Consider the following 56622-nt stretch of genomic DNA (forward strand, 5'->3'; position numbering starts at 1 on the left):
TACACGGGTCTGATCGCGGCGACCATCGCGATCGCGGGTCTCTCGGTGACGGTGTGGGCACACCACATGTACGTCACCGGCGGCGTGCTGCTGCCGTTCTTCTCCTTCATGACCTTCCTGATCGCGGTCCCGACCGGTGTGAAGTTCTTCAACTGGATCGGCACCATGTGGAAGGGCTCGCTGTCCTTCGAGACACCGATGCTGTGGTCCACGGGGTTCCTCGTGACGTTCCTGTTCGGGGGTCTGACGGGGGTGATGCTGGCGTCGCCCCCCATCGACTTCCATGTCTCGGACTCGTACTTCGTGGTGGCGCACTTCCACTACGTGGTGTTCGGCACGGTGGTGTTCGCGATGTTCGCGGGCTTCCACTTCTGGTGGCCGAAGTTCACCGGCAAGCTGCTGGACGAGCGCCTCGGCAAGATCACGTTCTGGACGCTGTTCGTGGGCTTCCACGGCACGTTCCTGGTCCAGCACTGGCTGGGCGCGAACGGCATGCAGCGCCGCATCCCGGACTACCTGGCGGTGGAGGGCCTGACGCCGCTGAACAGCGTCTCCAGCGTCTTCTCGTTCCTGCTCGGCATGTCGCTGCTGCCGTTCTTCTACAACGTCTGGAAGACGGCGAAGTACGGCAAGCCGGTCGAGGTGGACGACCCTTGGGGCTACGGACGCTCGCTGGAGTGGGCGACCTCCTGCCCGCCGCCGCGGCACAACTTCCTCACCCTGCCGCGCATCCGCAGCGAATCCCCGGCGTTCGACCTCCACCACTCCCCCGCCGACGGCGCGGCGCGGGAGTTGACGCACCGGTGACCGGCGGGGACGCGCGCGCGGCGGACGCCCGGCGGCTCATCGGCGGGATCGAGGGGCACCTGCTGGTGGCGGCCACCCGCGAGGAGGGGCGCAGGGCCGCCGCCCGCTTCACCACCGGCCTCGACGGCCTGGCCCCGCACCAGCGCCGGGAGGTGGAGGAGCGCTACGCGTCGGAGTACCTGGCGCTCACCCGTGACTCGTGGCGGCGCACCGCGGAGCGGGCCGGGCGGCTGCGGGAGGAGTACGAGGAGCGCTACCGGGCGCTGCGGCGGCGGTTGCTGGCCGGCTGCCTGCTGGGATGGTGCGTCGCCCTCGGGTGCCTGGGCGCGCTGCTGCCGGGCCGGGCGTAGCGGGGTCCGGCGGCGGTGGCTCAGCGGCGGGGCAGCCGGTGCAATTCCACGTCCACGAGGGTGCCGTCGGCTGCCGTGGCGGTCATGTAGGTGCAGTAGGGCTGGCGGCGCCGGTCCGTCGGGGAGCCCGGGTTCAGCAGGCGCGGGCCGCCGGGCGCGGTGGTGTCCCACGGGATGTGGCTGTGCCCGAAGACGAGGACGTCGAGGCCGGGGAACCGGGTGGCGCAGCGAGCCTCGCGCCCCTGTGCGGCGCCCGTCTCGTGGACGACGCCGAAGCGCAGGCCGCCGAGGTCGGCGTGGGCCACCTCGGGAAGGCGGGCGCGCAGTGCCGGTCCGTCGTTGTTGCCGTAGACCGCGACCAGCCGCCGGCTGCGGCTCTCCAGCAGGTCCAGGGTTGCGGTGTCGACCCAGTCCCCCGCGTGCAGCACGACGTCGGCGCGCGGCACCTCCGCCATCAGGGCCGCGGGCAGTTCCTTGGCCCGCTTGGGCAGGTGGGTGTCGGACATCAGCAGCAGGCGCACGGCTCCAGGGTAGCAATCAGCAGGTAAAACTGTGCAGTCTTAACTGGACAGTCTTAGCTGTAGAAATTAGCGTGCGGGTATGGAGGCGAAAGGTCTCCGACGTTCCGTGAAACACCCGAAAGGCACCCCTGATGGCCGTCACCACCCTCGACCCCCGCACCGCCCTCGTCGTGATCGACCTCCAGGCGGGCATCGTCGCCGCACCCACCCGGCCCCACACCGGCGCCGACGTCGTCGCCCGCAGCGTCGAGCTGGCGGACGCCTTCCGCGCCCGGGACCTGCCCGTGGTCCTGGTCCGGGTCTCCTTCGCCGCCGACGGGGCGGACGCGGTGCCCGGCCGTACGGAGGCCGGAGCCGGCGGTGCCCGGCCCGAGGGCTGGGACGTCGTCGTCGACGAGCTGTCCGGGCACCCCGGCGACATCGGGATCACCAAGCGCAACTGGGGCGCCTTCCACGGCACCGGCCTCGACGTCCAGCTGCGCCGCCGCGGGATCACCCAGATCGTGCTGACCGGCATCGCCACCAGCATCGGCGTGGAGTCCACGGCCCGCGCCGCCCACGAGCACGGCTACCACGTCACGCTCGCCACCGACGCGATGAGCGACATGGACGCGGAGGCGCACCGCAACAGCGTCGAGCGGATCTTCCCGCGCCTCGGCGAGACTGGCACGACGGCGGAGATCCTGGAGCTGCTGGCGAAGACCAGGTGAGCTACGCCGTCGGCTCCCACCAGGCCCGGTTGTCCCGGTACCAGGCGACGGTCTCGGCCAGCCCGGAGGCGAGGTCGCGGCGCGGCCGGTAGCCCAGCTCGTCGCGGGCCTTGCCCCAGTCGACCGAGTAGCGCAGGTCGTGGCCCTTGCGGTCGGCGACGTGCGTCACGCGGTCCCAGCCGGCGCCGCAGGCGTCGAGGAGGAGGCCGGTGAGTTCGCGGTTGCTCAGCTCGGTGCCGCCGCCGATGTTGTAGACCTCGCCCGCCCGGCCCCGCGTGCGCACCAGGTCGACGCCCCGGCAGTGGTCGTCGACGTGCAGCCAGTCGCGTACGTTGCGTCCGTCGCCGTAGAGCGGCACGTCCAGTCCGTCCAGGAGGCGGGTCGCGAAGAGCGGGACGATCTTCTCGGGGAACTGGTGCGGACCGTAGTTGTTCGAGCACCGGGTCACCCGCACGTCCAGGCCGTGGGTGCGGTGGTACGAGAGCGCCAGCAGGTCGCCCGCGGCCTTCGAGGCGGAGTACGGCGAACTGGGCCGCAGCGGGTGCTCCTCGGTCGCCGACCCGGTCTCCACGGAGCCGTAGACCTCGTCGGTGGAGACGTGCACGAAGGGGCCCACGCCGTGGCGCAGGGCCGCGTCCAGCAGGGTCTGGGTGCCCACGACGTTGGTGAGCACGAAGTCCGCGGCCGCGTCGATGGAACGGTCCACGTGGGACTCGGCGGCGAAGTGCACCACCTGGTCGGCGCCGCTCATGAGCTTGTCGACCAGTGCGGCGTCGCGGATGTCCCCGTGCACGAAGTCGAGCCGGGGATGGCCCACTTCGAGGTTGTCGAGGGTGCCCGCGTAGGTGAGGGCGTCCAGCACCGTCACGTGCGGGGCCCCGGGAGCGCCGGGGGCCAGCAGCGTCCGGACGTACCGGGAGCCGATGAAGCCGGCGGCGCCGGTGACCAGGAGGTTCATGGACGGTGCCCTGCTGCGTCGGGAGGCGGTGCGGAACGGCACCGACGTTACCCGCGCCCGGGGCGCGGCCCGCGATCGGGCGGTGTCAGTCCTCGCCCCGGACTATGTTCCACTCCTGGCCCGTCCGGGGTGCGCGGGCGGCGCCGCGGTCCTCCACGGCGGGCACGCAGGTGCGCATGGCGCCCCTGGCACGCAGTCGGCGGGCCTTCGACCAGCCCGTCTCCGGCCTCCGGACGACGGTGTGCTCGCTGGTGTCGGTTCTCACGGGGGTTCATCCTCCTCGCGTTCGGGTGCGCGTTCCCGTTGTTCGATTTCTTGCGCCGGTCGGGTCCCCGGACGCGCCGGGGCGAAACACCCGGCGCATGGGCCACCTGCCCGCGCCGGTCCGCTACGGGGCGTCCGGCCCGGTCATCGGGCGGAACCGGGCGCCCCGTCCAGCGGGACCTCGCTCCAGACCAGCTTGCCCCCGCCGACCGGCAGCGTCCCCCAGGCCGACGACATCGCCTCGACGAGGAGGATGCCGCGCCCGCCCGTGGCCTCCCAGCCGATGCTCGTCGGCTTGACCGGCGTACGCGGTGAGGCGTCGGCGACCGCCACCCGCATCCGGCCGCCGATGAGGGCGAGGTCGAGCCGGACCCGGCCGTCGGTGTGCACCAGGGCGTTGGTCACCAGCTCGGAGACGATCAGGAGGACGCCGTCGATGCCCTCGTCCGGCACGCCCCAGGAGCGCAGGGTGCGCCGGGTGAAGCGGCGGGCGTGCCGCACCGCCTCCGGGAGCCGCCACACCGACCAGCTCTCCCGCAGCGGGCGCAGCGCCATGCCGTCGTAGCGCACCAGGAGCAGCGCGACGTCGTCGCTGCGGCGGGCGTTGCCGAGCAGTGCGTCGGCGACGAGTCCGAGGTGGGCGGGGTCCGACGCGGCGAGGGCGTGCGCGAACCGTTCGATGCCCTCGTCGATGTCGGTGTCCGGCGACTCCACCAGGCCGTCCGTGGTGAGGGCGATCAGCGTGCCCGGGCGCAGTCGCAGCGGGCTCATCGGGAAGGCGGCCTGGGTCACCACGCCGAGCGGCGGCCCGCCGGGCACCTCGGCGACGTCGGTGCTGCCGTCGGGGTGGCGCAGCACCGGCGGCAGGTGGCCCGCCCGCACGCACCAGGCGGAGCCCTCCTCCATGTCGAGGTCGACGTAGACGCAGGTGGCGAAGAGGTCGGTCTCCATACCGGTCAGCAGGCGGTTGGCGCGGGAGACCACGACGTCCGGCGGGTGGCCCTCCACGGCGTAGGCGCGCAGCGCGGTGCGCATCTGGCCCATCAGGGTTGCCGCGCCGGCGCTGTGCCCCTGGACGTCGCCGATCACGAGGGCGACGTGGTGGTCGGGCAGGGGGATGACGTCGTACCAGTCGCCGCCCAGCTCCAGGCCGGCCGTGCTGGGCAGGTAGCGGGCGACGGCGACCGCGCCGGGCAGCTTCGGGAGCCGGCGGGGCAGCAGCTGGCGCTGGAGCATGCCGACGAGTTCGTGCTCGGCGTCGAAGGCCCGGGCACGGGTCAGGGCCTGTCCGGCGAGGCCGGCGGAGGCGGTGAGCAGGGCCCGTTCGTCGGGACCGAAGTCGTGCGGGGTGTCCCAGCCGATCAGGCAGGCGCCGGCCATGCGGCCTGCGGCGGGCAGGGGGAGCACGGCGAGGCCGCCGGGGCCGACGTCGGCGAGGGCGGGCTCCAGGTCCCCGGTGCCGGCGGGCCAGATCCGGGCGCGTCCCTCGCGCAGCGCGGCGGCGAGGGTGGGCATCGCCCGGACCGGCGCGTCCGGCCACTCGGTGCGCCACTCCTGGCGCCACAGCTCGGGCCAGGACTCGGGCTCGGGCGGGTCGAGGACGGTGACGACGAGCCGGTCGTTCTCCAGCTCGGCCAGGGCGATCCGGTCGGCGCGCAGCGGCCGGCGCAGGGCGGCGACGACGGCCCGGCCGACGTCGCGAACGGTGCCGGCGGTGGCCAGCGCGGCGGCGAGCCGCTGCACGCGGGCCACGTCGGTGACGTCGGGGCGCAGGGTGGAGGCGTCGGCGACGGTGCCGAGCAGCCGGGCCGGACGTCCCTCGCCCGCGGGCAGCAGGCGTCCGCTCAGCCTCAGCCACTTCGGCGGGCCGGCCGGCTGGAGCACCCGGAACTCCAGCTCGCGCTCGCCGATGCTCATGTGGTCGGACTCGGTCACCGACATGAGGGACGGCAGGTCCTCGGGCACGGTGCGGGCGAGCAGCGTCTCCACCCTGCCGTCGAACTCGCCGGGCCCGAGCCCGAACAGGCGCGGGATGTCGTCGCCGATCTCGACGCGGCCGGTGTCCATCGCCAGGCTGAAGGAGTCCGGCCGCGGTTCCCCGTCGTCGGGCTCCTCCGCGGGCGCGGGGCAGACCAGGGCCTCGGCGACCAGGGCGAGGCAGGCGCGGTCCTCCGCGTCGAACCCGTCCGGTCGTTCGGTCAGGGCGAGCAGTGAGCCGCCGCCGTCCCCGCGCACCGGCAGGGTGGCGAGGGAGAAGCCGCTGGAGGGCACGTGCCGCGACTCGGCCGATCCGGCGAACTCCTCCGGTCCGACCCACACCGCCTCACCGCCGCGGTGGGCGTCGGCGACCGGGGAGCCGCCGGAGGCCGGATAGCTGTCGCGTACGCCGTACAGGGCGCGCGGCACACCGGCCGAGGCGACCAGGCAGAGCAGTTCGCGGTCGTCGCCGACGGTGTAGAGGGCGGCGCAGGAGGCGCCGGCGAAGACCAGGGCCTGTTCGAGGATCCGGCGGGGCCTGCCGTCCTGCTCCGGGCCGGACGCGATCGCCTTCAGGGCACCCTCGGCACGCAGCGCCCTCGCTCCGGGTTCCGCCGCGCCCTGTCCGACCACCTCGCCATTACAGCGCTTATAGGACATCCGCGCAGCCCCTGGGGGCCCGTTGACCGCGATCGGGGGGCGGAAGGCGCACGAAAGGGCGGCCCGGGCCTCCCGCCGGAGGTCCGGGCCGCCCATGGGGGTGGCGTCAGCCGGTCAGGTCCGAGCCGGCCTCACCGCCCGCGCCCATCCCGTCACCCACGCTGTCCGCGCCTGTGCCGACTCCCTGCTCGCCGGTGCCGGAACCGTCGCCGGCTCCCGCGTCACCGCCGGCCTCCTCGCCACCGGCCCCTTCGCCGCCGGCCTCCTCGCCGCCGCCGACGGCGTCGCCGCCGCCCGCCTCCTCGCCACCGGCCTGGTCGCCCGCGCCGCCCGCCGCGTCGCCGCCGAGGGTGGCGCCCACCGCCTCCAGGGCGGTGGTGACCGGCTGGAAGAACGTCTCGCCGCCGGCCGTGCAGTCGCCGCTGCCGCCGGAGGTCAGGCCGATCGCCTGCCCGTCCTGGGTGAACAGCGAGCCGCCGCTGTCGCCCGGCTCGGCGCACACGTCGGTCTGTATGAGGCCCGTGACCGTGCCCTCCGGATAGTTGACGGTGGCGTCCAGACCGAGCACCTGACCGTCCGCCAGGCCGGTGGTGCTGCCCATGCGGAAGACCTGCTGACCCACCGTCGCATCCGCCGCCTGGGCGATCGGGACGGTCTGGTCGCCGAGATTCACCTCGCTCGGCGCCTCGGTCGCCGGGTCGTCGTACCTGACGAGCGCGAAGTCGCCCTCGCCGGGGAAGACCGCCTGGTCGACGGTGCCGATCGGCTGCCCGCCCTGCGCGTCGGACCACTGCTCGGCCGCGACCCCGCAGTGGCCTGCGGTCAGGAAGGCGGGGGCCCCGTCGCCCGCGGTGACGTTGAAGCCGAGGGAGCAGCGCGCGCCGCCGCCGAAGATGGCGTCGCCGCCCGAGGCGAAGGTCCGGAAGGTGCCGGCGGACTTCTTGAGGGTGGCCATGCCCGACCCGAGGCCCTGGACGGTGGACTCCAGCCGGTCCCACTTCTCGCCGGTGACGGTGCTGTCGGCGGTCACCAGGATCTTGTTGGTCCGGGGGTCGATGGCCCACGAGGTGCCGGGGACGGCCGCCTGCGACCTCAGCGTCGTCGCGCCGCCGCGCAGCTCGCCCATGCTGTTCTCGACCTCGCGGACGTCGGCGCCCGCCTTCTTCGCCTCCACGACGACCTGGTTGTCGTCACCGGCCACGACGTTCACCACGAGCTGCTGATCGCCGGAGTCGTAGTACGAGCCCGCGAAGGCGTCGCCCAGCATCCCGGCGAGCCGCGAGGCGAGGTCCGACGCGTCCGCCGCCTTGAGGGTCCGCGGCGAAGCCGCGGCGTCCGAAGAGCCGCCGTCCTGCGAGGCGTTGGCGTTCGGCAGCAGGATCGCGGCCGCGCCGAGCGCAGCCACACCGCCCGCCGCGATCGCGGCCCTGCGCTTCGGAATTCGCTTGTGACTCAACCTGCTCGACCTCCTGGGACCGGGACGGTGCCGCGGTCCGGCTGCTGTTGGGGGGGCGCCCGGACGGCTGTTGGTACGCACGGACCCGGCGGGGCGTTCAGCCGGGCCCTCCGACCGGGCCGGAACGGCACCCTCCGCGCCCGCGCGGCGACGCTCCGTACCGATCACGGAGCGGAATCCCCGCTTCAGCGAATCTGCACATCGAATGCCCAACCCGGTCACCCCGGTTGGGGGATCTGCACAACCGCGCGGCGCACCGCACGCCTTTGGTGAGGGGTTGCCCCAATCGGCCCGGAGCGGGCAAGGGGTCGCGCGCGTCCATGTCGTCCGCGGTGTGAAGAAGTGGCCGCGAAGCCGTGCGCGGTCCTGCACCTTTGGATGCCCCTTCCTCGCAAGAGCCCTGGTGGGAGGGGTGGATTGATTGGAAGCCCGGACCGGCGGCGTGCTTTGATCCATCGCACCGCGGGAGCCGCGGAGGCTCCGGAAAGGGGCACCCGGCGCTCGCGGCCGCGGCCGTCATCTGTCCCCAGAGGGGGCCGCTCCCCCCTTGTGAAATGGCTATACGAAGGGAAGTTCCATCATGAACTCCACCCCCCAGGTTGAGACCGTCGAGATCTCGGACGCGGACCTCGACAACGTCTCCGGCGGCCTGAACGTGAACGCCGTCGGCACCGTCACCGGCCTGGTGGACGGCATCGCCCCGGTCTCCGGTCTGCTCAACACGGCCGTCGGCACCGTCGAGGGTGTCACCGGCCTGAACACCGCGCCGGTCACCGGGCTGGTCGCCGGTCTCTGACCGCGCCCCCGTGCCGCTGAGTCCCGGAGCCATCCAGGCTCCGGGGCTTTTCGGCCGTTCCTCTCACCCCTGCCGGGCCTCCCCGCGCAGGCGCTCTCCGGGAATCACTGGGATACGTCCGACGTGCAGTTCCGCCAGCAGGCCCTCTCCAAGCTCCAGTCACCGGAGGAACTAGACCTCCCGGTGCGTTTCGCCCGCCCGCAGGGCTGGCTGGTGCTGTCCGTGACCGTGGTCGCGATGGCCGCCGCGTCCGTGTGGGCGGTGGGCGGCTCGGTGACCTCCACCGTCGGCGCGCCCGCCATCCTCACCCACGGGCAGGGCAGTTACCTCCTCCAGAGCCCCGTCTCGGGGCAGGTCACGGCGGTCCTCGCGCGCCCGGGGCAGCGGCTCGCCGCCGACTCCCCCGTGCTGAAGGTGCGCACCGCCGAGGGCGAGAGCGTGGTCCGCACCGTCGACGCCGGCCGGGTCAGCGCCCTGGCGGCCACCGTCGGGCAGATCATTCGAACCGGCGCGAACGTGGCCTCCGTCGAGAAGGTCGCCGACGCCGGCGACCCCCTCTACGCCACCGTCTACGTGCCCGCCGAGAACGCCGCCTCGATCCCCGCCCACGCCTCCGTCGACCTCACCGTCCAGTCGGTGCCGACCCAGCAGTACGGTGTCCTGCACGGGAAGGTGAAGGCGGTGGACCGCTCGGCGCAGTCGGCGCAGACCATCTCCGCGTTCCTCGGGGACAGCCAGCTGGGCGAGCAGTTCACCGAGGACGGCAGGCCGGTGGCGGTGACGGTCGAGCTGAAGCGCTCGCCGTCGACGAAGAGCGGCTACGAGTGGTCCTCCGCCGACGGGCCGCCGTTCGAGCTGACCTCCATGACCATGGCCACCGGATCCGTCCGCCTCGCCGACCAGCGTCCCGTCGATTGGCTGCTGCCGTGAGCACCGCACAGGAGACCCGGGGCCGCCGCCGGGCCGCCCCGCCCGGACGCGGCACGCCCAAGAGCGGCGCGAAGACCGTCCGCACGCCCACCGTGCTCCAGATGGAGGCCGTGGAGTGCGGTGCCGCCTCCCTCGCGATGGTGCTCGGCCACTACGGCCGGCACGTCCCGCTGGAGGAGCTGCGCATCGCCTGCGGCGTCTCCCGCGACGGCTCGCGCGCCAGCAACCTGCTCAAGGCGGCCCGCGGTTACGGCCTGACCGCCAAGGGCATGCAGATGGACCTCGCCGCCCTGGCGGAGGTGACGACGCCGGCCATCCTGTTCTGGGAATTCAACCACTACGTCGTCTACGACGGGCTCGGACGCCGCTTCGGCCGGCGCGGGGTGTTCATCAACGACCCGGGCAAGGGCCGCCGCTTCGTGTCCCTGGAGGACTTCGACGGCTCCTTCACCGGGGTCGTGCTGACCATGGAGCCCGGCGCGGACTTCACCCGGGGCGGCCGCAAGCCGGGCGTGCTGGGCGCGATGCCCGCCCGGCTGCGCGGCACCGCGGGCACGCTGCCCGCCGCCCTGCTGGCCAGCCTGCTGCTGGTGGCGGTCGGCGCGGCGGTGCCCGCGCTCAGCCGCACCTACATCGACATGTTCCTGATCGGGGGGCAGACCTCGCTGCTCGGCGTGCTGTTCACGTCGATGGCGGCCTGCGTGCTGCTCACGGTGGTGCTGACCTGGCTCCAGCAGGCCAACCTGCTGCACGGCCGCATCATCTCCTCCACCCTCTCCAGCGCCCGCTTCCTGCGCCACCTGCTGCGGCTGCCGGTGACGTTCTTCTCCCAGCGCAGCCCGGCCGACCTGGTGCAGCGGCTGCAGTCCAACGACGCCGTCGCGGAGACACTGGCCCGCGACCTCGCCGCCGCGGGCGTGGACGCGGTCGTTGTCGTCCTGTACGCCGTGCTGCTGTACACGTACGACCCGCAGCTCACCTTCGTCGGCGTGGGCGTGGCGCTGCTCAACATCCTCGCCATGCGCATCGTCATCCGGCTGCGGGCCACCCGTACGGCGAAGCTGCGGGCGGACACGGCGCGGCTGACCAACACCGCCTACACGGGTCTCCAGCTGATCGAGACCATGAAGGCGACCGGCGGCGAGGACGGCTACTTCCGCAAGTGGGCGGGGCAGCACGCCACCACGCTGGAGGAGCAGCAGCGGCTCGGCGTGCCCAGCGCCTGGCTCGGCGTGGTCGCGCCGACCCTGGCGACGCTCAACAGCGGGCTGATCCTGTGGATCGGCGGCATGCGGGCGGTGGAGGGGCACATCTCGGTCGGGCTGCTGGTCGCCTTCCAGGCGCTGGTGGTCCGCTTCACGGCCCCGCTGACCCGGCTGAACGGCGTCGCCGGCCGCATCCAGGACTTCGCGGCCGACGTGGCGCGGCTCAAGGACGTGGAGAACTTCCGGGCCGACCCGCTCTACGACCGGCCCGGCGGCGGCGACTCCACCCGCCGGCTGCACGGGCACGTCGAGCTGCAGAACATCTCCTTCGGCTACAACCCGCTCGACAAGCCGCTGCTCACCGGCTTCGACCTGACCGTGGGACCCGGGCAGCAGGTGGCCCTGGTCGGCGGCTCGGGCAGCGGCAAGTCCACGGTGTCGCGGCTGATCTCGGGTCTCTACGCTCCCTGGGACGGGGTGATCCGGATCGACGGGCAGCGGCTGGAGGACATCCCCCGCGGGGCGCTGGCCTCCTCCGTCTCCTTCGTCGACCAGGACGTCTTCCTCTTCGAGGGCTCCGTCCGCGACAACATCGCGCTGTGGGACCCCTCGGTGCCCGACGCCGCGGTGGTGGACGCGCTCAGGGACGCCGCGCTGTACGACGTCGTGACGCGCCGGCCGGGCGGCATCCACAGCCCGGTCGAGCAGGACGGCCGCAACTTCTCCGGCGGGCAGCGGCAGCGGCTGGAGATCGCGCGGGCGCTGGTGCGCCGGCCGAGCATCCTGGTGCTGGACGAGGTGACCAGCGCCCTGGACGCGGAGACCGAGCAGATGGTGATGGACAACCTGCGCCGGCGCGGCTGCGCGTGCGTGGTGATCGCGCACCGGCTCAGCACCGTGCGGGACAGCGACGAGATCGTCGTGCTGGAGCACGGCACCGTCGTGGAGCGCGGCCGGCACGAGGAGCTGGTCGCGCACGGGGGCGCGTACGCCGCGCTGGTCAGGGAGCGGTGAGATGACGACCGTGCACGAAGGGCAGGGCGACCTCGTCCTCGGGGCGCTCGGCTCGCTGGGTACGCGGGTGGACTGCGCCGGGTTCAACCGGCTCGACCTGGAGGGCCCGCAGGTGCTGTGGCTCGTGGTCTCCGGGGCCGTCGACCTGTTCGCGGTCGACGCCGGGGAGCAGGGGCACTGGCACCATCTGGGCCGGCTGGAGGCGGGCTCGGTGCTGCTGGGCCCGGTCGCCGGGCCCAGGCACACGCTGGTCGCGCGTCCGCTGCGGGACTGCGTGGTGCACCGCATCGGCCTGCGCGAGCTGTACCAGCCGGCGGACACGCAGACCTGGTCGCACGACGCGTACGGCAACCCCCAGTACGTGCCGCCCACGACGAGCCCGCTGGAGTACGCGCTCGCCCTGGGGGTCGGCCGCGGGCTGACGGTGCTCTTCCAGGCGCCGATGGCCACCGAGCGGGCGGCGGCGCCCACCGACGACGACGTGTTCTGGATGCAGGTGCCGCCGGGCAGCGTGCAGTACGGGGCGCTGTACGGCGAGGAGGTGGCCGCCGACCTGCTGATGGACCCGGCGCTGTGGCAGAGCCTGGTCGACCAGCAGCACCGGCTGCTGACCACGCTGGACCGCTGGATCGAGCAGCTGGAACGCGCCCACGAGACCCGCACGGCGGCCGGGATCAAGGCCGGTGAGGCGGTGCGCGCGCAGGCCGACCGGACGCTGCTGGCCTCCATGGGCAAGCGCTCCGCGGGACGCACCACGTCCGCCGACGCCGACGCCTCGTACGCCGCCTGCCGGCTGGTCGCCCGCGCCGCCGGCATCACGCTCGCCGAGCCGGCGCAGAACGGCACGGAGAGCGAGCGGCTCGATCCGGTGGAGCGGGTGGCGCTGGCCTCGCGCGTGCGCACCCGGAGCGTGCGTCTCGAGGACGGCTGGTGGCGCGACGAGGTGGGTCCGCTGGTCGGGCACCGGACGCTGTCGGGGGCGCCGGTGGCACTGCTGTGGCGGCGCGGCGGCTATGTGGCCGTGCATCCGGCGACCGGCCGGGAGACCCCGGTGGAGCGGGCGAACGCGGAGGAGTTCGAGCCCCGTGCGGTGATGTTCTACCGGCCGCTGCCCGAACGCCGGCTCGGTCCGCTGCGGTTGCTGCGGTTCTGCCTCCAGGGCACCCGCCGCGACCTCTCCGGCCTGCTGCTCGCCGGGCTGGTGACGGTCGGCCTGGGCGCGCTGGTGCCGGTCGCGACCGGCAAGGTGCTGGGCGAGTTCGTGCCTAAGGCGCAGACCGGGCTGATCGTGCAGGTGTGCCTCGCGGTGATGCTGAGCGGCGTGGTCGCGGCGGCCTTCATGCTGCTGCAGAACCTCACGATCCTGCGGCTGGAGGGCCGGGTCGAGGCGACGCTCCAGCCGGCCGTGTGGGACCGGCTGCTGCGGCTGCCGACGAAGTTCTTCACCGAACGCTCCACCGGCGAGCTGGCTAGCGCGGCGATGGGCATCAGCGCGATCCGCCGACTGCTGGCCGGCGTCGGTCCGACGGTGGCGCAGTCGGTGACCGTCGGGGCGATGAACCTGGGACTGCTGCTCTGGTACAGCGTGCCGATGGCGCTCGCGGCGATCGGCATGCTGGTGGTCGTCGCCGGGGTCTTCCTGGCGCTCGGGCTGTGGCAGGTGCGCTGGCAGCGGCGGCTGGTCAAGCTCACCAACAAGCTGAACAACCAGGCGTTCCAGACCCTGCGCGGGCTGCCGAAGCTGCGGGTGGCGGCGGCCGAGAACTACGCGTACGCGGCCTGGGCGGAGCGCTTCGCGCACAGCCGCGAGCTCCAGCGGCGGGCGGGGCGGATCAAGAACCTCAACGCGGTGCTGGGCGCGGTCTACCTCCCGCTGTGCACGCTGCTGATGTTCATGCTGCTGGCCGGCCCGGCACGCGGTTCGATGTCGGCGGCGGAGTTCCTGACCTTCAACGCCTCGGTGACGATGCTGCTGACCTCGGTCACCCAGCTGACCGGTTCGTTCGTGTCGGCGGTGGCCGCGCTGCCGCTGTTCGAGGAGATCCGTCCGGTGCTGGACGCGACGCCCGAGGTGCGCGCCGCCAGCACCCGCCCGGGGCCGCTGTCCGGGGCGATCGAGGCGCGGCGGCTGTCGTTCCGGTACACCGACGACGGGCCGCTGGTCCTGGACGACGTGTCCTTCGAGGTGCGGCCGGGTGAGTTCGTCGCGGTGGTCGGCCCCAGCGGATGCGGGAAGTCCACGCTGCTCAGGCTGCTCATCGGCTTCGACCGGCCGCTGTCGGGCAGCGTCCTCTACGACGGGCAGGACCTGGCCGCGCTCGACCAGTCGGCGGTGCGGCGGCAGTGCGGGGTGGTGCTCCAGCACGCGCAGCCGTTCACCGGCTCCCTCCTGGACGTCATCCGCGGCACCGAGCCGTACACGCCGGAGGAGGCGATGGCGGCGGCCGAGATGGCCGGGCTCGCGGAGGACATCAAGCGGATGCCGATGGGGCTGCACACGATCGTCTCGGGCAGCGGGGCCGTCTCCGGGGGCCAGCGGCAGCGGCTGATGATCGCGCAGGCGCTGATCCGCCGGCCGCGCGTCCTCTTCTTCGACGAGGCGACCAGCGCCCTGGACAACGAGACGCAGCGCACGGTGATCGAGTCCACCAAGGCCCTCAAGGCGACCCGGATCGTCATCGCGCACCGGCTGTCCACGGTGCTGGACGCGGACCGCGTGATCGTCATGGAGGACGGGAAGGTCGCCCAGCAGGGGCCGCCCGCGCGGCTGCTCGCGGACACCGGCGGCCGGCTGCACGAGCTGGTGCGGCGGCAGCTGGCCTGACCGGCGGCGCCCGACGGGATCCCGCGGTTTCCCGGATCGCGTTGGAGGGGCCGCTCGAATGGGTACGTGCGGCCTCATGCGTATCGGCGTGGTGGACGTGGGGTCGAAGACGGTCCGGCTCATGGTGGCGGACGAGGAGGGCGGGGTCCCGCTCCCGGTGCACACCGCCAAGTGGCGGCTGCGGCTGTCGGAGCAGGTCGAGCCGGGCGGCGCGATCCCCGAGGAGGCCGTGGAGCAGCTGGTCGCGGCGGTGTCCGAGGCGGCCGGGACCGCCGAGCGGTGGGGGGCCTCGGCCCCGCCGGCCTTCGCGACCGCGGTGGTGCGCGCCGCCCCGAACCGGCGGGAGGTCCTGCGGACCGTGCGGGCCCGCACCGGTGTCGCCCTGTGCACCCTGCCCGGTGAGGTGGAGGCGGAGCTGACGTTCCTCGGGGCGCGGCGCTGGATGGGCTGGCGGTCCGGGCCGCTGGCGCTGCTCGACATCGGCGGCGGTTCGCTGGAGGTGGCCTTCGGACGCGGCCGCCTGCCCGGGTTCGTGGCCTCACTGCCACTGGGGGCGGCCCGGCTGACCCACGAGTTCCTGGGCGGCGGCGCGGACCCGGCGTCGCCCGAGCAGGTCCGGGAGCTGCGCCGAAGGGTCCGGCACCAGCTCCGGGACGTCGCGGCGCGGATCCGCTGGGAGGGTCCGCGCACCGCCGTGGCCACCTCCCGCACGTTCCAGCAGCTGGGGCGGCTGTGCGGGGCCGCGCCCGGTCGGCACGGGCCGTTCGTGGAGCGCCGGATGCGCTGCGCGGACCTCGGGGACGCGGTGGGCCGGCTGGCCGCCCTGTCCGCCGCCGAACGCTCCCGGCTGCCCGGCATCTCCGCGCCGCGCGCCGCGCAGAGCGTGGCCGGGGCGGTGGTCGGGCACACCGCCATGAAGCTCACCGGCCTGGATTCGGTCACGCTGTGTCCCTGGGCGATCCGGGAGGGCATCCTGCTGCGCCACATAGAGGAGGGCCCGTCCTGGTGGACGGAGGTCGTCCGCCACAGCGACGAGGCCGCCCATCCGACCCCGGTGGCGCTGCGCCTCGCGTCCACGTCCGGCTGACCCCGGGCGCCGGCAGGGCGGACGGGACATCCGGGGCTGCCGCGGGCCAGGTGGGACGGGCGTCCGGCTGGGTACTCGCGCCGCATGGACTACGACGGCGAGGGACCACGGCTCCCGACCGCCCGGGGACCGCTCTCCGCGGCCGTCGGGGCGTATCTGCTCGGGACGGGACCGCTGCCCCTCCCGGAGGAGGTGGCCGCGGCGACGGCGTACGGCGACGACCTCCAGCTCGCCCTCTACCAGTGCTACGAGCTGCACTACCGCGGTTTCGCCGGGGTCTCCCCCGCGCTGGAGTGGGACCCCGGCCTGCTCGGCACCAGGGCGGCGCTGGAGGAGCGCTTCCTGGCCGCGCTGCGGGCCGGGACCACGGTCCACGACAGCGTGGAGGAGGCGGTCGGCGCGCTGCTCGTCGAGCCCGTCCACGGCGAGGGAGTGAGCCACTTCCTGCGGGACGAGGGCGAGTTGTGGCAGCTGCGCGAGTACGCGGCCCAGCGCTCGCTGTACCACCTCAAGGAGGCCGACCCGCACGCGTGGGTGCTGCCGCGGCTGTGGGGGCGCGCGAAGGCGGCGATGGCCGCGGTCGAGTTCGACGAGTACGGCGGGGGCCGCGCCGACCGGGTGCACGCGCGGCTGTTCGCCGACCTGATGACGGACCTGGGCCTGGACACGACGTACGGGGCCCATCTGGACGCGGCGTCGGCCGAGTGCCTGGTCACGGTGAACATGATGTCGCTGTTCGGCCTGCACCGGGCGCTGCGCGGCGCCCTGGTGGGCCATTTCGCGGCGGTGGAGATCACCTCGTCGCCCGGTTCCCGCCGGCTCGCCGAGGCGATGCGCCGCACCGGGGCCGGGCCTGCCGCGGAGCGCTTCTACGACGAGCACGTGGAGGCGGACGCGGTGCACGAGCAGATCGTGCGGCACGAGGTGATCGACGGCCTGCTGGAGCAGGAACCGCACCTCGCGGCCGACGTCGCCTTCGGTGTCGACGCCACCGGGCACGTCGAGGACCTCTTCGGGGCCCGGCTGCTGGCCGACTGGCGGGCCGGCCGGTCGTCGCTGCGCGTCCCGCTCCCCGCACCACTCGACCGTGATTCGGGAATTTCCGTTATTTCATGACCGCTGGGGTACCTGGCTCCCGTGAACTTCATGGTGCTGCCGGGCGTGTACGCGCCCCAGGAGGACACCGCCCTGCTGGCCGGGGTGCTGTCCGGTGAGTCGCTGCCCGCGGGCGCGGCCGTGCTCGACGTGGGGACGGGCACCGGTGCGCTCGCTCTGGCCGCTGCCGTGCGGGGTGCGCGGGTGACCGCGGTGGACGTCTCGCGGCGCGCGGTGTGGGCCGCGCGGCTGAACGCCGCCCGCGCGGGGCTGCGCGTCCGGGTGCTGCACGGCAATCTCTTCACGCCGGTGCACGGGACGACGTTCGACCTGGTGCTGGCGAACCCTCCGTACGTGCCTTCCCCGGCCGGCGGCCGCCGCCCGCGCGGTGCGGCCAGGGCCTGGGACGCGGGGCACGACGGGAGGATGGTGCTGGACCGGATCTGCCGGGAGGCGCCGGGCCTGCTGCGGCCGGGCGGGGTGCTGCTGCTCGTGCAGTCGGGGCTCAGTGATCCCGGCCGTACGGTGGCGCTGCTGCAGGAGGCCGGGCTCAAGACCTCGGTGGTGCGGCGGCGGCGGATCGCGTTCGGCCCGGTGGTGCGCGGCCGGGAGCGCTGGCTGCGGCAGCGCGGGCTGCTGGCCCTGGCCGAGGACGAGGAGGAGTTGGTGGTCGTCCGTGCCGAACTCCCCGTCTGACGACGCCCGCCCGCCCGGCGCGGCCCGCCGCGTGAAGGTCCAGCGGCGGGGGCCGATGCTGGTGGAGGGGCCGGTGGAGGTGGAGCTGGAGGACGGTACGACGGTGTTCTCCGACCGCTTCCAGGTCGCGCTGTGCACCTGCCGGCGCAGTCGGCGCTTCCCGTGGTGCGACACCAGTCACCGCGCCAGGACGGCCGGACCGGGCGACGGGGCGGCGGGGGACTGAACCGCGACGACGGCCGTGTCCGGAACCGGGAGAGCGGCGGACGGCCCCACTCCGTCCGCCGCTCCCGGTGCGGGACCGCGGGCCCGTACGGCGGCGCTCGCACTCCCCAGTGGCGAGCAGCCGGTCACACCGCACGGGCCGGACGGCCCCGGTCCCTCAGAACGTGAAGACGCTCGCGCTGCCCGCGTTCTTCACGCACTCGTTGGCGAAGGTCCGCTCGTAGGAGAGGCGCCTGCCCTGCCAGACGCCGTCGACGGTGACGACCACGGGGGCGTACTCCCGGGTGCACATCACCCCGTCGGCGGCGGACAGGGCGTCGAAGTCCCCGCCGGCGCGGCGGAGTTCGGCGCAGGCCGCGTCGGCCGCGGGGTGGGTCCCGGTGGCCTTCGGGGCGCAGGTGAGAGTGACCGCGCGGAGCGGTGAGGTGGCGGCGGCGCTCTCTCCCTGCCCGATCGTCAGCACCAGGGCCGAGGGGGCGTAGAGGGACGCGGGGGCAGTGGCCGGGGAGGCGATGGACGCCCCGGCGAGGGGCCCGCAGACGGCGGTGGCCGTCAGACCCAGAGTCGCTGCCCAGCGCGCGGTGTTCCGCATTGTGTGCATCCTTCCGCTCTTTCGAGGGTGTTGAGGCCGGCCCGGCTCGGTTGGTGCCGGAACGGCGAGCGCGAGTCTGCCGAGTCCGGCACCGAAACTCATCTCGACCCCCTGGATTTAGGTAACCTTGCGTATTGAATCAGTGGCGTGAAGTCACAGAATTCGAACGTTGCAAGTCCGGAACGGAGCGGTTCTTGATCGGTTCTTGAGGCTTGAACTGGCCGGATGGCGTGATCCACGCGTTTGCCAATAGGCCTGAAACACCCCTGAAACATGCCGGTTCACCCTGGCGGAGGGCCCGTGCATACCGGCGAGTACGGTGCTGGCGACGCGAACTCGACGACGAGAGGCGACGTGGGATGGCGAAGCACTGGGCGGACTTCCAGTACGAGATCTATCTGAACGGCATGACGGGGGCCGTGCCGAGGCTGCCCACCGATCTGACCCGGCTGGAGGAGCTGGCCGAACACCGGCTGGGCCCGGGCCCGGTCGGGTACGTCGCGGGCAGCGCGGGCGACGGCAGCACCGCGCGCGCCAACCGGGCGGCCCTGGACCGGTGGCGGATCGTCCCGCGCATGCTGCGGGACGTGCACGCGCGGGACCTCTCGGTCGAGGTCCTGGGGCGCCCCCTGCCCGCCCCGCTGGCGCTGGCTCCGGTGGGCGTCCTGTCGATCATGCACCCGGAGGCGGAGCCGGCGGCCGCCCGTGCGGCCGCCGCGCAGGGCGTGCCGTACATCCTGTCCTCGGCGTCCAGCACGCCGATGGAGCAGGTCGCCGAGGCGATGGGCGACGCGGAGCGCTGGTTCCAGCTGTACTGGCCCAAGGACCGCGAGGTCGCCCGCAGTTTCCTCGCCCGGGCGAAGGCGGCCGGGTACGGCGCGCTGTTCGTCACGCTGGACACCCCGCTGCTGTCCTGGCGCCCGCGCGACCTGGACCGCGCGTACCTGCCGTTCCTGCACGGCGTGGGCACCGCCAACTACTTCTCCGACCCCGCCTTCCGGGCGGGTCTGGCGAAGCCGGTGCACGAGGATCCGAACGCCGCGGTGATGCACTTCGTCGGCATGTTCTCCGACCCCGCCAAGTCCTGGCCGGACCTGGCGTTCCTGCGGGAGAACTGGGACGGGCCCATCGTCCTCAAGGGCGTGCTGCACCCGGACGACGCACGGCTCGCGGCCGACGCCGGGATGGACGGCGTGGTGGTCTCCAACCACGGCGGTCGCCAGGTGGCCGGCGCGGTCGCGGCGGCCGACGCCCTTCCCCGGGTGGCGGCGGCGGTCGGCGACCGGCTCACCGTGCTCTTCGACAGCGGCGTCCGCACCGGCGACGACGTCTTCAAGGCACTCGCGCTGGGCGCCCGCGCGGTGCTCCTGGGCCGCCCCTACGTCTACGGCCTGGGCCTGGACGGGCAGGCGGGCGTCGAGCACGTCGTCCGCTGCCTGCTCGCCGAACTCGACCTCACCCTGGCCCTCTCCGGCCACGCGGGCCCGGCCACTCCCGGCCCCGCCGACCTCGTCGAGAGCCCGGTGTGATCCGCGCGCTGCCGCCCGGATCACACCTCGGCGGGCCGGCGGCCCGGCGGGCTCAGTAGCCGGGCAGCTCCACCGAGCGGGCGGCGGGACCGTCCACGCGGGGAGTCGGCAGCGGGTCGCTGCGCCAGCGCTGGACGTCCGAGTCGCCGTGCAGTTCGACCACCACGTCCGCGCCGGGCGCCCCGGTGGTGGCGGACAGGGCCAGCTTCCCCTCCCGGCGCGGGACGAGGCGCCCGCGCTCGGTCAGGTCGTAGCGCACGTCGTCGCCGCGCCCGGTGCCCTCGTCGGCGCAGGTGCCGAGAATGACGACGCCGGCGTCCGCCTGCGAGTCGAGGCACAGCCCGGGGTCGGCGACGCTGCGCAGCAGTCCGTCGTCCTCGTACGTCCACTGCTGGGTCCACGCCTCGGAGCACGCCGCCAGGCGGGCGCCCGTCCCGGCCCTCGGCTCGCCCCGGACGTCCAGGCACAGGTCGGCGCCCACGTTGCGCAGCCGGGTCCGCTCGGCGCCCGTGGGCAGTCCGGCCGCGCCGGGCGGTTTCGGGCGGCTGGTGGCGGACGTGCTGCCGTCGCCGCCGACCGCGCTGGTGGAGGCCGCGGGGTCGGCGCCGCCCCCGTCGTACGACCACACGCTCACCACGAGCACGACGGCCAGCACTCCGGCGGAGGCCGCGCCGAGCTGCCTGAGCGCCGAGCGACCGGAGCCGGGCCGGCCGGAGGAGCGGCGCACGGGGACGGGGACGCGGGCCAGCAGCCCGGTGCGTCCGCCGCGGTGCCGGGCGCTGCCCTTGGCGAGGTGGCCCTGCGCCGCCCGGCCAGGACGGGAGTCGAGATAGCGCCGGGCGCCCCAGCCGAGCACCGCCTCGGAGATCAGCGTGCCCAGCTCCCGCTCGAAGTGCCCCAGCTGGTCGGCGGCGTGGCGGCAGTGGCGGCACTCGGCCAGGTGCTTGCGGACATCGGGCAGCAGCGCGCCGCCCCGGCGGATCGGCACGTCGAGGAGACGGCTGTGGAAGCGGCAGTCCTGGCTGGGCGCGAGCTGCCGGTGGGCGTGCAGACAACCCTCCCGGAATTTCTCCCGCGCCTGTTCGAGGGTGGCCGACGCGGTGTCGGTATCCATGCCGAGCAGACCGGCCGGGACGGTTATCGACTCGCCTTCGACCTCCGTGTGCCACAGCAAACAACGGGCCGGTCCGGGAAGCGCGGAGAATGCCCGCGCGGCCAGCGTCCGGTTTTCCGGGGTCAGGGACTTCGCGGCGAGCATGCCGCGTCCGCCGGCCGGCTTGAGCAACTGCGGCAGGACGCCGGCGGCGTCCGGGTCGGCCGCCCACTGGCGGACCGTGTCCCGCACGGCGACCAGCAGTCGCGGACGCAGCGCGGTGGCCGGCTCGCCCTCGGCGAGCCGGTCCAGCACGCGATGCCAGGCGGCGGCCGTGACCATGGCGGTGACCTGCGCCGACGTGGCCAGGCAGATGGTCGCGTAGTCGTGCGCGGGCTGCCAGTGGCGGGCCATCAGCAGCGCCGCCACCCGGGCGGCCTCGCTCTCCGGGCCGTCCCGGAGCCGCGCGGCCAGCAACTCGTCGGACGCACCGGGGTCCCCGCCGGAGGGCGGGTACGCGGGTCGAGGGGGGTGGGCACTGAGACGGTTCCTTCCCACGCGCTGTGACGCAGAAGTGCGGTCGCCGAAAAGGGACCCCGGATTGGTGTGTACCTCTTGGGCGCGGTGTGGGGAGCGTGAATTCGCCATGGCGAAATTCGGACCTGGTCCGTCAAAGCGTGTGCGAGACCCGGCCTTTACCCCCCGCACGGGTGCTTCACTCTCGCACAAACCACTGATGGTCAACAAGGCGAGCGGGCAACATCGGCCCGGCTTTGAAAGAAGGTCAGAATCCCTCGCAACTCATGGGCCGGAGAGCGGCTTTCCGCATTCTCCGCGGGCGGTGCCGGACCGGGATCGGATGCGCCAGGACCGCGACCGGCCGGCCGGGCCGTGGACGTCGGTCCGCCGGGCCGGGTCGGAGTCCACGCCGAGGCGGGGCGGATACACGCGGTGCCGACAGGCGCGTGACCGGTTCAGCCCTGGTCGGCCACGAAGGAGGCCATCCGGGTCAGCGCGGCGTTCCAGTTGACGGTGTGCTCGTTGGTGGACCAGGACTGGATGTCGTCGATGAAGCAGAACTGGCCGACGCAGCCCTGGAGTCTGCTCTGCGCGAAGGGGTCCTGGATGCTGGAGTTCGGGCCGCCGGACAGGGTGCCCGCGGGCGGGTTGGGCAGCGCGGGGTCGAGCTGGTGGGCGTACCAGCGGCTGTGCTGGTTGTGGGCGTTGACCTCGCCGTAGCCGGTGACGTACGAGATGTTCAGCGCGTTGCGGCCCAGGATGTAGTCCATGCTCTGGACCGCTCCGTCCCGGTACGCGGCGCGGCCGGTGAGGTCGTGGGCGGTGGCTAGGACGACCGCGTTGTTGAGGACCTGGTGACTGGAGCCCCAGTCGTACCGGTTGCCTTCGGGCGCGTAGGGCATGCCGTACGGGTGCGCGCGCAGCGTCGCCAGGTAGCCGTCGGCGCCCCGGACGACCGAGCGGCGCACCGCGTCCCGGCCGGGGAGCCGGTTCGGGACGGTGGCGAGGTCCAGCCGGGCGGCGGCCGCCGTGCGCGACCAGTCGAAGCCGGTCGGGCCGAAGACGTCGGCGGTGTGGACCGGGGAGCCGAGCACGTACGCCGCGAACTCCCGCTCCCCCGTGGTCAGGTACAGCTCGGCCGCGGCCCAGTAGAACTCGTCGTCGACCCGGGTGTCGGCGTACGCCCCGCCGCCGACGCCGTCGCTCTCGTCCGCGAGCACGTCCGGGTGGGCCAGCGCCGCCGCCCACGCGGTGCGGGCCGCGGCCAGCGTCTTCGCGGCGAACTGCCGGTCGTGGGCGCGGTACAGACGCGCCGCCTGGGCGGCCGTCGCCGCCAGGTTCAGGGTGGCCGCGGTGCTCGGCGGGTGCAGTTCGCGCTTCTGCGGGTCGTCGTCCGGCAGCAGCGGGAGGCCGGTCCACTGCTCGTCGTGGATCTTGTGGTGGGCCATGCCGGCCAGCGGCCGGCCCCGCGGCACCTGCATCCGCAGCAGGAACTCCAGCTCCCAGCGGGCCTCGTCGAGGATGTCCGGCACCCCGTTGCCGCTCTCGGGGAGGGCGAGCGTGCCGTCGCCGAGCTTGGCGGGCTGCCCGGTCCGCGCGTGCAGGGCGCGCTCGTGGGTGCTCAGCAGCTCCCAGGTGGAGATGCCGCCGTTGACGACGTACTTGCCGTGGTCGCCCGCGTCGTACCAGCCGCCGGAGACGTCGAGGGTGTGGTCGCACACGCCGGGTTGGCAGGGCACCTCGGTGTCGCCCAGGTTGGGTGCCACGCCCACGTGCCCGGCGGGACGGCCGTAGCCGGGGCGCAGCTCGTCGCTGACGGCGATGCCGCTGCGCTGGGTGTAGTAGTACTTCGCGGAGTCGGTGCGCAGCCGCTCGTAGGCGGCCGTGCCGATGTCGAAGGGCCGGCTGGTCTCGCCGTCGGCGACCAGCGTGTAGCCCTCGCCGCGCCTGTTGTGGCCGCCGAAGTCGATGGAGTGCACGTTCTGCCCGGAGGAGGCGTCCACGCCGCGTGGCGTGCTGCGGCCGTGGGCGACGACCCGGCCGGCGGCGTCCTTCAGCTGCCAGGGCAGGGCGGTGGTCGCTCCGGTGACGAGCGTGGCGTTCTTCGGTCCGGCCGGGAGGTAGCCGACCTGGTTGACGCGGACCCGCGGTCCGGTGTCGGGGACGTGCGGTTCGGGCTCCACGCCGCCGAGCAGGGACACGTCGTCCACGCAGAACCGCCAGGCCTCGGGCGTGCCGCCGAGCTGGAAGCCGACCTGGCCGCCGGTGGTGTCGACGGGCGAGGTGAAGGTGTACGCGTAGCTGTCCCCGGAGACGCTCAGCTGCGGGCTGACCTCGTAGTACGTGTCGTACGGGGCCACCGACAGAGCGACGATCGCGCGGACCACGTGGCCGGCGGGCGCGCCGGTCGCGGTGAAGGAGAACCGGTACGACTCCCCCGCGACCAGGGTGATGTCGTTCTGGCCGACGGCGGCGTCCCAGCGGTTGGCGGTGCCGCCGGGCGCGTCGGCGCACAGCCGGCCGTCGGACACGGCCGCGGTGACGTTCGCACCGGCCCACCAGGACTCGGTTCCGTCGTCGAAGGTGCCGTTCCTGACCTGCTCGGTCTCGTCGGCCCCGGCCGGCGCGGCGGGCAGCGCGGTGACGGCCGCCGCCAGCAGTGCGGCCAGACAGACGAGCGCGGTTCTGCGTCTTCTCACGTCCGGGCTCCTCGGGGGAGGCGGCGCTCGCCGATATGGGAGCGCTCCCAACTGCGGTCGCGGCCCATGGTTGTGCCAGACATGACATGCCGTCAACGGTCCGGACGACACCGCTTCCTTCCGTCCGGGGGCGGGGCGTGGCCCGGGCGGCGGGCGGTGCCCCCGGTGCCACGGAGCCGGACGGGCCCGGTGGTTCGGGTCCGCGCGGGGCCCGGACGCACTAGGCTGGGGAGAAGGTGACGCGGTGTTCACTGTGAGTGTGCGTGATGGAGTGGCGACGATGAGTCCGGACAACCCGTTCGACGATGCCGCCACCGCCCGCGTCGTGATCGACGACACCGGCACCCTGCGGGAGTGGAGCGAGGGCGCCCACCTGCTCCTGGGCCACCCCGCCGCCGAGGTCGTCGGAGGGCCCGCCGCCGCCCTGCTGGCCGACGGCGCCCACGGCGCTCCCCCCGGTATCGAGGCCGACCAGTGGAGCGGCACCCTCGCGTTGCGGCACCGCGACGGCCACACCGTCCCGGCGTGGGTGCTCGCCCACCGCAGACCGCCGCGGGACGGCTCCCCCGACAGTTGGCTCGCCGTCGCCTCCCTGGAGGCGGCCCCCGCACCGGCGGACGACCCGCTGGTCCGAGCGGCGCTCGCCCAGTCGCCGTGCGCCATGATGATCTTCGACGACCGGCTCCTGCTGCGCGGCGTCAACGACGCGATGGCACGGCTTCTGGGCCTGCCCCGGGAGCGGCTGCGCGGCCTGCGGGCCACGGACATCAGCGGCCGGCCGCAGACCGGCGAACTCGAACGGCACATGCGGCAGGTCCTCGATACCGGCCGCCGCTCCGACATGCAGGCCCACCTCAGGGCCGTCGGCGAGAGCCGGGCGCACGCCTGGAACGCCCGGATCGCGCCGCTGACCGACCCGGACGGCCGGGTGACCGGTGTCTGCGTGAGCGCCCACGACGTCACCGAACAGCACCTCGCCCGCGAGCGGCTGCAACTGGTCAACGAGGCCAGTGTCCGCATCGGCAGCACGCTGGACGTGGCCCGCACCGCGCAGGAGCTGGCGGACGTGTGCGTCCCCGCCCTCGCCGACTTCGTCACCGTCGATCTGCTGGACCCGCGCGAGAACGGCGGCGAGCCCGCCACCGTCCTGGAACCACCGGTGTCCCTGCGCCGGACCGCCCACCGCTCGGTCACCCCCGACCGCCCGCCGGCGGTGGCCGAGACCGGTGACCTGGACGTCTACCCGGCCGGTTCGCCGCAGGCCGAGTCCCTGATCTCGGGGCGGACGATCGTGGCCTCGCAGGCCGCCGGCGACCTGGAACGCCGGCTGGAATGGGATCCGGTCCGGCTCCGGAAGGTGCGGGAACTCGGTGTCCACTCCGTGATGTCGGTGCCGCTCCAGGCCCGCGGCACCACCCTCGGCGTCGCCGTCTTCACCCGCTTCCGGCGCCCGTACCCGTTCACCCACGACGACGTGCTGCTGGCCGAGGAGGTCAGCGCCCGCGCCGCCGTCTGCGTCGACAACGCCCGCCGCTACTCCCGCGAGCGCGAGGCCACCCTGACCCTGCAGCGCAGTCTGCTCCCGCGCTGGCTGCCGCCCACCGCCGCGGTCGAGGCGGCCTCCCGGTACCTGCCGGCGGCCCGCGCGGGCGTCGGCGGCGACTGGTTCGACGTCATCCCGCTGTCCGGGATGCGGGTCGCCGTGGTCGTCGGGGACGTGGTGGGGCACGGCATCCAGGCGTCGGCGACGATGGGCCGGCTGCGCACCGCCGTACGCACCCTCGCCGACATCGACCTGACGCCCGAGGAACTGCTCACCCACCTCGACGACCTGGTGGTCAGGCTCTCCGAGGAGTCCGGCGACGGGGGCGCGGGCGAGGTCGGCGCGAGCTGCCTGTACGCGGTGTACGACCCGGTCTCGCGGCAGTGCGCCCTGGCCCGGGCCGGGCACCCGGCGCCCGTCCTGGTACCGCCCGACGGACCGCCCAGGCTGCTGGACCTGCCCTCCGGGCCGCCGCTCGGCGTGGGCGGGCTGCCCTTCGAGTCGACGGAGCTGGAGCTGCGCGAGGGCAGCGTGCTGGCGCTCTACACCGACGGGCTGGTCGAGAGCCGGGACCGGGACGCCGACACCGGCCAGGCGCTGCTGCGCGAGGCGCTGGCGGCCCCCGCCGACTCCCTGGACGTGGCCTGCGACCGCGTCCTGCGCACCCTGCTCCCGTCGGGCGGCGCGGCCGACGACGTGGCCCTGCTGCTGGCCCGTACCCGGGGACTGCCCGCCGGCCAGGTCGCCACCTGGGACATCCCGGCCGACCCCTCGCTGGTCGCGCCGGTGCGCAAGCAGGTCCTCGACCAGCTGTCGACATGGGGCCTGCTGGACGCCTCCTTCACCGCCGAACTGGTGGTGAGCGAGCTGGTCACCAACGCCATCCGGTACGGCGCCCCGCCCATCCGGCTGCGCCTGATCCACGACGCCGCCACGCTGATCTGCGAGGTCTCCGACACCAGTCACACCGCGCCCCACCTGCGCCGGGCCCGGACCTGGGACGAGGGCGGGCGCGGGCTGCTGCTGGTCGCCCAGCTCACCCAGCGCTGGGGCAGCCGGCACACCGCCGAGGGCAAGACGATCTGGGCGGAGCTGGGTCTGCTCGACGAGGAGTGACCCCCGGTTTCCCGGGCGGCGGGACGGGAAACTCGCGGGAGCAGGGCGTGCGGCTCCGGGCCGGGCCATGCTGTGCGCCGGACCTGACGGGAGTGTGGACAGCGATGGCGAACACGTCCCAGCCGGTGCGCCGGACGGCCCTGCTCGCGAGCGGCGTCGCGCTGCTCGGCCTGCTGAGCGCCTGCGGCGCCGAGAACGGTACCTCGGGCACCCCTCAGCCCTCCGTCTCCACCCCCGCGACCGCTACCGCCCCGCGGACGGAAACTGGCCGCGGCACCGCCACCGACAGCGCGCCCGCCGTCGGGACCGCGCCCGGCGACACGGCCGGGTCGGCCTCCGCCTCGGCGCGTACCGACGGCCGCTGCCACACCTCCGAACTGCGCGCCACCGTCGGCCGCGTCGACCCGGGGGCCGGCCAGCGCAACTTCCCGGTCGTGCTGACCAACACCGCCGACCGCACCTGCACGCTGTACGGCCATCCCGGCGCCGCCTTCGTCGACGCGTCCGGCAAGCAGCTCGGCCCGGACCCGCGGCGCGTGCCCGCCTCGCCCCGGACCGTCACCCTCACCCCCGGCGAGAGCGCGTGGGCCGGGCTGTCCTTCTCCAGTCCGGAGATCAGCGGCGCCCCCACGGCCACCCCGGCGGCGCTGCTCGTCACCCCGCCGGACGAGCACGACCCCCTCACGGTGAGGTGGACGGCCGGCGAGGTGCCGGTGGGCGGCGGCGAACCGCCGGTGTCCGTCACCGCCCTGGAGGCGGGCACGGGGCCCTGAGGCACCCCCGCAGGATCAGTGGCCGGCGATCGGGTGGGGCGCGTAGGGGCGCTCCAGCTCCTCGATCTCCTTGTCACCGAGGGTCAGTTCCACCGCGGCCACGGCGTCTTCCAGGTGCCCGGGCTTCGAGGCGCCGACGATCGGCGCGGTCACCGTGTCCTGGTGCAGCAGCCAGGCGAGGGCGACCCGGGCCCGCGGCACGCCCCGGTCGCCGGCGATGCGGGTGACGGCCTCGACCACGGCTCGGTCGCCCTCCTGGTAGAGGGTGCTGCCGAAGTTGTCGGTGGCGCTGCGCTCGGTCGCGGTGTCCCAGTCCCGGGTGAGCCGGCCGCGGGCCAGCGGGCTCCAGGGCAGCACGCCGACGCCCTGGTCCGCGCAGAGGGGGAGCATCTCGCGCTCCTCCTCGCGGTAGAGGAGGTTGTAGTGGTTCTGCATGGACACGAACTTCGTCCAGCCGTGCCGCTCGGCGGTGTACTGCATCTTGGAGAACTGCCAGGCGTACATCGAACTGGCCCCGATGTAGCGGACCTTGCCCGCCCGTACCAGGTCGTGCAGCGCCTCCATGGTCTCCTCGACCGGGGTGGCCGGGTCGAAGCGGTGGATCTGGTAGAGGTCGACGTAGTCGGTGCCCAGCCGCCGGAGGCTGTGGTCGATCTCCGTCATGATCGCCTTGCGGGACAGCCCGGCGCCGTTGGGTCCGGGCCGCATCCGGCCGTTGACCTTGGTCGCGAGCACGATGTCGTCGCGGCTCGCGAAGTCGCGCAGCGCCTTGCCGACGATCTCCTCGCTGGTGCCGTCGGAGTAGACGTTGGCGGTGTCGAAGAAGGTGACGCCCGCCTCCAGCGCCTGCCGGATCAGCGGGCGGGAGGCCTCCTCGTCGAGCGTCCACTCGTGCGTGCCGCGGTCCGGGACCCCGTAGGTCATGCAGCCCAGGCAGATCCGCGACACGTCCAGGCCCGTCGAACCGAGCTTCACGTACTGCATCGTTGCTGCTCCTGTCTTCCGCGTCATCCGTACCGGGCGAGCGTACGTCTTCGCGCGGGCTCGAACCCCGGCGCGGATGCGGCGCGGACGACGGCCCCGTACGTGCCAGGCGGCAGCGGTGTCAGCCCACCCGCTCCGACACGGTGATGGCGCCGACGGGGCACGCGCGGGCGGCCTCCCGGACCAGGGGGCTGCCGCCGCCGTCCTCCCGGCCGGGGCGGAGCGTGCTGTAGCCGTCGTCGTCCTGGGTGAAGACGTCCGGGGCGGTCAGGGCGCACTGCCCCGCCCCGATGCAGGTGTCCTGATCGATGCCGATGTGCATGTGCGGGCCCTCCTACCAGGCCACGGGGAGTTCGAGCATCCCCTGGATCGTGTCGCCGGGCTTGAAGGCGATCTCCTCCGCCGGGGCGGCCAGTCGCAGGCCGGGCAGCCGCTCGAAGAGGCTGCGCAGGGCGATCTCCAGTTCGGCGCGGGCCAGGTTCTGGCCGAGGCACTGGTGGATGCCGAAGCCGAAGGCGACGTGGTGGCGGGCCGGGCGGTGCCAGTCGAGGACGTCCGGCTCGGGGTAGACCGTCTCGTCGCGGTTGATGACGGAGGTGGAGAAGACGACCCCGTCACCGGCGCGGATGGTGTGCCCCTCCACCTCGATGTCCTCGACGGCGGTGCGCAGCAGTCCGTCCGCGATCGAGAGCATCCGCATCAGTTCCTCGACGGCGCCGGGCAGCAGCGCCGGGTCGGCGCGCAGTTCGGCAAGCCGCGCGGGGTTGCGCAGCAGCGTGAAGGTGCCCAGCGAGATCATGTTGGCGGTGGTCTCGTGGCCGGCGACCAGGAGGATGACCGCGAAGGCGATCAACTGGTCCCGGTCGAGGGCCCCTTCGGCGAGTTGCTGCCGGACCAGGTCGTCCAGCAGGCCCTCGCCGGGCGAGCGCCGTTTGCGGTCGACCAGCTCCCCCAGGTAGGCCTCCAGCCGGTCGCGCGCCTCGCGGGTGTCCTCGGGGCGGGGGCCGCGCAGCAGCCGGCGGGACTGCTCCTCGAAGAAGTCGTGGTCGGCGTAGGGAACGCCGAGCAGGGCGCAGATCACCATCGAGGGGACCGGCAGCGCGAAGGCGGGGACCAGGTCGGCCGGCGGGCCCTGGGCGGTCATCGCGTCGAGGCGTCCGTCGACGATCTCCTGGATGCGCGGGCGCAGGGCGGCGGCGCGCTTGAGGGTGAACTCCGGGATCACCATCTTGCGTTGGGCGCGGTGTTCGGGATCGTCGACGCCGAGCAGCGCGGGACTGCGGCCCTGGACCGCGGTGAGCCGGGCCGAGGTGGCGGGGAAGCCGTCGCGCCGCCGGTCGGTCGACAGACGCTGGTCGGCCAGCAGCCGGCGCGCCGTGGTGTGACCGGTGACGAGCCAGGCGGGGCGGCCGTCGAAGAGGGTGACGCGGGCCAGCGGGCGGGTGGCGCGCAACGCGTCGTAGCCGGCGGGCGGGTGGTAGGGGCAGGTCCGGTCCTGCGGGTAGGCGACGGGGTTCGCCGTCTCCGTGTTCGTGTCCGTGTCCGTCATGGAAGACCTCGCAGACGAAGAGTGCGTCGTGCCGATCTTCATTAGATGCCTGGGGCATCTATATGGCGACGCCAAGTTCGGCCAGATCGGTGACGGGGGCCAAGTGGCCGGGGAACGGCGGTTGCGGGCCGACGACGCGGGCCGGACCGGCCGCGGTCGCCCCGCAGGTGGCGGAATCGGGCCCTCCGGGGGCGGGCGCCGACCGCCGGAACCGGTCGGCGGCACGGTACCCGGTGTCCCGGGGCCGCGATGCGGTAGGGATGGGGGTATCCGCACCGACCGGCGGCGTACACCGGACCGGTCGGCTCGACGACGCGACGATGGGACGGATGCACACATGCCTCTGGACGGCGAGTACGAACCCAGCCCGACGAAGTGGGTACGCGACCAGGTCGAGCTGTACGAGAGCTCGGGCGGCACCGAGGGCACGACCCTGCAGAACACCGGTCTGCCCGTGATCGTGCTGACCAGCCGGGGCGCCAGGAGCGGGAAGATCCGCAAGACGCCGCTGATGCGCGTCGAGCAGGACGGCACCTACGCCGTGGTCGCCTCCCTCGGTGGCGCTCCCAAGCACCCGGTCTGGTACTTCAACGTGAAGGCCGACCCGCACGTGGAGCTGCAGGACGGCCCGGTGCGGCGCGACATGACGGCCCGTGAGATCACCGGCGTGGAGAAGGCCGAATGGTGGGAGCGCGCCGTCGCGGCCTACCCGCCGTACGCCGACTACCAGAAGAAGACGGACCGGGAGATCCCCGTCTTCGTCCTGGAGCCGGCCGACGAGGGCTGATCGGGACGCGCGGGAAATCCGCGCGCCGAAGCGTGCATGGACCGGCGGGTGCCGGGCACCCGAGGGTCAGGCCCCGCCGCGTTCCCCCGTCGCGGCGGGGCTTTGCGCTGCCTCGCGCGCGGGGCGGTCGGTGACGTCGAGGAAGATCTGGCCCGCCTCCGGAACGGTGTGGGCGATCGAGCGCTTGATGCGTACGGCGACCTCCTCCACCCGCTCGCTGTCCATGCCCGGCACCAGGTCGATGCGCGCGGCCACCAGGGTGGAGTCGAGGCCGGTCTTCATGGTGAACAGCGCCTCGACGCTGTCGATCTCCGGCTGGGCCTCCAGCAGCGCGCAGATCCGCCCGCTGGCCTCGGGGTCGGCGGCCTCGCCGATCAGCTGGTCGCGCGCCTCGCGGCCCAGCCGGTAGGCGACGAACACGAGCAGCGCGCCGATCGCGAGCGAGGCACAGGCCTCCCACACCACCTGCCCGGTGACCATGTGCAGGACCATGCCGGCCATCGCGAGGGTCACGCCGAGCACCGCGGTACCGTCCTCGGCGACGACCGTGCGCAGGGCCGGGTCGCGCATCCCGGAGGCGAGGCCGCCCTGGCCGCGGACCTGGTGCAGGGCCCGCAGCAGCGAGGCGCCCTCGGCGAGCAGGGCGATGCCGAGCACGACGAGTCCGGCCACGTAGCCGCTCAGTTCCTCGTCGGCGCCGCTGCGCAGGGCCTCGACGCCCTGGTAGAAGGAGAAGCAGCCGCCCATGACGAAGATGCCGACGGCGGCGAGGAGCGACCAGAAGAAGCGCTCCTTGCCGTAGCCGAAGGGGTGCTTGCGGTCGGCGGGGCGGCGGCTGCGGCGCAGGGCGGCCAGCAGGAACACCTCGTTCAGGCTGTCCGCCACGGAGTGCGCGGCCTCCGACAGCAGCGCGGGCGATCCCGCGATGAAGCCGCCGATCGCCTTGGCGACGGCGATCACCAGGTTGGCCGCGAGGGCCACCAGCACCGTGACGCGTGTCCTGCGGTCCGCCTTGGTCTCCGCGCTCACGTCTCCTCCCCCACTGCCGTCCCCACCCTTCCCGTAGTCCACTCGGCCGTCCTCGCGGCCCGTCTTCTCCTGCGCGGCTGTCCCAGTCACGAAGGGCCGAATGCCCGTGCCGGTCCGGCTCACACCCCGCCTTGTGGGTGGCCCACCAGTGCCGACGGGCGAAAACGGGGAACGCGTCCACCAGGGCACCCGGAAGACTGGAGGCAGGCCCATGAGCGGTGACGCCGGGACGGCGGGCAACAGCGGGTACGGCAGGAAGCCGTTCAAGCGGTCCAAGAGCCACTTCGCGGACCGGATCACCGCGGACGGCCGCGACGGCTGGCCGGTGGAGTCCGGCCGGTACCGACTGGTGGTCAGCCGAGCCTGTCCCTGGGCGAGCCGGGCCCTGGTCTCGCGACGGCTGCTCGGCCTGGAGGACGCCCTGTCGCTGGCCGTCGCCGACCCGATCCAGGACGACCGCAGCTGGCGGTTCACGCTGGACCCGGACGGCCACGACCCGGTGCTCGGCATCCGCTACCTCGGCGAGGCCTACGACCGGCGGGAGACCGGCTATCCCGGCGGGGTGAGCGTCCCCGCGATCGTGGACGTGCCCACCGGGGCGCTGGTGACCAACGACTACCAGCGCATCACCCTCGACCTCGCCACCGAGTGGACGGCGCTGCACCGGCCGGGCGCGCCGGATCTGTATCCCGAGGCCCGGCGCGACGAGATCGACGAGGTGATGGCCGGCGTCTACGAGGACGTCAACAACGGCGTGTACCGGGCGGGCTTCGCGACCGGCCAGGAGGAGTACGAGGCCGCGTGCGCGGGTGTGTTCCGGCGCCTGGAGGAGTTGGCCCCGCGGCTGGAGCGGCAGCGCTACCTGGTCGGCGGCACCCTCACCGAGGCCGACATCCGGCTGTTCACGACGCTGGTGCGGTTCGACGCCGTCTACCACGGCCACTTCAAGTGCAACCGCTGGAAGCTGGCGGAGCACCCGGTGCTGTGGGCCTACGTCCGCGACCTGTTCCAGACCCCCGGATTCGGGGACACGGTCGACTTCGACCACATCAAGCGCCACTACCACCAAGTGCACACCGGCATCAATCCGACGGCGATCGTGCCCCTGGGCCCGGACCTCGCCGGCTGGCTCACCCCGCACCACCGGGAGGAGCTGGGCGGCCGGCCGTTCGGCGACGGCACACCGCCGGGGCCCGTCCGGGCCGACGAGGAGGTGCCGGCGAGCGGCCGCCCCTGATCCGCCCGCGGCATCCGCCGTGTACCGGACATCCATCACACACCCCGAGCAAGGAGAGAAACGGATGGCGAAGCCCAAGAAGAAGAAGCTCCCGCTCGCCTACAAGCCGGTCGGGTTCGCCCTCGGCTGGGTGGGCGGCACGCTGGCCGGGATGGCGTTCCAGAAGACCTGGAAGCTGATCCGGGACGAGGACGACGCGCCCGACGCGCTGGACCCGGACCGCGGCTGGGGGGAGATCCTGCTGGCCGCCGCGATCCAGGGCGCCATCTTCGCGGCGGTGCGCAGCGTCGTGGACCGCGGCGGCGCGAAGGCCATCGAGCGCTCGACCGGCGTGTGGCCGGTCGACAAGGGCGGACGGGACTGACGCAGCGCAGTCCCCTCCTCCCCCGCGAGGCCGCGACGCCGCGACGGCACCCGGCGGGCTGTTCCCTCAGCCCTGCTTGGGTGCCGTCGGCGCGACCGCCAGGCGCACGGTGAACGAGTGGCCCGCCGGGTCGGAGAAGCCGCGCTCCTCGTGCGGCCCGGCCGGGTCCTTCGCCTCCACGGGACGTCCGCCGAGGCCCACGATGGCGCGCTCGGCCTCGTCCAGCTCCGCCACCACGAAGTCCAGGTGGACCTGGAGCGAGTTCTCGGGGCGGGGCCAGCTCGGCGGGGTCGCGTTGACGTCCCGCCGGAAGGCCATGCGGAAACCGCGCGGGCCCTCGATCTCGACCCGGTTGGCGGTCGCCTCGGTCTCTTCCGCCCCCAGCAGGCCCTTGTAGAACTCGGCGAGCTTCTCGGGCTCGGCGCAGTCGAGTACCACGACGCCCGCGTTGACCGTTGCCATGTCTCCTCCGAAGGATTCCGGGCGTCGGGCCGACGTGCCCCCTGCCCTCCATTCCCTGCGGATATCCCGGCCGGGCCGTTTCAGTCGGCGTACCGGAAGCTCCTGACGCCCTGTCACGGGCCGCCGCCCGGGCCCGGCGCCGGGGTAACGAAGATCACCGCCGGGGGTCGTGTAGATCATTCGGGGCCGGGGCAGCCTCGTACCGCTTCTCGGTTCAACTATTCGACCGTGAAGTCGAGTTCGAGTGTGCGGGCGGCCCGGTGGCCGTCCGCCCGCAGGGCAGGGGGGGACTCTGCGCTCCGTCTCCCGAAAGGAAGCACATGCCTCAGGACGTCCGCTTCGACCTCCCCTTCGACACTCCGGTCAGCCGGCACCTGGCACCCGCCCGCGAGCGCCATCTGCGCTGGGTCCGGGAGCGGGGGCTGGTGCGCAGCCGGGCGGGCTTCGAGGAGTACCGGTCCTGGGACCTCGCCGACGCCGCGGCCCGCACCTACCCGTACGCGTCGGCGGACGACATGGTCGTGCTGATGAACTGGTTCTCCCTGGCCTTCCTCTTCGACGACCAGTTCGACGCCGGGCGGCCCGACCGTGCGGAGCGCATAGCGGAGGTGGCGCGGGAACTCATCGCGACGCCGCTCCGGCCGGCGGGGACCCCGCCCCGGGTGGAGTGCCCGATCACCCTGGCGTGGGCCGAGGTCTGGGGGCATCTTTCGGATGGCATGTCCTTGACATGGCGGTCCCGGTTCGCCGCCTCCTGGGGCCGGTTCCTGGTGGCCCACTGCGAGGAGGTCGACCTCGCCGCGCACGGCCGGGCCGGCAGCCTGTCGCTCGACGAGTACACCGCCTTCCGGCGCCGGACGGTCGGCATCCACCACAGCATCGACGCGGGCGAGCGCAGCCGCGGCTTCGAGGTGCCGGCCGCGGCGATGGCGCACCCGCTGATGGAACGGATGCGGGACCTGGCCGCGGACACCATCGGCTTCATGAACGACATCCACTCCTTCGAGCGCGAGCGCCGCCGCGGCGACGGCCACAACCTGATCGCGGTCCTGCGCCGGGAGCGGGACTGCTCGTGGCCCAAGGCCGCCGACGAGGCGTTCCGCATGACGACCGCCTGCCTCGACGAGTACGTGGCCCTGCAGGCCCGGGTGCCGGCGATGTGCGACGAGCTGGGCCTCGACGCCGGCGAACGGGCGCGGGTGGGTCTGGGGGTGGAGGCCATCCAGCACTGGATCAACGGCAACTACGAGTGGGCGCTGACCACCGGCCGGTACGCGGCGGTCAAGGACGGGGCGGTGGCCGACGCCGAACTGGCCGGGCGGGGCTCGGTCGACGACCTGCTGTCCGTGTAGCCGCTCGCGCCGCCCGGCCCGGACCAGGCCCGGGGCGGGCGGCGCTCCCGCCGCGGCGGCGGGCTAGCGTGCGAACTCCACCGGCAGGCTGTCCAGCCGCGACTCCCAGGTGGAGGCCGTGGAGGTGAGGTCGTCCGGCGGCACCGCGAGGCGCAGGCCCGGCAGGCGGTGCAGCAGCACGTCCACGGCCGTCTCGATGATGGCCTGGCCGATGTTCTGCCCCGGGCACTCGTGCGGGCCGGCGCTGAACGCGAGGTGCGAGGCGTTGCCCTGGACCGAGACACCGGTGTCCGGGCGGATCCCGGGGTCGTGGTTGCCGGCCGCGAGGCCCAGCACGAGCAGGTCGCCCTCCTTGACCGGGCAGCCGCCCAGCTCCAGGTCGGCGGTGGCGAAGCGGCCCGGCAGCACCGCGAGCGGCGGGCTGTTCCACATCACCTCCTCGACCACCGCGGACATGTTCAGCTGCCCGCTGACCAGTCCGGACAGCCAGGCGGTCTCGGTGAGGACCAGTTGGAGCGCGCGGGCCAGCAGGTTGCTGGTGGTGGTGTGCGCCGTGATCAGCACCAGCCGCAGGTGGTTGACGATCTCGTCCTCGTCGAGGCCGGAGTGGTGCTCGATGAGGCCGGAGGTGAAGTCGGAGCCGGGCTCCTCGCGCTTGCGGGCGGCCAGTTCGCCGAGGAGGCCCATGATGCGCTCGTTGTGGGTGAGGGCGTCCGCGCCGCCCTTGATGACCTGGTTGCAGGACTCGGCCAGGCTGCGCCCCTCGCGTTCGGCCAGTCCGAAGACCCGGGTGAGGACCAGCATCGGCAGGTACTCGGCGAAGTCCGCCACCAGGTCGGCGCGGCCCGCGTCGGCGAACGCGTCGATCTGCTTGTTGGCGAAGTGCGTGACGTGGCGCCGGATGCCGCGGCCGGCCACGGCGTACAGGTTGTCGGTGACCGCCCCGCGCAGCCTGCGGTGCGGCTCGCCGTCCTGCGAGACGCAGTCGGGACGCCAGCCCACCATCTGCATCAGCGGCGACGTGACCTCGACGCGGCCGTCCAGGAGGTCCCGCCAGCTCCGCGAGTCTCGGCTGAACTGGAGCGGGTTGTCCAGCACCCGCCGGTTCTCCCGGTAGCCGAGCACCAGCCAGGCGGGTACGTCGCCCTCCAGCAGCACCGGCGCCACCGCGCCGTGCTCCCCGCGCAGCCGGGCGTAGATGGCGTGCGGGTCCGTCGCGGCCCCGGGGCCGTAGAGTCTCGTGGTCCCCTCGCCGTGGGCGACGGGGCAGCCGCCGCTCCCGGACGCGGGCGGCGTGCGGTCGTCGGTCATCGGGGCTCCAGGGCGGCGGCCGAGCGGTCCTTCAGGTGCCGGACGAGCGTGACCAGCACATCGCGGCTGGCGGCGCGGTCACGGGCGTCGAAGGCGACCACCGGCGTGTGCGGCGGGACGTCGAGGGCGTCCCGGATCTCCTCGACCGGGTGGTCGCGGGAGTCGGGGAACACGTTGAGCGCGATGACGAACGGCACCCGCTGCCGCTCCATCTCCTCGATCGCCCGGAAGCTGGAGGCCAGGCGCCGGGTGTCCACTAGGACCACCGCGCCGAGCGCGCCCTTGAACAGGCCGTTCCACAGGAACCAGAACCGCTCCTGGCCCGGGGTGCCGAACAGGTACAGCATCAGCGTGTCGTTGAGGCTGATCTTGCCGAAGTCCAGGCTGACCGTGGTCTGCGTCTTGTCGGCCACGCCGATCAGGTGGTCGACGCCGGCGCTGGCCTGGGTGAGGGTCTCCTCGGTGGTCAGCGGCTTGATGTCGCTGACGGAGCGGACCATGGTGGTCTTGCCGGTGCCGAAGCCGCCGGCGATCATCACCTTCACCGAGCGGGTGTCCCCGGCAGCGGGTGCTCCCGGTCGGTCAAAGCCTTTGAAGTCCACTGAGTACCTCCTCAAGGAGCGCGAGGTCCGCCCCGCGGCCGGCGTCGTGTGCCGGGATGGGATCACGGGCTTCGACGCGCCCCGCCTGGAGCAGGTCGGACAGCAGCACCGCGAGGATGTTGAAGGGCAGGTGCAGGTGGGCGCCGAGTTCGGCCACCGACAGCGGTTCGCGGCAGCGCCGGAGAATCTCCTCGTGCTCGTGCTGCATGCCCGGTAAGGGGACCGCGCGGGAGACGACGAGGGTCGCCACGTCGAGGGTCGACGCCGAGCCGCCCGGCCCGCTGCGTCCTCCGGTGAGGACGTAGTAGCGCTCGAGGCCGGACGGATCGGCGGGCCGGCGGGGAGCACTCATCCAGAGTGCTCCTCCTGGCGCACGGTGGTGCCGAGGAGTTCACCCATCCGGCGGGCCAGGTCGCGCATCTGATGGCCGAGCAGTCCCTGGTCGAGGCCCTCGCGGGCGAGCACGCCGAGGTAGGTCTCCAGACCGGCCCGGACCACGAACAGGTGTCCGCCGTCCACCTCGATCATCGCCAGCCGCAGCTGCCCCGCGTGCTGCGGGAACTGCTCGGCGACCGGCTGGGCCAGGGCCTGGAGTCCGGCCACCACGGCGGCGAAGCGGTCCACGTCGTCGGGGTCTTCGGCGCCGTAGGAGGTGATGGCCTTGCCGTCGCTCGAGGCCACGAGGGCGAAGCGGATCTCCTGGATGCTCTCCACGAGATCGCGGAGTGCCCAGCTCACGTCGGTTCCCTGGTGCGTCATGCGGACTGGTCGCTCTCTTCAGTACGGTGCGCGGTGGACGGGCCACCGGTGGTCGTGTCTCGGGTGCCGGCGCCGGTCGCCCGCCCGGCGGCGGCGAAGGCGGCGAGGCCGGCGAAGGACTCGTCCGGCGGCACGGCGGGGACCGGTCCGCGCTCGGCGGGGGCCGCCCCGTCGGCGGGCGCGGCGCCGTCGCTCGCGGAGGCCGGTTCGGCGCGCCTGCTCCTGCGCCGGGGCAGACCGCCCGGCGTGGTCTCCGCCTCGCCGCCGGCCACGGGCGCGGGGGTGGCCGCCCGGACCGGTGCGGCGGTCGCGGAGGAGGGTTCCGGCGGTGCGGCGGGGGTGGTGGCCGCGGCCGGCAGCGGGCTGAAGTACTTGTGCGGTACGACGACCACGACGGAGGTCCCCAGCCACGGCGAGTCGGCGAAGGTGACGCGGATGCCGTAGCGGCGGGCGAGCGCGCCGACGACGCGGAGGCCGATGTTGGCGTCCTCCGAGATGCCGCCGAGTCCCGCGCCGCGCGAGGTGCCCGCCAGCGCGTGCTCGGCCTCGCGCTTCGTCTCCTCGCTCAGTCCCTTGCCGGAGTCCTGGATCTCGACGCCGACGCCGTTGGGGACCTCCTTGCCGGAGACGACGACCGGTTCCGTGGGCGGCGAGTAGCGCGCGGCGTTGTCCAGCAGGTGGGCGAAGATCAGCGTGAGGTGGTCCACCAGTCCGCCGTCGACGCCCAGTTCGGGCAGGTGGTGCAGCTGGACGCGGTGGAAGTCCTTGATCCGGCCGATGCCGCCGCGCATCACGCTCAGCAGCCGCTGCGGTTCCTGCCATTGCCGGCCCGGGCGGTCGGAGCCGCCGAGGACGCCGATGCTGGCCGCGAGGCAGTCGGCGGGGCCGATGGCCTGGTCGAGTTCCATGAGGCCCCGCGCCACGGCGGGGAGCCGTCCGTGCTCGCCCTGCATCTCGTGCAGGCGGCCGCGGAGCTTGCTGGTCAGGACGTGGATGCGGTTGCCGACGCCGATGACGGCCTGTTCGGCGGAGGTCGAGCGGTCGAACTCGGCCTCGACGCCCATCAGCGCGGTCCTGAGGACCTTGCGCAGTTCGGCCTGGAGGTCGGCACCGACCTTCGCGCACTGTTCGACGCTCGGCAGGATGTCGTCGATGGCCTCGCCGGCGCGCAGCCTGCGCATCGCGTCGGGCAGCTGGTCGTCGGCGAGCCGGGATACGGCGCCCAGCCGGTGGTCCAGCCGCTCCTGCCAGGCGGCGGTGTGCTCGGCGGCCCGGGCCTCGAACGCCGCCGCCTGCTCGGCGAGGCGTTCCTCGCCGGCCCGGGCGGCTTCCGCGAGGCGGTCCTCGTACGCCTGCGCCTGCTCGGCCAGCCGTGCCTCCAGGCCGGCCCGCTCGGCGGCGTACTTGCGTTCCAGACCGGCGACGTGCTGCTGCCACTGCTGGGAGTCCTCGGAGCGCGTGGCGCGGGAGGCCTGCTCCGAACGGGTCAGCCGCGCACGGGTGCGCAGCAGGAGGCGCACGCACACGGTGCCCGCCGCGGTGGCCGCCGCGCCCGCGGCGGCGACGGCTATGCGCTCCGAGCTCATGAACGTGGCGGCCACCGTCCCGCCTCCCAGGCCCAGTGGCATCAGCCACCAGCTGTACCAGGCGACCGGGGCCCGCGCCGCCGGCGGCGGAGTGGCGAGTTCCATTTGCATCCTTCGAAGCGAAACGGCCGAACATGGGGGGTGTGGAACATGGGGGTGTACGAACAGGTGGTGTGCGTCAACTCGCAGCGCCGTTCGGGAGCTTATCGGTTGGGAAGGCTAAAAGATCAATTCCGCGGCTCGGCGGAAGTGAGGATTCCGTCACGGCCACCGGGGCCGTCCGAAGTCGACGAATCACCCTGTCGACCGGGGGATCCGGATGCCGTGCCGCCCCGGGAATGGCACGATCTCGACGGAGGTTGCAGACCGTGCCCCTGGAACCCCTTCCGAGTTGCGAGGTACTCGATGAACACCATGCGCGCCATGAGCCAGGACGTCCTCGGCGGACCCGAGGTACTGAAGGAGATCCGTCCGGAGCGCCCCGAGCCGCGCCCGAACGAGGTGCTGGTGCGGGTCCGCGCCGCCGGCGTGAACCCCACCGACTGGAAGCACCGGGCGAACGGCGGCTTCCTCGGTGAGCCGCCGTTCGTGCTCGGCTGGGACGTCTCGGGCACCGTGGAGGCGGTCGGCATCGGCGTCGCGGCCTTCGCGCCCGGGGACGAGGTCTTCGGCATGCTGTCTTACCCCTTCGGGCACGGCTCCCACGCGGAGTACGTGACCGCCCCCGCGCGCGCCTTCACCCACAAGCCGGCCGGCATCGACCACGTCCAGGCGGGCGCGCTGCCGCTGGTCTCGCTGACGGCGTGGCAGGCGCTGGTGGAGCGGGCGGACCTCCGGCCGGGTCAGCGGGTGCTGATCCACGCGGCGGCGGGCGGTGTGGGCCACGTGGCGGTGCAGATCGCCAAGGCCCGGGGCGCCCACGTGATCGGCACCGCCAGCGCGGGCAAGCACGAGTTCCTGCGCTCCCTCGGGGCGGACGAGACCGTGGACTACCGGGAGACGGACTTCGCGGAGGCGGTGAAGGACGTCGATGTCGTGCTGGACACCATCGGCGGCGACACGGCGCTGCGGTCGCTGCGCGTGCTGCGCCCGGGCGGGGTGGTGGTGTCGATCATCCCGGTCGGGTCGGACGAGTTCTTCGAGGAGGCCGGCCGCCTCGGGGTGCGGGCGGTCCGGATGCTGGTCGACGCCGACCGGGCCGACATGCGGTCGGTCGCGGAACTGGTGGAGGCCGGGAAGCTGCGGGCCACGGTCGAGAAGGCGTTCCCGCTGGCCGAGGCGGCGCAGGCGCACGCGCTCGGGGAGACCGGCCGCACCACCGGCAAGATCGTGCTGGTCGTCGACTGACGGACCTCGCTGTGAGATTTCGATGACATATGTCAATCGAACATGCTCAGATTCGCTCGATCGGGGTAACTTTTCGTGCGGGCTGGCTGGTTGAGCCCTCCGGAAGCAGGCCGCGACAGGCTGGAGGCAAGTTTCGTGCGGCAGGAATCGGAGTCGCCCGCCCCGCATCTGCGCGTGCGCCGGGAGCGGGGGCACACGGTGCTGGAGTTCCGGGGTGAGATCGACATCGCGTCGGCCTCCCGGATCGAGCCGCGCCTGGACCGGGAGACCCGGCGCCCCGGCGCCCTGGTCGTCCTCGACCTGGGCGGGATCGAGTTCTTCGACTGCTCCGGCCTGCGGCTGCTGCACCGGGCGCGCCGTCAGGTGCTCGCCGGGGGCGGGCAGGTGCACCTGGTGTGCGCCCACCCGCTGACGCTGCGGATGCTGCGCATCACCGGCCTGTCCCGGCTGCTGCCGCCCCGGCCGACGCTGGAGGAGGTGCTGGGCGTCAGCCTGCCGGCCGCGCGTCGAACAGGGCGCTGACCGACTCGCCGTTGTGGATGCGGCGCACGGCCTCGGCGAGCGCCGGGGCGATGGACAGCACCCGCAGCTTGTCCGTGTGGTCGCCGGCGGGCACCGGCACGGTGTTGGTGCACACGATCTCCAGCACGTCGGGCTGCCCGCCGAGCCGCTCCAGCGCGTCCGCCGCGAACAGCCCGTGCGTGCAGGCGAGGCGGATGGTGCGCGGCCCCGACTCCCGCAGCCGGTCGAGGAGTTCCAGCACCGTGCTGCCCTTGGCGATCTCGTCGTCGAGCACGATGACGTCGCGCCCGGCGACGTCCCCGATCACGGCGTTGATGCTGACCCGGTCGTCGGCGTACCGCTGCTTGGCGCCGGCCGCCACCTGGGCGCCGAGCATCCGGGCGAACGCGGCGGCCTCCTTGGCGTTGCCCAGGTCCGGCGAGACGACGGTGGTGCGCGAGAGGTCGTACCGCCGGAAGTGCGCGGCCAGTTCCCGCAGCGCGTGCAGGTGGTCGACCGGTACCGAGAAGAAGCCGTGCACCTGGGGCGAGTGCAGCGTCATCGCCAGCACCCGGCCCGCGCCGGCCGCCACCAGCAGATCGGCGACCAGGCGACCGCCCAGCGAGATGCGCGGCGCATCCTTCTTGTCCGAGCGGGCGTAGGAGTAGTGGGGCATGACGACGGTGATGCGGCCGGCCGACGCCCCGCGGGCCGCGTCGCACATCAGCAGCAGCTCCACCAGGTGTTCCTGGACCGGCTTGATCAGCGGCTGGACCAGGAAGACGTCCCGCTCCCGGCAGTTGGCGAGGAGCTGCACCTCCAGGCAGTCGTTGGCGAACCGGCTGACCCGGGTGGGGCTGAGCGGCACCCCCAGATGGGCGCAGACCTCCTCGGCCAGCTCGGGGTGGGCACTACCGCTGAACACGGCGATGTCTCGCACGGACCGCTCCTCGCGTGATCCTGTCCGGCCGGGATCCCCAGCTTACGGAAATCCGGTTGCGGCGGCCCGGGCGGCCGAGGGCATGATGGCGCCGTCCGGGTACTCCCCCGCCGTCCCTCTCAGGTCAGGAATCCCTCGCATGCGCCGACTCCTCGGAATCCCCCAGTGCCCCTTCCGGCCCACGGTTTTCGAGGACGCGACCCCGCATGCACCCCACGCACACCCTGAACATCGGCATCCTGGCGCACGTCGACGCCGGTAAGACCAGCCTCACCGAACGGCTCCTGTTCGACCACGGCGCGATCGACCGGCTGGGCAGCGTCGACGCCGGAGACACCCGTACGGACGACGGCGGCATCGAGCGCCGCCGCGGGATCACCATCCGCTCCGCCGTCGCCGCGTTCACCGTCGGCGCCACGCAGGTCAACCTGATCGACACCCCGGGCCACTCCGACTTCGTCGCCGAGGTCGAGCGGGCCCTGGAGGTGCTCGACGGCGCGGTGCTGCTGCTCTCCGCCGTCGAGGGCGTGCAGGCGCGGACCCGCGTGCTGCTGCGCACGCTGCGGCGGCTGCGGCTGCCCACGCTGGTGTTCGTCAACAAGGTCGACCGGGCCGGCGCCCGGCCCGAGGAACTGCTGGGCGACGTCCGGCGCCTGCTCACCCCGCACGCCGCGCCGATGACGGCGGTGACGGGGGCGGGCACCGGCGACGCCCGGGTCGTGCCCCGGCCGCCGGACGAGCGGACCGCCGAGGCGCTGGCCGAGGTCGATCCGGACGTCCTGGCCGCCCTGGTGGACGGTCCCGAGCCGACCGCCGGCGACCTGGCGGCGGCCCTCGCCGCCCGGACCGCCGACGGCACCTTCCACCCCGTCTACCACGGCTCCGCGCTGAGCGGTCAAGGCGTCGCCGAGCTGGTCCGGGGGCTGCTCGCTCTGGTCCCGCCGGCCGCCGCGGCGCCCGGGACGGCGGCACCGCGCGGCACGGTCTTCGCCGTACGCCCCGAGCCGGGCGGCGGCCGGACGGCGTACCTGCGGCTGTACGACGGCGAGGTACGGCCCCGGCAGCGGCTGACGTTCCTGCGGCGCGAGGCGGACGGCCGGACCACCGAGGTCGCGGGCCGGGTGACCCGCCTCGACGTCGTCGGCGGAGGCGCGGCGCTCACCGCCGGGAACATCGCCGCGCTCACCGGGCCGGGCGCGCTGCGCGTCGGCGACCGGCTCGGCGGCCTCGGCGACCGCGCGCCGCAGTTCGCGCCGCCGACGCTGGAGACCGTGGTCCGCGCCCGGCGGCCGGAGCAGGCGGCGCCGCTGCGCTCGGCGCTGCTCGCGCTCGCCGACCAGGATCCGCTGCTGCACGCCCGCCCCGAGGCGTCGGGCGCGACGGCCCTGCTGCTGTACGGCGAGGTCCAGATGGAGGTGCTGGCGGCGACGCTGGCGGAGGACTTCGGCGTCGAGGCCGAGTTCGCGCCGGGGCGGGTGCGGTACCTGGAGCGGCCGGCCGGGACGGGCGAGGCCGCGGAGGAGATGCCGTGGCTCGACCACACCCGGTACTGGGCGACCGTGGGGCTGCGGGTCGACCCGGGGCCGCGGGGCTCGGGCGTGGTGTTCGCCCACGAGACGGAGCTGGGCGCGCTCCCCCGCGCCTTCCACCAGGCGGTGGAGGAGAGCGTCCACGCCACGCTGTCGAGCGGCCCGGCGGGAGTGGCGGTCACCGACTGCCGGGTGACCCTTGTCCGCTCCGGCTTCTGCTCGCCGGTCAGCACCGCGGCGGACTTCCGCGGACTGACGCCGATCGTGCTGCGCCGCGCCCTCGACCGGGCGGGGACCGTGCTCCACGAGCCGTACCACGCCTTCGAGGCGGAGATCCCGCCGGACACGCTGGCGGCGGTGACGGCCCGGCTGGCCGCGCTCGGCGCCGACTTCACCGGAACGACGGGCGGCGATCCGGCCTGGCTCGTCACCGGTGAACTGCCGGCCCGGCGGGTCCGGGAGGCGGAGCTGCGGCTGCCGGGGCTCACCCGCGGGGAGGCGGTGTGGTCGTCCCGCCCCTGCGCCGACCGGCCGCTGAGGGGGCGGTGAGCCGCGGTACGCCCCGCCGTGCCCCCGTTGCCCGCGCGCGTCCGCCAACTGTTCTGTCTGGGCGGGGAGATGGGGGGCATCAGGGTCAGTAGGAAGGAGGGCCGCGCCATGACGACTCCCGTCAAGAATCCCACGCGTCCCGTCGAGAGGCCCGCGCGGCGCATGCCCGGGTGGGCGAAGGTGCTGACCGCGGTCGTGGTGGTCCTCGCCGTGCTGTTCGCGGGGCTCCGGCTGAGCGTCATTCCGGGCCTGAACGACCTGTTCGGCACCGAGACCAAGGACCGCTCGGGCCCCGCGCTGCTCAAGTCCATCCAGGACATCAGCCGTTACGACGCGGCGTCCGGCAACTTCCAGGTCGTGGTGGACCTGGAGAAGGACACCAAGTTCCTGCCGGACGCCGTGCGCGGCACCCGCACCCTGTACGTGGGGGCGGGCACCGTCGACGCCTTCGTCGACCTCGGGAAGGTGGGCGAGGACGACGTGACGGTCAACGACGACCGCACCTCGGCCACGCTGCGGCTGCCGCACGCCGCGCTCGGCAAGCCCGCCCTGGACCCCGACCGCTCGTACGCGGTGTCCAAGCAGCGCGGGCTCCTGGACCGGCTCGGCGACCTGTTCTCGGACAACCCGAACGGCGAGCAGGCGGTGCAGAAGCTCGCGGCCCGGCACATCGGCGAGGCCGCGAAGGACAGCGAGCTGACGGCTCGCGCCGAGAGCAACACCACGGCGATGCTCCAGGGCCTGCTGCGCTCCCTGGGCTTCAAGGAAGTACGGGTGGCGTACGGCACCTGAGCGTTCACCTCGTACCGAGGAGCGAGCCGGAACGGGACCGTGAACGGGACCGCCGAACCGCCGGGCATCCCCGGCGGTTCGGCGGGTAATAGCTCCGCCACGCGGGGATGTTGACTCTTGGAGGAATGAAATGGCTCGTGTCGCCTCGGGGCTGCGCTTCCCTTCGCGTCCCCGCCCCGACAAGGCGCGGACGAAGGACGCCGAGCAGCCGGAATGCCGCCCGCTCCCGCTGCCGCTGCGCCTGCTCGCGACCCTGTGCGCCTTCGTGTTCATGGTGGCGTTCGCCGTGGTGCTGGCCCGGTTGACCCTGAACCCCTCCCCCGCCTCGGAGGCGCTGACGCACACCAACCTGCGTCCCGGGGACTCGCTGCGGGCCTACCTGGACCAGCCGGCGCTGCGCGACGCGGTGAAGCAGGTCGGCGGCAACATCCTGCTCGGCGTGCCGTTCGGCGTGCTGGTCCCGGTCGTCGCCCCGCGCACCCGGGGCCTGCTGAAGGTACTGCTGCTGACGGCGGTGGTGATGCTGCTGGTGGAGTTCGCGCAGGGCGCCCTGGTCACCGGCCGGGCCTTCGACGTCGACGACGTCATCCTCAACACCAGCGGCGCGCTCCTCGGGTACCTGCTGCTGGGCCGGCGGATGAGCCGCGCCGTGCACGCGCGCAAGGTCCGCAAGGCGCGCGCGTGAGGCTTCCCTCGACGTGACTTCGTCCGGCCCCGGCGTGTCGCGTTACAGGCCGAGGCGTACCCCGACGTAAAGCTGAACACCCGCGGACTCCGCTCCGTGGGTGCACGGGGTCCGGCGCCACCGGCCGACGAAGCAGCCCGAGGAGTAGCGGTGCACCATCTCGCGGCGACGGCGATCTACCTGCCCGGCTCGGGGAGCCTGCCCCGGTGGGTGGGGATCGTCGTCGGCGCCGTGGTCGTGGCGATGGCCTGCCTGCGGTTGTACCGGTTCTGGCGGTCGTGGCGGCGACGCCGCTAGCGTCCGCACCCCGCGCGGCGGGATTCGCCCGCCCGAGTGAATTCGAACGGTGTAGCCTTTGGGGGGTCGCATGCGGCGGGCTCTCCGCCGCCCCCATCGACGCGTACGGCGTCGACGCGCACCGCGCGCCCCGGCCGGAAGGAGGCGAGAGACATGGACCGTTCCGAAGCTGTTGCGGCCATAGTTGCCCCCGGCCGTGTGCCCTCGTTCCTCTGCGGCGCGCGGTAAGAACTCTCAAGCCACTCCCTGCGGCATCTCGCTGAGCTGCCTACGCCTGTGCGGCCCACGCGCCGTACGGGTAGCAGGGGCGCGCGCCCGTGAACGGGCCCCCTCATCGGTCGCCGTGCCGCCGGCCTGCTCCGAAGTCGCCGCAGCGGCACACGGACGCCCTGTCCCCCGGCAGGCCCTTCGCCGACCGGTGGGAAAGCAGCACCGCTGACCGCACGCGAGCAGCCCACGCACGGGCCGGCCCGCACGTCGGCATGCCCTCGTGCCGGCGGCCCCCGACACCTCGACTCGTCCGGAAACCGAAGGAACCCACGTCATGAATCCCCTGACCGAACGGGACATCCGCACCTCTTTCGTCAACTGCTCCAAGGGAGAGGCCAAACGCCTCCCCCTCCCCAAGGACCTGGCGGAGATCGACCACTGGGACGACCTGGACTTCCTGGGGTGGTGCGACCTGTCGGCGCCCGCCCGCAGCTACCTGGTCGCCGAACGCGAGGGCGTACCCGTCGGCGTGACCCTGCGCTCGTCGGCCACCACCCGCGGATTCCTGCGCCGCAGCATGTGCTCGCTCTGCCTGACGACCCACCCCGGCAGCGGCGTCGCCCTGATGAGCGCCCGCAAGGCGGGACCGGCCGGGCGGGACGGAAACTCCGTCGGCCTCTACCTCTGCACCGACCTCGACTGCCCGCTCTACGTACGGGGCAAGAAGCAGCCCGCACCCGGCGGGCGCATGGAGGAGACCCTCACCGTCGAGCAGCAGATCGACCGCACCCGTGCCAACCTCGACGCGTTCCTGGACCGGCTCTTCGTCTGAGCCGGTCCGTCGTGCCGGGCCGCCTCCCGAGGCGGCCCGGCGGCCCGGCACCGTCCCGCCGCGTCCCGGCGACGGGCCGCTCCACTTTGGCGCGAATATGGTCCGTACCAATGTATTGACCACCCCTTATCTCACTACTTGAATCAAGAGGCGACACCTCAACCCCCCACCTCGGTCGGCGCGTCCCTCCCGGAGCGCCGTACGGAAGGGAGAGCCGTGGTCCGCCCACGCCTGCTCCGCAGATGCCTCCTCGCCGCCGCCCTGTCCGCGGGGCTCGCCGCGTCCCTCGTGTCGGGCCCCGCCCAGGCGGAACCCGCTCCCCGTGCCGCCGAATCCGCGGCGGCCGCCGTGACGTTCTCCGACACCTTCGACGGCCCGGCCGGATCGGCCGTCGACTCCTCCAAGTGGCAGATCGAGACCGGCGACAACGTCAACAACCACGAACGGCAGTACTACACCGCGGGCAACCGGAACGCCTCGCTGAACGGCCAGGGCCAGCTGGTCATCACGGCGCGCAAGGAGAACCCGGCCAACTACCAGTGCTGGTACGGCACCTGCCAGTACACCTCCGCCCGCCTCAACACCTCGGGCAAGTTCACGGCGCAGTACGGGCACGTCGAGGCGCGGATGAAGGTGCCGCGCGGGCAGGGCATGTGGCCGGCCTTCTGGATGCTCGGCACCCCGGTGAACTGGCCCGACTCCGGCGAGATCGACATCATGGAGAACGTCGGCTTCGAACCCTCTACCGTGCACGGCACGATCCACGGCCCCGGCTACTCGGGCGCGGGCGGCATCGGCGCCGGCTACACCCTGCCGGGCGGCCAGGCCTTCGCGGACGGCTTCCACACCTTCGCCGTGGACTGGGCACCCGACTCGATCACCTGGTCGGTGGACGGCAACGTCTACCAGCGGCGCACGCCGGCCGACCTGGGCGGCAGGCAGTGGGTGTTCAACCGGCCGTACTTCCTGATCCTGAACCTGGCGGTGGGCGGCTACTGGCCGGGCGACCCGGACGGCTCCACGGTCTTCCCGCAGTCGCTGGTGGTGGACCACGTCTCGGTGACGACCAGCGACTCCGGTACCGGGGGCGCGATCCGGGGCCTGGCCGGCAAGTGCGTGGACATCGCCTCGGCGGGCACCGCCAACGGCACCCCGGTGCAGCTCTACGACTGCAACGGCAGCGCCGCCCAGCGGTGGACGGTGGGCTCCGACGGCACGATCCGCGCGCTGGGCAAGTGCCTGGACGTGAACGCGGGCGGCACGGCGGACGGGACGGTGGTCCAGCTCTGGGACTGCAACGGCAGCGCCGCACAACGCTGGGTCGTCACGGGCGCCCGGGACATCGTCAATCCGCAGGCCGACAAGTGTCTGGACGTCACCGGCAACAACTCGGCCAACGGCACCCGGCTCCAGATCTGGACCTGCTCGGGCACGGCGAACCAGAAGTGGACGGTGGGCTGAGCCGTCGGGGAGGGGCGGGGGCGGGTCCTAGCGCACGGTCCAGGTGAACTTGTCCCCGCCCACCCAGCGGACCACGTCCGGGTCGTCCAGGTCGTGGACCGTGATGCCGAAGGCCGCCGCGGCCTCCAGGACGTCGGTGACGGCCCTCGCCGCGCCGACGACCTGGCCGTCGATCTCCACGATGCGGAACGGAGGCGTTCCGGGCTGCACCCGGAGCACCAGGATCCGCGGTGTGCCGATGTGCGGGCTGTCGATTTCGGTCATGCCTAGAGGGTAGGCCGGACCCGCCGAGGCGGCCCGGGGTGCGGCTCCCGGGGCGCTGGGGAACCCTGGACGAGCGGGGAGCGGTCGCGACAGGAGGTGCCGATGGAACCCGTCGAGGCACTGGAACGGATCGCCTTCCTCCTGGAGAGGTCGCAGGCGCCCACCTACCGGGTCCGCGCCTTCCGCACCGCCGCCCGCGTGCTGCGCGGGCTCGACGCCGAGGAACTGCGCGAGCGGGCCGGGTCGCTGGAGTCGATGAAGGGCATCGGACCCAAGACCGCGCAGGTGGCGCGCGAGGCGCTGGCCGGGCGGACGCCCGGGTACCTGGAGAAGCTGGAGAGCGCGCCCGAGGCACAGCGCCCGGCCGCAGGCGAGGGCGAACGGCTGCTCGCGCTGCTGCGCGGCGACTGCCACCTGCACTCCGACTGGTCCGACGGCGGCAGCCCGATCGAGGAGATGGGCCGCACGGCCGCCGCGCTCGGCCACGAGTGGGCGGCGCTGACCGACCACTCGCCGCGGCTGACGGTGGCGCGCGGGCTCTCCCCCGAGCGGCTGCGCGAGCAGCTGGACGTGGTGGCCGGGCTCAACGAGACCTGGGCCCCGTTCCGGCTGCTGACCGGCATCGAGTGCGACATCCTCGAGGACGGCTCGCTGGACCAGGAGCCGGAGCTGCTGGAGCGGCTGGACGTGGTCGTGGTGTCCGTGCACTCCAAGCTGCGGATGGACGCCCGGGCCATGACCCGCCGCATGGTGCGGGCCGTGCGCGATCCGCACGCGGACGTCCTCGGCCACTGCACCGGACGGCTGCTGACCGGGCGGGGCCGGCCCGAGTCGGAGTTCGACCCGGACGAGGTCTTCGCCGCCTGCGCGGAGTCCGGCACGGCCGTGGAGATCAACAGCCGGCCCGAGCGCCTCGATCCCCCGCGGCGGCTGCTGCGCCGGGCGGTGGACGCGGGCGTGCTGTTCTCCGTCGACACCGACGCGCACGCGCCCGGGCAGCTGGACTGGCAGATCAACGGCTGCGCGCGGGCGGAGGAGTGCGGGGTGCCCGCCGAACGGGTGGTCACCACCTGGTCCCTGGACGACCTGCTGGCCTGGACCCGGGAGGGCCGCACGCCGTCCGGCGTCTCCGGCGTGGCCGGCGCATGACGTGGTACCCGCCGGACGGCCGGTGACCGCCGCCGGCAGAGAGCGAGGGCGCATGGACCGCGCAGCGGTGTTCGACGTCGACGGGACCCTCGTCGACACCAATCATCTGCACGTCGTCTGCTGGTGGGAGGCGTTCCGGCAGGCGGGGCACGAGGTGCCGATGCACGCCGTGCTCCGGGCCGTCGGGCTGCCCTCCTCGGACCTCGTGGGGCATCTGCTGGGAGAGGACCGGGACAGGGACCGGGACGCGGAGCTGAGCGCCGCGCACAAGGCGCTCTACGGGCAGTACTTCGACCGCCTGCCCGCGCTGCCGGACGCCGGGCGGCTGCTGCGCCGCCTGGCCGGCGACGGCTGGAAGGTGGTGCTCGCCACGTCCGCCGGCGGACCGGAGCTGGGTGCGCTGCGGCGGGCGATCGACGCGGACGACGCGATCGCGGCCACCGCGAGCGCGGACGACGTGGAGGAGGGCAAACCGTCCCCGGAGCCGGTCGAGCACGCGCTGGAGCTGGCCGGGGTGCCCGCGGAGCGGGCCGTCTTCGTGGGCGACACGGTGTGGGACATGCGGGCCGGCAGCCGCGCCGGGGTGCGCTGCGTCGCGGTCCTGTGCGGCGGTCTGCCCCGCGCCGACCTGGAGGAGGCGGGCGCGGACGCGGTCTACGCCGACCCAGCCGAGCTGCTGGCCTCCCTGGAGCGGAGCCCGCTCGCCTGAGGGGGTGACCCACCTCACCCCGTGAGGGGCCTGAGGGCGGAACACCGGGTGCTCTCGTCCCGTTGTAGAGGTCGTGGGTACGGATGGGACAGTGTCCCCGGGCCTCACCTTTTGCCCACAGGGACGATCGTTCGGCTGAAGCCCTGTGGAGCGTTTCGCCGAGAGGCGACCGCCATCCGTACCCGCCTCAGTGCCGCCCCGGCCGTGATTCCCCCGTCGCGGTCGGGGCTTCCCCATGTCCGCCCGTCCGCTCGTCCGTCCGTCCGCCCCTTCGCGCCCCGGCCCCGGGTGCCTTTCCGGCGCGCTGGGTACCCGGTGACCTCGTGCGGCAAGCGGCCGAGAGGAGCGCCAGGTGAGTGGCGGAGCGGGCAGCAGGATCGTGGTCACGGGTGCCACCGGCAACGTGGGCACCAGCGTGGTGAAGCTTCTGTCGGAGGATCCGGAGGTGGGGTCGGTCCTGGGGCTGGCCCGGCGGATCCCCGGGTGGACGCCGGAGCGGACGGAGTGGGCCGCGGTCGACCTGGCCTCGGACCGGGCCGACCTGGGCGCGCACTTCGCGGGCGCGGACGCGGTGGTGCACCTGGCCTGGGCCTTCCAGCCGACGCACGACCCCGCGACGACCTGGCGCACCAACGTTCTGGGCTCCCTGCGGGTCTTCGAGGCGGTGGCCGCCGCCGGGGTGCCGGCGCTGGTGCACGCCTCGTCGGTGGGGGCGTACTCGCCGGGGCCCAAGGACCGCGCGGTGGACGAGTCGTGGCCGACGCACGGCTGGCCGGACGCCGCGTACTGCCGGGAGAAGGCCTATCTGGAACGCACCCTGGACATCTTCGAGCGGGACCACCCGGGGATCAGGGTGGTGCGGATGCGCCCCGCGTTCCTGTTCAAGCGGGAGTCGGCCAGCGAGCAGCGCCGGATCTTCGGCGGCAGGTTCCTGCCCGGCCCGGCGGCCCGCCCCGGGGCACTGCCCTTCCTGCCGGACATCCCCGGTCTGCGGGTGCAGGCGTTGCACACCGACGACGCGGCCCACGCCTATCGGCTGGCGGTGCGCTCCGAGGACGCGCGGGGTCCTTACAACCTCGCGGCGGAGCCGGTCGTGGACGCGGAGGTGCTGGGCCGGATGTTCGGTGCGCGTCCGGTGCGGCTGCCCCGGACCGCCGCCCGTTCGGCGATCGCCGCCGCGTGGGGGCTGCGGCTGCTGCCGGCCTCGCCGCACCTGTTCGACGCGGTACTGCGGCTGCCGCTGATGGACTGCACGCGGGCGCGGGTGGAGCTGGGCTGGCGGCCGACGCGGTCGGCCACGGAGGTGCTGGAGGAGTTCCTGGGCGGCCTGCGCGAGGGCGCGGGCACGGACACGGCGCCGATGCGGGGGCGCAAGGTCGGCTGAGCGGTCCGCGTCCCGTGGGCGGGGGGCGCGCACCCGGTCCGCCCCCCTGGGGCACGTGGGAGGGGGCGGGCACCCGGCCCGACCGCTGGTCCACGTGGGAGGGGGCGGGCACCGGGCCCGCCCCCCTGATCCACGATCCAGGCTTTCGTGCGTGCCGTCAGCCGGAGGACTCGTCGGGCACCGGGTGCTCGGGGTGGACGGCGGCCGAGTGCGGGGCGCCCTGGCGGCCGGTTCCGGCCTCGTCCGTGTCGGGAACGTCGTCGGCGGGTTCGGCGGCGTCCTCGTCGCCCTCGCCGGTCCCGGCCTCCTCGTCGCGGTCCGCAGGATCGCCCTGGAGGTGCTCACGCTGCTCGCGGGTGGGCGCCGCGGCCTCCCACGGGTCGTCACCGGCACCGGCCTGCTGGTCCGGCAGGTCCCGGGGAACGGGGGCGCCGTTCTCGCCCGGCCCCTCCTGGCGGTGGTCGGTCACTGCGCGCTCCTTCCGGTGGTGCTCCTGCACGTCCGACCGCACCGGGTACCCCGCGCCACCTCGCATAACCTCAGTGCGGCGCCCGCTCCTCCAGCGCCGTGCGCCAGGCGGGCTCCGGGTACTCGGGCGCCGGTTCGGGTCGCCGGCCGCCGCGGGTGAAGAAGTCGGCCAGCGGCAGGATCGCGGCGCCCACGGTGACGGCGTCCGGGCCGAGCCGCCCCAGGTCGACCGTCACCCGCTGGGCCGGGTGGCGCAGGGCGTACGACACGGCGTGGCGGCGGACGGCGGGCAGGAAGCGGGTGCCGAGTTGGAGGCCGGCCCAGCCGCCGATGAGGATGCGCTCGGGCTGGAAGAGGTTGATGAGGTCGGACAGCCCGGCGCCCAGGTACTCGGCGGTCTCCTCCAGGACCGAGAGCGCGACCGGGTCGGCGTCCCCGCCGTCCGCCGGGTAGGCGGCGGCGAGCATGGCGGTCAGGGCGGTCTCCTCGTCGGTGCCCGCGGGCACCCGTCCGCCCTCCTCGCGCCAGCGGGCCAGCAGCGACTCGGCGCCGGCGTAGGCCTCCAGGCAGCCGAGCGCGCCGCACCGGCAGCGGCGCCCCCTGACCCGGACCGTCAGGTGCCCCCACTCGACGGCCCGGCCCTGCTCGGCCTCGGGCGTGACCAGGCTGGCGCCGACGCCGGAACCGAAGAGGACGACGACGGCGTTGCGCGCGCCGCGGCCCGCGCCGAACCACATCTCGGCCTGGCCGAGGGTCTTGGCGCCGTTGTCGATGAAGTAGGGGACGGTGTCGGGCAGCGGGGACCCGGCGCGCAGCAGGGCCTCCAGCGGGACCGCGTCCCAGCCGATGGTCTGGCCGTGCACCACGGCGCCGCGGTCCGGGGTGTGCTCGACGATGCCGGGGACGCCGACCCCGGCGCCGAGCAGCCGCTCGGGCGGGAGTCCGGCCGCGGCCAGCACCTCGGCGATGCCGTCGCGGATGTGGCCGACGATGACCTCGACGTCGTAGCCCTGCTGGGTCAGCGGGCGTTCGGCCCGGGCGAGTTCGGTGAGGGTCAGGTCGAACAGCTCGACGCGCACCCGGGTCTCGCCGACGTCCACGCCGATCATGTGGCCGCTGGCGGGGGCCACGCGCAGCAGGGTGCGGGGGCGGCCGCCGTCGGAGTCGACGCTGCCCGCCTCCTCCACCAGGCCGTCGGCGACCAGGTCGGCGACGACGTTGCTGACCGAGCCGGAGCTGAGGCCGGTCGCCGGGCCCAGTTCGAAGCGGCTGAGGGGGCCGTCGAAGTAGAGCCGCTGGAGCACGGCCGTACGGTTGGCCCTTCTCAGGTCGCGCACCGTGCGCCCGTTCCGCCCCGCCATGTGACCCCTTCCCTACCGTGCCCGGTCTGCAAGATACCCCGCCACCCGGCCGCACGCGACTTCCCTCGGTCCTTAATTCATGCTATGAACTCGCGCCCCCGAAAAGTGTTGGCCCCTCCCCTCTCCGGCTATCTAGGATAGGCGTAAACCTAGAACCTCTAGGTTTACATCGCTTCCGCACCCGAAGGAGAGGCTCACCATGAGAGCACTCACCGAGCAGGACATCCGCGCCTCTTTCGTGAACTGCTCCAAGGGGGAGGCCAAGCGCCTGCCCCTCCCCCGCGATCTCGGCGAACGCCCCTGGGACGATCTCGACTTCCTGGGCTGGCGGGATCCGGGCGCGCCCGACCGGAGCTATCTGGTCGCGGACCTCGACGGACGCCCGACCGGTCTGTCCCTGCGCTTCCAGCAGGGCCGGTCCGGCTACTTCCAGCGCAGCCTGTGCGCGCTGTGCCTGACCACCCATCCCCGGGGCGGCGTGTCACTGATGACGGCGCGCCGGGCCGGCGCGGCCGGGCGCGAGGGCAACTCGGTGGGGCTGTACATGTGCACGGACCTGGCCTGCTCGCTGTACCTGCGCGGCAGGAAGGTGTCGAAGAGCGGGGCGCGTTTCGAGGAGAGCCTCACCCTGGAGGAGCAGGTGGCCCGGACCGTGGGCAACCTCTCCGCGTTCCTGGCCAAGGTGACCGCCTGAGCTTCACCGAGGCACGCCGCCGTACGGCGCGTGGAACCACTCCCGCCCCCTTTGTCCGGTTACCGTCCTGTCCGGAACACGTTCGAGGCACCCGGGGAAGGGAACAGCCCGAGGATGCGTGATGTACGTGAGGCCGCGCGTTCGGCACTGCGGCGGGTGAAGTGGCTCAGGGACCCCGTGGTCGCGCAGGCCCTGCGCTCGGCCGCGGCGGCCTCGATCGCCTATGTCATCGCGGTGCGGCTGACCCCCGACAAGTCGGCGGCACCGCTCACCGCACCGCTCACCGCGCTGCTGGTCGTGCAGGTCACCCTGTACGCCACGCTCAAGATGAGCTTCCGCAGGGTGAACGCGGTGGTGGCCGGCGTGCTGGTGGCCATCGCCTTCAGCCAGCTGGTGGGGCTCAGCTGGTGGAGCCTGGCCCTGCTGATCGTGGCGGCCCTCGGCGTCGGACACCTGGTGCGGGCGCACGAGTTCACCGCCGAGGTGGCCATCAGCGCGATGCTGGTGCTCGGGGTGACGTCGCACGGCAGCCTGGCGTGGGCGCGGGTGGTGGAGACCCTGATCGGGGCGGTCGTGGGGCTGGCCTTCAATCTGCTCCTCGCCCCTCCGGTGTGGGTGGAGCAGGCCGGCGAGTCCATCGAGGAGCTGGCCCGGCGGGTGCGCCAGCTGATGCTGCGGATGGGCGAGGAGGCCGCCGACAGCACGCCGTTCCACGAGGCGGCGGCCCGGCTGCACGAGGCACGCCGGCTGGACCACGACATCGGGGAGGTGGACGAGGACCTGCGCCAGGCCGAGGACAGCCTGCGGCTCAACCCCCGCGTGCGGGAGGGGCTGCTGCACCGGGTCGTGCTGCGCACCGGCCTGGACACGCTGGAGATCTGCACGGTGGTCATGCGGGTCCTCGCGCGCAGCTTCACGGACCTCGCGAAGGAGCGTGAGCCGGAGCCCCTGTTCCCGCCGGAGACGGGCGCCACCGTCCAGCAGCTGCTGTCCGAGATCGCCGACGCCGTGGTGAGCTTCGCGGTGCTGGTCACCACGAGCGCCAGCGAGAACGCCGAGTCGGCCGAGGAGCGCCTCTCCAGCGAGCTGCGCCAGGCCGCGGCCACCCGGGACCGGCTGGCCGAACTGCTCCTGGAGGAGGTCAGGCGCGACTCCCGGCAGTGGCAGCTGCGGGGCGCGGTCCTGGCGGAGGTCGACCGGATCATCGACGAGATGGACACCGAGCACCGCTCGCGGCGGCTCCTGGAGGAGCTGGACCGGCACACGCGCGAACAGCGCGAACGCATGCCGAGGCTGACCCGGTTGCGGGACCGGGGAAGGGCGGTGCTGCGGAGGCGGAACCGCGGCGGCGCCGCCCGGCGTTCCCCCTGAGGAAGGACGGACGAGGACGAGGGGCGTGGGAATGACCGACACCGGTGTGCGGATCGACGGGAACCGGCTGCTGCTGCCGGGGGGTGCCGTGGTGCGGTTCGTCCGCACCCTGCGGCTGCCCGAGGAGGGGACCCACCCCCTGCCGCCGGGGCTCGGCGAGTTCCCGGTCCGCCGGGTGGCGGACTACCCGGACACGGTGCCGGAGGCCTGGCGGGCGCGCGGCGGCGTGATGCTGCCGGTGTACCTGCGGGAGGCCATGTGGCTGAGTTTCGCGGGCACCCGGGAGCCCGCCGCGCTCCAGGTCGGGGTGGGCAAGGTGTGCGCGGTCTCGGGCCGGCCCTGGAGCGGGAAGCTCTCCCGCGATCCGCAGAACTACGTGGTGCTGCCCCGCCAGCCGTGGCTGGACGGCATCAACTCCGGGACGGGCACGGTCCGTCAGTTCGTGGCGGTGCCGCTCGGCATGGGAGCGACCGTCGAGGGACAGGTGACCGGCGAGGAGGTGTGGGGCGGGGTCCAGTTGCAGGACTTCCGGCTGAACGAGCGCGAACTGGCCCGGTGGCGGGAGGCGGAACGGCTACGGGCCGGGGCGGTTCCGCGCGGGGCCTTCGGGGCGGCGAT

The 56622-nt window shown here is 73.7% G+C and carries 54 protein-coding genes (1 of these 54 only partly in view); 32 read left to right on the plus strand and 22 right to left on the minus strand.

Annotated features, from left to right (window positions below; all coding sequences use genetic code 11):
* The coding region (locus IE108_RS25020; RefSeq protein WP_189397769.1) for a cytochrome c oxidase subunit I at positions 1-807 on the plus strand (807 nt) is incomplete at its 5' end.
* Positions 804-1157 (plus strand): hypothetical protein, encoded by a 354-nt coding sequence (locus tag IE108_RS25025; protein WP_064731167.1) that lies wholly within the window; start codon positions 804-806, stop codon positions 1155-1157. The genes IE108_RS25020 and IE108_RS25025, both read left to right, overlap by 4 nt.
* A gap of 20 nt (positions 1158-1177) precedes the next feature.
* Here IE108_RS25025 and IE108_RS25030 read toward each other — a convergent pair whose 3' ends face one another.
* Positions 1178-1678: a metallophosphoesterase family protein gene (locus IE108_RS25030; protein WP_064731166.1), complete on the minus strand. Its 501-nt coding sequence runs from the start codon at positions 1676-1678 to the stop codon at positions 1178-1180.
* Between the two features lie 131 nt (positions 1679-1809).
* On the opposite strand from IE108_RS25030, the gene IE108_RS25035 reads away from it, so the two are divergent.
* Positions 1810-2388, plus strand: a complete 579-nt coding sequence (locus IE108_RS25035) for a hydrolase (RefSeq protein WP_064731164.1) — start codon at positions 1810-1812, stop codon at positions 2386-2388.
* Position 2389: 1 nt separating this feature from the next.
* On the opposite strand, the gene rfbB is transcribed toward IE108_RS25035, so the two are convergent.
* From rfbB to IE108_RS25055, 4 genes are all read right to left on the minus strand, one after another.
* The gene (gene rfbB / locus IE108_RS25040; RefSeq protein WP_064731163.1) at positions 2390-3346 is read right to left on the minus strand and encodes a dTDP-glucose 4,6-dehydratase; all 957 of its coding nucleotides are present in this window, start codon (positions 3344-3346) and stop codon (positions 2390-2392) included.
* Between the two features lie 85 nt (positions 3347-3431).
* Positions 3432-3611, minus strand: coding sequence for a hypothetical protein (locus tag IE108_RS25045; RefSeq protein ID WP_064731162.1), 180 nt, complete (start codon positions 3609-3611; stop codon positions 3432-3434).
* Between the two features lie 143 nt (positions 3612-3754).
* Entirely contained in the window at positions 3755-6247 is a 2493-nt protein-coding gene (locus IE108_RS25050; RefSeq protein WP_064731161.1) for a SpoIIE family protein phosphatase, read from the minus strand.
* A gap of 106 nt (positions 6248-6353) precedes the next feature.
* Positions 6354-7703, minus strand: coding sequence for a S1 family peptidase (locus tag IE108_RS25055; protein ID WP_064731160.1), 1350 nt, complete (start codon positions 7701-7703; stop codon positions 6354-6356).
* Between the two features lie 580 nt (positions 7704-8283).
* Between IE108_RS25055 and IE108_RS25060 the strand changes: the two genes are divergently transcribed.
* The 8 genes from IE108_RS25060 (at position 8284) to IE108_RS25095 (ending at position 17576) form a co-directional block, all read left to right on the plus strand.
* Positions 8284-8499 (plus strand): hypothetical protein, encoded by a 216-nt coding sequence (locus IE108_RS25060; RefSeq protein WP_003978108.1) that lies wholly within the window; start codon positions 8284-8286, stop codon positions 8497-8499.
* A gap of 123 nt (positions 8500-8622) precedes the next feature.
* Complete coding sequence (locus tag IE108_RS25065; protein ID WP_064731159.1) at positions 8623-9429, plus strand: HlyD family efflux transporter periplasmic adaptor subunit; 807 nt, start codon at positions 8623-8625, stop codon at positions 9427-9429.
* The gene (locus IE108_RS25070) at positions 9426-11648 is read left to right on the plus strand and encodes an NHLP family bacteriocin export ABC transporter peptidase/permease/ATPase subunit (RefSeq protein ID WP_064731158.1); all 2223 of its coding nucleotides are present in this window, start codon (positions 9426-9428) and stop codon (positions 11646-11648) included. The genes IE108_RS25065 and IE108_RS25070 overlap by 4 nt, the downstream gene beginning before the upstream one ends.
* 1 nt (position 11649) lies before the next feature.
* Positions 11650-14472, plus strand: coding sequence for an NHLP bacteriocin export ABC transporter permease/ATPase subunit (locus tag IE108_RS25075; RefSeq protein WP_064731157.1), 2823 nt, complete (start codon positions 11650-11652; stop codon positions 14470-14472).
* A 76-nt stretch (positions 14473-14548) separates the two neighbouring features.
* Positions 14549-15559: a Ppx/GppA family phosphatase gene (locus tag IE108_RS25080; protein WP_064732079.1), complete on the plus strand. Its 1011-nt coding sequence runs from the start codon at positions 14549-14551 to the stop codon at positions 15557-15559.
* Between the two features lie 84 nt (positions 15560-15643).
* Positions 15644-16675: an iron-containing redox enzyme family protein gene (locus IE108_RS25085; RefSeq protein ID WP_064731156.1), complete on the plus strand. Its 1032-nt coding sequence runs from the start codon at positions 15644-15646 to the stop codon at positions 16673-16675.
* A 30-nt stretch (positions 16676-16705) separates the two neighbouring features.
* Positions 16706-17350, plus strand: a complete 645-nt coding sequence (locus tag IE108_RS25090; protein WP_064732078.1) for a HemK2/MTQ2 family protein methyltransferase — start codon at positions 16706-16708, stop codon at positions 17348-17350.
* Positions 17331-17576, plus strand: a complete 246-nt coding sequence (locus IE108_RS25095; RefSeq protein ID WP_064731155.1) for a CDGSH iron-sulfur domain-containing protein — start codon at positions 17331-17333, stop codon at positions 17574-17576. Before IE108_RS25090 ends, IE108_RS25095 begins: the two co-directional genes overlap by 20 nt.
* A gap of 156 nt (positions 17577-17732) precedes the next feature.
* On the opposite strand, the gene IE108_RS25100 is transcribed toward IE108_RS25095, so the two are convergent.
* Positions 17733-18167: a protease inhibitor gene (locus IE108_RS25100; protein ID WP_064731154.1), complete on the minus strand. Its 435-nt coding sequence runs from the start codon at positions 18165-18167 to the stop codon at positions 17733-17735.
* A 359-nt stretch (positions 18168-18526) separates the two neighbouring features.
* Between IE108_RS25100 and IE108_RS25105 the strand changes: the two genes are divergently transcribed.
* Positions 18527-19696 carry a lactate 2-monooxygenase gene (locus IE108_RS25105; RefSeq protein WP_064731153.1) on the plus strand — a complete coding sequence of 390 codons (1170 nt, stop codon included), beginning with the start codon at positions 18527-18529 and terminating at the stop codon, positions 19694-19696.
* Positions 19697-19748: 52 nt separating this feature from the next.
* Here the strand turns inward: IE108_RS25105 and IE108_RS25110 are convergent, their stop codons facing one another.
* Positions 19749-21347: an RICIN domain-containing protein gene (locus IE108_RS25110; RefSeq protein ID WP_229852359.1), complete on the minus strand. Its 1599-nt coding sequence runs from the start codon at positions 21345-21347 to the stop codon at positions 19749-19751.
* Positions 21348-21763: 416 nt separating this feature from the next.
* Positions 21764-24007: a glycoside hydrolase family 9 protein gene (locus IE108_RS25115; RefSeq protein WP_064731151.1), complete on the minus strand. Its 2244-nt coding sequence runs from the start codon at positions 24005-24007 to the stop codon at positions 21764-21766.
* A gap of 280 nt (positions 24008-24287) precedes the next feature.
* Here IE108_RS25115 and IE108_RS25120 point away from each other — a divergent pair, with 280 nt between their 5' ends.
* Positions 24288-26666, plus strand: a complete 2379-nt coding sequence (locus IE108_RS25120; RefSeq protein WP_064731150.1) for a SpoIIE family protein phosphatase — start codon at positions 24288-24290, stop codon at positions 26664-26666.
* A 104-nt stretch (positions 26667-26770) separates the two neighbouring features.
* Positions 26771-27439 (plus strand): DUF4232 domain-containing protein, encoded by a 669-nt coding sequence (locus tag IE108_RS25125; protein WP_064731149.1) that lies wholly within the window; start codon positions 26771-26773, stop codon positions 27437-27439.
* A gap of 15 nt (positions 27440-27454) precedes the next feature.
* On the opposite strand, the gene IE108_RS25130 is transcribed toward IE108_RS25125, so the two are convergent.
* The 3 genes from IE108_RS25130 to IE108_RS25140 all read right to left on the minus strand — a co-directional run bounded on the left by IE108_RS25130 (position 27455) and on the right by IE108_RS25140 (position 29972).
* Positions 27455-28423 carry an aldo/keto reductase gene (locus IE108_RS25130; protein ID WP_064731148.1) on the minus strand — a complete coding sequence of 323 codons (969 nt, stop codon included), beginning with the start codon at positions 28421-28423 and terminating at the stop codon, positions 27455-27457.
* A 121-nt stretch (positions 28424-28544) separates the two neighbouring features.
* Positions 28545-28745: a ferredoxin gene (locus tag IE108_RS25135; protein WP_064731147.1), complete on the minus strand. Its 201-nt coding sequence runs from the start codon at positions 28743-28745 to the stop codon at positions 28545-28547.
* A 12-nt stretch (positions 28746-28757) separates the two neighbouring features.
* A complete protein-coding gene (locus IE108_RS25140; RefSeq protein WP_064731146.1) occupies positions 28758-29972 on the minus strand; it encodes a cytochrome P450 in 1215 nt (404 codons plus the stop codon).
* Positions 29973-30309: 337 nt separating this feature from the next.
* Here IE108_RS25140 and IE108_RS25145 point away from each other — a divergent pair, with 337 nt between their 5' ends.
* Complete coding sequence (locus IE108_RS25145) at positions 30310-30759, plus strand: nitroreductase family deazaflavin-dependent oxidoreductase (protein WP_064731145.1); 450 nt, start codon at positions 30310-30312, stop codon at positions 30757-30759.
* Between the two features lie 66 nt (positions 30760-30825).
* Here IE108_RS25145 and IE108_RS25150 read toward each other — a convergent pair whose 3' ends face one another.
* Complete coding sequence (locus tag IE108_RS25150; protein WP_064732077.1) at positions 30826-31746, minus strand: cation diffusion facilitator family transporter; 921 nt, start codon at positions 31744-31746, stop codon at positions 30826-30828.
* A gap of 253 nt (positions 31747-31999) precedes the next feature.
* Here IE108_RS25150 and IE108_RS25155 point away from each other — a divergent pair, with 253 nt between their 5' ends.
* Positions 32000-33025, plus strand: a complete 1026-nt coding sequence (locus IE108_RS25155) for a glutathione S-transferase family protein (RefSeq protein ID WP_064731144.1) — start codon at positions 32000-32002, stop codon at positions 33023-33025.
* Between the two features lie 64 nt (positions 33026-33089).
* Complete coding sequence (locus IE108_RS25160) at positions 33090-33389, plus strand: DUF4235 domain-containing protein (RefSeq protein WP_064731143.1); 300 nt, start codon at positions 33090-33092, stop codon at positions 33387-33389.
* Between the two features lie 66 nt (positions 33390-33455).
* Here the strand turns inward: IE108_RS25160 and IE108_RS25165 are convergent, their stop codons facing one another.
* Positions 33456-33851, minus strand: coding sequence for a VOC family protein (locus IE108_RS25165; protein WP_064731142.1), 396 nt, complete (start codon positions 33849-33851; stop codon positions 33456-33458).
* A 320-nt stretch (positions 33852-34171) separates the two neighbouring features.
* On the opposite strand from IE108_RS25165, the gene IE108_RS25170 reads away from it, so the two are divergent.
* A complete protein-coding gene (locus IE108_RS25170; protein WP_064731141.1) occupies positions 34172-35203 on the plus strand; it encodes a 7-epi-alpha-eudesmol synthase in 1032 nt (343 codons plus the stop codon).
* A gap of 63 nt (positions 35204-35266) precedes the next feature.
* Here IE108_RS25170 and IE108_RS25175 read toward each other — a convergent pair whose 3' ends face one another.
* Genes IE108_RS25175 through IE108_RS25195 form a run of 5 tightly spaced genes read right to left on the minus strand, consistent with a single transcriptional unit; the run spans position 35267 to position 39566 of the window.
* Entirely contained in the window at positions 35267-36514 is a 1248-nt protein-coding gene (locus IE108_RS25175; RefSeq protein WP_064731140.1) for a cytochrome P450, read from the minus strand.
* Positions 36511-37116, minus strand: a complete 606-nt coding sequence (locus tag IE108_RS25180) for a GTP-binding protein (RefSeq protein WP_064731139.1) — start codon at positions 37114-37116, stop codon at positions 36511-36513. The genes IE108_RS25175 and IE108_RS25180 overlap by 4 nt, the downstream gene beginning before the upstream one ends.
* A complete protein-coding gene (locus tag IE108_RS25185; protein WP_064731138.1) occupies positions 37097-37468 on the minus strand; it encodes a DUF742 domain-containing protein in 372 nt (123 codons plus the stop codon). The genes IE108_RS25180 and IE108_RS25185 overlap by 20 nt, the downstream gene beginning before the upstream one ends.
* Positions 37465-37875 carry a roadblock/LC7 domain-containing protein gene (locus tag IE108_RS25190; RefSeq protein WP_064731137.1) on the minus strand — a complete coding sequence of 137 codons (411 nt, stop codon included), beginning with the start codon at positions 37873-37875 and terminating at the stop codon, positions 37465-37467. Before IE108_RS25190 ends, IE108_RS25185 begins: the two co-directional genes overlap by 4 nt.
* On the minus strand, positions 37872-39566 hold the full coding sequence (locus IE108_RS25195; protein ID WP_064731136.1) for a sensor histidine kinase: 1695 nt from the start codon (positions 39564-39566) through the stop codon (positions 37872-37874). Before IE108_RS25195 ends, IE108_RS25190 begins: the two co-directional genes overlap by 4 nt.
* Positions 39567-39866: 300 nt before the next feature.
* Here IE108_RS25195 and IE108_RS25200 point away from each other — a divergent pair, with 300 nt between their 5' ends.
* Positions 39867-40808 (plus strand): NADP-dependent oxidoreductase, encoded by a 942-nt coding sequence (locus tag IE108_RS25200; RefSeq protein ID WP_064731135.1) that lies wholly within the window; start codon positions 39867-39869, stop codon positions 40806-40808.
* Between the two features lie 135 nt (positions 40809-40943).
* Positions 40944-41330: an anti-sigma factor antagonist gene (locus tag IE108_RS25205; protein ID WP_064731134.1), complete on the plus strand. Its 387-nt coding sequence runs from the start codon at positions 40944-40946 to the stop codon at positions 41328-41330.
* Here the strand turns inward: IE108_RS25205 and IE108_RS25210 are convergent.
* Complete coding sequence (locus IE108_RS25210) at positions 41296-42249, minus strand: ribose-phosphate diphosphokinase (RefSeq protein ID WP_064731133.1); 954 nt, start codon at positions 42247-42249, stop codon at positions 41296-41298. The genes IE108_RS25205 and IE108_RS25210 overlap by 35 nt on opposite strands.
* A gap of 206 nt (positions 42250-42455) precedes the next feature.
* On the opposite strand from IE108_RS25210, the gene otr(A) reads away from it, so the two are divergent.
* The 6 genes from otr(A) to IE108_RS25240 all read left to right on the plus strand — a co-directional run bounded on the left by otr(A) (position 42456) and on the right by IE108_RS25240 (position 48604).
* Positions 42456-44327 (plus strand): tetracycline resistance ribosomal protection protein Otr(A), encoded by a 1872-nt coding sequence (gene otr(A) / locus IE108_RS25215; RefSeq protein ID WP_064731132.1) that lies wholly within the window; start codon positions 42456-42458, stop codon positions 44325-44327.
* A gap of 108 nt (positions 44328-44435) precedes the next feature.
* Complete coding sequence (locus tag IE108_RS25220) at positions 44436-45119, plus strand: DUF4230 domain-containing protein (protein ID WP_064731131.1); 684 nt, start codon at positions 44436-44438, stop codon at positions 45117-45119.
* Positions 45120-45249: 130 nt separating this feature from the next.
* Entirely contained in the window at positions 45250-45804 is a 555-nt protein-coding gene (locus tag IE108_RS25225) for a VanZ family protein (protein WP_064731130.1), read from the plus strand.
* 150 nt (positions 45805-45954) lie between these two features.
* On the plus strand, positions 45955-46101 hold the full coding sequence (locus tag IE108_RS25230) for a hypothetical protein (protein ID WP_159394647.1): 147 nt from the start codon (positions 45955-45957) through the stop codon (positions 46099-46101).
* 544 nt (positions 46102-46645) lie between these two features.
* A complete protein-coding gene (locus tag IE108_RS25235) occupies positions 46646-47143 on the plus strand; it encodes an FBP domain-containing protein (protein WP_064731129.1) in 498 nt (165 codons plus the stop codon).
* Between the two features lie 216 nt (positions 47144-47359).
* A complete protein-coding gene (locus tag IE108_RS25240) occupies positions 47360-48604 on the plus strand; it encodes a glycoside hydrolase family 16 protein (RefSeq protein ID WP_064731128.1) in 1245 nt (414 codons plus the stop codon).
* 27 nt (positions 48605-48631) lie between these two features.
* Here the strand turns inward: IE108_RS25240 and IE108_RS25245 are convergent, their stop codons facing one another.
* The gene (locus tag IE108_RS25245) at positions 48632-48868 is read right to left on the minus strand and encodes a hypothetical protein (protein WP_064731127.1); all 237 of its coding nucleotides are present in this window, start codon (positions 48866-48868) and stop codon (positions 48632-48634) included.
* Between the two features lie 102 nt (positions 48869-48970).
* Here IE108_RS25245 and IE108_RS25250 point away from each other — a divergent pair, with 102 nt between their 5' ends.
* The 3 genes from IE108_RS25250 to IE108_RS25260 all read left to right on the plus strand — a co-directional run bounded on the left by IE108_RS25250 (position 48971) and on the right by IE108_RS25260 (position 52110).
* Positions 48971-50017, plus strand: coding sequence for a PHP domain-containing protein (locus tag IE108_RS25250; RefSeq protein ID WP_064731126.1), 1047 nt, complete (start codon positions 48971-48973; stop codon positions 50015-50017).
* 52 nt (positions 50018-50069) lie between these two features.
* Positions 50070-50726, plus strand: coding sequence for an HAD family hydrolase (locus IE108_RS25255; RefSeq protein ID WP_064731125.1), 657 nt, complete (start codon positions 50070-50072; stop codon positions 50724-50726).
* A 352-nt stretch (positions 50727-51078) separates the two neighbouring features.
* Positions 51079-52110, plus strand: a complete 1032-nt coding sequence (locus tag IE108_RS25260; RefSeq protein WP_064731124.1) for an SDR family oxidoreductase — start codon at positions 51079-51081, stop codon at positions 52108-52110.
* Between the two features lie 157 nt (positions 52111-52267).
* Here the strand turns inward: IE108_RS25260 and IE108_RS25265 are convergent, their stop codons facing one another.
* Both IE108_RS25265 and IE108_RS25270 read right to left on the minus strand, forming a co-directional pair.
* Complete coding sequence (locus tag IE108_RS25265) at positions 52268-52579, minus strand: hypothetical protein (RefSeq protein ID WP_064731123.1); 312 nt, start codon at positions 52577-52579, stop codon at positions 52268-52270.
* 70 nt (positions 52580-52649) lie between these two features.
* Positions 52650-53939 carry an ROK family transcriptional regulator gene (locus IE108_RS25270; RefSeq protein ID WP_064731122.1) on the minus strand — a complete coding sequence of 430 codons (1290 nt, stop codon included), beginning with the start codon at positions 53937-53939 and terminating at the stop codon, positions 52650-52652.
* 199 nt (positions 53940-54138) lie between these two features.
* Between IE108_RS25270 and IE108_RS25275 the strand changes: the two genes are divergently transcribed.
* From IE108_RS25275 to IE108_RS25285, 3 genes are all read left to right on the plus strand, one after another.
* On the plus strand, positions 54139-54633 hold the full coding sequence (locus IE108_RS25275) for an FBP domain-containing protein (protein WP_064731121.1): 495 nt from the start codon (positions 54139-54141) through the stop codon (positions 54631-54633).
* Positions 54634-54747: 114 nt separating this feature from the next.
* Positions 54748-56004: an FUSC family protein gene (locus IE108_RS25280; protein WP_064731120.1), complete on the plus strand. Its 1257-nt coding sequence runs from the start codon at positions 54748-54750 to the stop codon at positions 56002-56004.
* A gap of 31 nt (positions 56005-56035) precedes the next feature.
* Positions 56036-56622, plus strand: the 5' portion of a protein-coding gene (locus IE108_RS25285; protein WP_064731119.1) for a hypothetical protein. The gene runs 445 nt beyond the window's last position; the window shows 587 of its 1032 coding nt (coding positions 1-587); its start codon is at positions 56036-56038; its stop codon lies off the right edge, out of view.

It is taken from the genome of Streptomyces parvulus (assembly GCF_014648855.1).
Lineage (GTDB): Bacteria > Actinomycetota > Actinomycetes > Streptomycetales > Streptomycetaceae > Streptomyces > Streptomyces parvulus.

Coding starts and splice junctions, on each gene's coding strand:
- IE108_RS25255 (WP_064731125.1), top strand. CDS start 50,070: ATGGACCGCGCAGCGGTGTTCGACGTCGACGGGACCCTCGTCGACACC.
- IE108_RS25160 (WP_064731143.1), top strand. CDS start 33,090: ATGGCGAAGCCCAAGAAGAAGAAGCTCCCGCTCGCCTACAAGCCGGTC.
- IE108_RS25165 (WP_064731142.1), bottom strand. CDS start 33,851: ATGGCAACGGTCAACGCGGGCGTCGTGGTACTCGACTGCGCCGAGCCC.
- IE108_RS25050 (WP_064731161.1), bottom strand. CDS start 6,247: ATGTCCTATAAGCGCTGTAATGGCGAGGTGGTCGGACAGGGCGCGGCG.
- IE108_RS25175 (WP_064731140.1), bottom strand. CDS start 36,514: ATGACCGACGACCGCACGCCGCCCGCGTCCGGGAGCGGCGGCTGCCCC.
- IE108_RS25085 (WP_064731156.1), top strand. CDS start 15,644: ATGGACTACGACGGCGAGGGACCACGGCTCCCGACCGCCCGGGGACCG.
- IE108_RS25125 (WP_064731149.1), top strand. CDS start 26,771: ATGGCGAACACGTCCCAGCCGGTGCGCCGGACGGCCCTGCTCGCGAGC.
- IE108_RS25130 (WP_064731148.1), bottom strand. CDS start 28,423: ATGCAGTACGTGAAGCTCGGTTCGACGGGCCTGGACGTGTCGCGGATC.
- IE108_RS25270 (WP_064731122.1), bottom strand. CDS start 53,939: ATGGCGGGGCGGAACGGGCGCACGGTGCGCGACCTGAGAAGGGCCAAC.
- IE108_RS25035 (WP_064731164.1), top strand. CDS start 1,810: ATGGCCGTCACCACCCTCGACCCCCGCACCGCCCTCGTCGTGATCGAC.
- IE108_RS25155 (WP_064731144.1), top strand. CDS start 32,000: ATGAGCGGTGACGCCGGGACGGCGGGCAACAGCGGGTACGGCAGGAAG.
- IE108_RS25280 (WP_064731120.1), top strand. CDS start 54,748: ATGCGTGATGTACGTGAGGCCGCGCGTTCGGCACTGCGGCGGGTGAAG.
- IE108_RS25090 (WP_064732078.1), top strand. CDS start 16,706: ATGGTGCTGCCGGGCGTGTACGCGCCCCAGGAGGACACCGCCCTGCTG.
- IE108_RS25235 (WP_064731129.1), top strand. CDS start 46,646: ATGAATCCCCTGACCGAACGGGACATCCGCACCTCTTTCGTCAACTGC.
- IE108_RS25100 (WP_064731154.1), bottom strand. CDS start 18,167: ATGCGGAACACCGCGCGCTGGGCAGCGACTCTGGGTCTGACGGCCACC.
- IE108_RS25195 (WP_064731136.1), bottom strand. CDS start 39,566: ATGGAACTCGCCACTCCGCCGCCGGCGGCGCGGGCCCCGGTCGCCTGG.
- IE108_RS25120 (WP_064731150.1), top strand. CDS start 24,288: ATGAGTCCGGACAACCCGTTCGACGATGCCGCCACCGCCCGCGTCGTG.
- IE108_RS25080 (WP_064732079.1), top strand. CDS start 14,549: ATGCGTATCGGCGTGGTGGACGTGGGGTCGAAGACGGTCCGGCTCATG.
- IE108_RS25275 (WP_064731121.1), top strand. CDS start 54,139: ATGAGAGCACTCACCGAGCAGGACATCCGCGCCTCTTTCGTGAACTGC.
- IE108_RS25190 (WP_064731137.1), bottom strand. CDS start 37,875: ATGACGCACCAGGGAACCGACGTGAGCTGGGCACTCCGCGATCTCGTG.
- IE108_RS25200 (WP_064731135.1), top strand. CDS start 39,867: ATGAACACCATGCGCGCCATGAGCCAGGACGTCCTCGGCGGACCCGAG.
- IE108_RS25135 (WP_064731147.1), bottom strand. CDS start 28,745: ATGCACATCGGCATCGATCAGGACACCTGCATCGGGGCGGGGCAGTGC.
- IE108_RS25220 (WP_064731131.1), top strand. CDS start 44,436: ATGACGACTCCCGTCAAGAATCCCACGCGTCCCGTCGAGAGGCCCGCG.
- IE108_RS25060 (WP_003978108.1), top strand. CDS start 8,284: ATGAACTCCACCCCCCAGGTTGAGACCGTCGAGATCTCGGACGCGGAC.
- IE108_RS25245 (WP_064731127.1), bottom strand. CDS start 48,868: ATGACCGAAATCGACAGCCCGCACATCGGCACACCGCGGATCCTGGTG.
- IE108_RS25140 (WP_064731146.1), bottom strand. CDS start 29,972: ATGACGGACACGGACACGAACACGGAGACGGCGAACCCCGTCGCCTAC.
- IE108_RS25225 (WP_064731130.1), top strand. CDS start 45,250: ATGGCTCGTGTCGCCTCGGGGCTGCGCTTCCCTTCGCGTCCCCGCCCC.
- IE108_RS25170 (WP_064731141.1), top strand. CDS start 34,172: ATGCCTCAGGACGTCCGCTTCGACCTCCCCTTCGACACTCCGGTCAGC.
- IE108_RS25075 (WP_064731157.1), top strand. CDS start 11,650: ATGACGACCGTGCACGAAGGGCAGGGCGACCTCGTCCTCGGGGCGCTC.
- IE108_RS25250 (WP_064731126.1), top strand. CDS start 48,971: ATGGAACCCGTCGAGGCACTGGAACGGATCGCCTTCCTCCTGGAGAGG.
- IE108_RS25105 (WP_064731153.1), top strand. CDS start 18,527: ATGGCGAAGCACTGGGCGGACTTCCAGTACGAGATCTATCTGAACGGC.
- IE108_RS25185 (WP_064731138.1), bottom strand. CDS start 37,468: ATGAGTGCTCCCCGCCGGCCCGCCGATCCGTCCGGCCTCGAGCGCTAC.
- rfbB (WP_064731163.1), bottom strand. CDS start 3,346: ATGAACCTCCTGGTCACCGGCGCCGCCGGCTTCATCGGCTCCCGGTAC.
- IE108_RS25145 (WP_064731145.1), top strand. CDS start 30,310: ATGCCTCTGGACGGCGAGTACGAACCCAGCCCGACGAAGTGGGTACGC.